At 65.0% G+C, this 46,784-nt stretch carries 33 protein-coding genes and 2 pseudogenes; 19 read left to right on the top strand and 16 right to left on the bottom strand.

The window, feature by feature from the left end; translation table 11 throughout:
* Positions 1-179 precede the first annotated feature (179 nt).
* The 4 genes from E3T55_RS18905 to E3T55_RS18890 all read left to right on the top strand — a co-directional run bounded on the left by E3T55_RS18905 (position 180) and on the right by E3T55_RS18890 (position 3,853).
* Positions 180-1,232, top strand: coding sequence for a sugar ABC transporter substrate-binding protein (locus E3T55_RS18905; protein WP_134521086.1), 1,053 nt, complete (start codon positions 180-182; stop codon positions 1,230-1,232).
* Complete coding sequence (locus E3T55_RS18900; protein ID WP_241993152.1) at positions 1,229-2,341, top strand: ABC transporter permease; 1,113 nt, start codon at positions 1,229-1,231, stop codon at positions 2,339-2,341. The genes E3T55_RS18905 and E3T55_RS18900 overlap by 4 nt, the downstream gene beginning before the upstream one ends.
* Positions 2,338-3,150: an ATP-binding cassette domain-containing protein gene (locus E3T55_RS18895; protein ID WP_134521085.1), complete on the top strand. Its 813-nt coding sequence runs from the start codon at positions 2,338-2,340 to the stop codon at positions 3,148-3,150. The genes E3T55_RS18900 and E3T55_RS18895 overlap by 4 nt, the downstream gene beginning before the upstream one ends.
* A gap of 235 nt (positions 3,151-3,385) precedes the next feature.
* A complete protein-coding gene (locus E3T55_RS18890) occupies positions 3,386-3,853 on the top strand; it encodes an HAD domain-containing protein (protein ID WP_134521084.1) in 468 nt (155 codons plus the stop codon).
* 127 nt (positions 3,854-3,980) lie between these two features.
* Here the strand turns inward: E3T55_RS18890 and E3T55_RS18885 are convergent, their stop codons facing one another.
* Complete coding sequence (locus E3T55_RS18885; RefSeq protein ID WP_134521083.1) at positions 3,981-4,505, bottom strand: hypothetical protein; 525 nt, start codon at positions 4,503-4,505, stop codon at positions 3,981-3,983.
* A gap of 262 nt (positions 4,506-4,767) precedes the next feature.
* On the opposite strand from E3T55_RS18885, the gene E3T55_RS18880 reads away from it, so the two are divergent.
* From E3T55_RS18880 to E3T55_RS18865, 5 genes are all read left to right on the top strand, one after another.
* The gene (locus E3T55_RS18880) at positions 4,768-5,793 is read left to right on the top strand and encodes a sugar phosphate isomerase/epimerase family protein (RefSeq protein ID WP_134521089.1); all 1,026 of its coding nucleotides are present in this window, start codon (positions 4,768-4,770) and stop codon (positions 5,791-5,793) included.
* A gap of 231 nt (positions 5,794-6,024) precedes the next feature.
* The gene (locus tag E3T55_RS20395; protein ID WP_166791842.1) at positions 6,025-6,183 is read left to right on the top strand and encodes a hypothetical protein; all 159 of its coding nucleotides are present in this window, start codon (positions 6,025-6,027) and stop codon (positions 6,181-6,183) included.
* A 314-nt stretch (positions 6,184-6,497) separates the two neighbouring features.
* Positions 6,498-7,208, top strand: coding sequence for an SGNH/GDSL hydrolase family protein (locus E3T55_RS18875; protein WP_134521082.1), 711 nt, complete (start codon positions 6,498-6,500; stop codon positions 7,206-7,208).
* A 223-nt stretch (positions 7,209-7,431) separates the two neighbouring features.
* Entirely contained in the window at positions 7,432-11,895 is a 4,464-nt protein-coding gene (locus tag E3T55_RS18870; protein ID WP_134521081.1) for a phosphodiester glycosidase family protein, read from the top strand.
* Between the two features lie 667 nt (positions 11,896-12,562).
* On the top strand, positions 12,563-14,683 hold the full coding sequence (locus tag E3T55_RS18865; RefSeq protein ID WP_166791841.1) for a PKD domain-containing protein: 2,121 nt from the start codon (positions 12,563-12,565) through the stop codon (positions 14,681-14,683).
* A gap of 345 nt (positions 14,684-15,028) precedes the next feature.
* Here the strand turns inward: E3T55_RS18865 and E3T55_RS18860 are convergent, their stop codons facing one another.
* The 4 genes from E3T55_RS18860 to E3T55_RS18845 form a co-directional block, all read right to left on the bottom strand.
* On the bottom strand, positions 15,029-15,970 hold the full coding sequence (locus tag E3T55_RS18860; protein ID WP_134521079.1) for an ornithine cyclodeaminase family protein: 942 nt from the start codon (positions 15,968-15,970) through the stop codon (positions 15,029-15,031).
* Positions 15,971-16,056: 86 nt separating this feature from the next.
* Positions 16,057-16,254, bottom strand: coding sequence for a hypothetical protein (locus E3T55_RS18855; protein WP_134521078.1), 198 nt, complete (start codon positions 16,252-16,254; stop codon positions 16,057-16,059).
* A gap of 604 nt (positions 16,255-16,858) precedes the next feature.
* Complete coding sequence (locus tag E3T55_RS18850) at positions 16,859-17,215, bottom strand: ribbon-helix-helix domain-containing protein (protein WP_134521077.1); 357 nt, start codon at positions 17,213-17,215, stop codon at positions 16,859-16,861.
* The gene (locus E3T55_RS18845; RefSeq protein WP_134521076.1) at positions 17,208-17,486 is read right to left on the bottom strand and encodes a hypothetical protein; all 279 of its coding nucleotides are present in this window, start codon (positions 17,484-17,486) and stop codon (positions 17,208-17,210) included. Before E3T55_RS18845 ends, E3T55_RS18850 begins: the two co-directional genes overlap by 8 nt.
* A 588-nt stretch (positions 17,487-18,074) precedes the next feature.
* On the opposite strand from E3T55_RS18845, the gene E3T55_RS18840 reads away from it, so the two are divergent.
* The 3 genes from E3T55_RS18840 (at position 18,075) to E3T55_RS18820 (ending at position 24,351) form a co-directional block, all read left to right on the top strand.
* Positions 18,075-20,219, top strand: coding sequence for an acyltransferase family protein (locus tag E3T55_RS18840; protein ID WP_134521075.1), 2,145 nt, complete (start codon positions 18,075-18,077; stop codon positions 20,217-20,219).
* A gap of 860 nt (positions 20,220-21,079) precedes the next feature.
* Positions 21,080-23,428: a type VI secretion system tube protein Hcp gene (locus E3T55_RS21045; RefSeq protein ID WP_198418609.1), complete on the top strand. Its 2,349-nt coding sequence runs from the start codon at positions 21,080-21,082 to the stop codon at positions 23,426-23,428.
* A 593-nt stretch (positions 23,429-24,021) separates the two neighbouring features.
* Positions 24,022-24,351 (top strand): GIY-YIG nuclease family protein, encoded by a 330-nt coding sequence (locus E3T55_RS18820; RefSeq protein WP_134521074.1) that lies wholly within the window; start codon positions 24,022-24,024, stop codon positions 24,349-24,351.
* Between the two features lie 564 nt (positions 24,352-24,915).
* Here the strand turns inward: E3T55_RS18820 and E3T55_RS18815 are convergent.
* From E3T55_RS18815 to E3T55_RS18790, 6 genes and pseudogenes are all read right to left on the bottom strand, one after another.
* Positions 24,916-27,525 (bottom strand): hypothetical protein, encoded by a 2,610-nt coding sequence (locus tag E3T55_RS18815; RefSeq protein WP_134521073.1) that lies wholly within the window; start codon positions 27,523-27,525, stop codon positions 24,916-24,918.
* A 757-nt stretch (positions 27,526-28,282) separates the two neighbouring features.
* Positions 28,283-28,613, bottom strand: a pseudogene (locus E3T55_RS21245) (Rossmann-fold NAD(P)-binding domain-containing protein); the annotation flags it as partial.
* Positions 28,614-28,715: 102 nt separating this feature from the next.
* On the bottom strand, positions 28,716-29,024 hold the full coding sequence (locus tag E3T55_RS18805) for a hypothetical protein (protein WP_134521072.1): 309 nt from the start codon (positions 29,022-29,024) through the stop codon (positions 28,716-28,718).
* Between the two features lie 86 nt (positions 29,025-29,110).
* Entirely contained in the window at positions 29,111-29,467 is a 357-nt protein-coding gene (locus E3T55_RS18800) for a hypothetical protein (protein WP_134521071.1), read from the bottom strand.
* An 888-nt stretch (positions 29,468-30,355) separates the two neighbouring features.
* Positions 30,356-30,553 (bottom strand): annotated as a pseudogene (locus E3T55_RS20980) (GDP-mannose 4,6-dehydratase); the annotation flags it as partial.
* Positions 30,554-30,645: 92 nt separating this feature from the next.
* Positions 30,646-31,329 (bottom strand): hypothetical protein, encoded by a 684-nt coding sequence (locus E3T55_RS18790; protein WP_134521070.1) that lies wholly within the window; start codon positions 31,327-31,329, stop codon positions 30,646-30,648.
* Between the two features lie 354 nt (positions 31,330-31,683).
* On the opposite strand from E3T55_RS18790, the gene E3T55_RS18785 reads away from it, so the two are divergent.
* Together E3T55_RS18785 and E3T55_RS18780 are read left to right on the top strand one after the other, a co-directional pair.
* Positions 31,684-31,890 (top strand): hypothetical protein, encoded by a 207-nt coding sequence (locus tag E3T55_RS18785; protein WP_134521069.1) that lies wholly within the window; start codon positions 31,684-31,686, stop codon positions 31,888-31,890.
* A 58-nt stretch (positions 31,891-31,948) separates the two neighbouring features.
* Complete coding sequence (locus E3T55_RS18780; RefSeq protein ID WP_134521068.1) at positions 31,949-32,506, top strand: hypothetical protein; 558 nt, start codon at positions 31,949-31,951, stop codon at positions 32,504-32,506.
* A 578-nt stretch (positions 32,507-33,084) separates the two neighbouring features.
* Here the strand turns inward: E3T55_RS18780 and E3T55_RS18775 are convergent.
* Both E3T55_RS18775 and E3T55_RS18770 read right to left on the bottom strand, forming a co-directional pair.
* On the bottom strand, positions 33,085-33,999 hold the full coding sequence (locus E3T55_RS18775) for a DNA-processing protein DprA (protein WP_134521067.1): 915 nt from the start codon (positions 33,997-33,999) through the stop codon (positions 33,085-33,087).
* A 453-nt stretch (positions 34,000-34,452) separates the two neighbouring features.
* Positions 34,453-35,754, bottom strand: a complete 1,302-nt coding sequence (locus tag E3T55_RS18770; RefSeq protein ID WP_134521066.1) for a PIN domain-containing protein — start codon at positions 35,752-35,754, stop codon at positions 34,453-34,455.
* A gap of 198 nt (positions 35,755-35,952) precedes the next feature.
* Here E3T55_RS18770 and E3T55_RS20390 point away from each other — a divergent pair, with 198 nt between their 5' ends.
* Positions 35,953-36,339, top strand: coding sequence for a hypothetical protein (locus tag E3T55_RS20390; RefSeq protein ID WP_166791839.1), 387 nt, complete (start codon positions 35,953-35,955; stop codon positions 36,337-36,339).
* Positions 36,340-36,596: 257 nt separating this feature from the next.
* Here E3T55_RS20390 and E3T55_RS18765 read toward each other — a convergent pair whose 3' ends face one another.
* Positions 36,597-37,013: a hypothetical protein gene (locus E3T55_RS18765; RefSeq protein WP_166791840.1), complete on the bottom strand. Its 417-nt coding sequence runs from the start codon at positions 37,011-37,013 to the stop codon at positions 36,597-36,599.
* Between the two features lie 65 nt (positions 37,014-37,078).
* Positions 37,079-39,178 carry an ATP-binding protein gene (locus E3T55_RS18760; protein WP_198418608.1) on the bottom strand — a complete coding sequence of 700 codons (2,100 nt, stop codon included), beginning with the start codon at positions 39,176-39,178 and terminating at the stop codon, positions 37,079-37,081.
* Between the two features lie 1,339 nt (positions 39,179-40,517).
* Between E3T55_RS18760 and E3T55_RS18755 the strand changes: the two genes are divergently transcribed.
* A complete protein-coding gene (locus E3T55_RS18755; RefSeq protein ID WP_134521063.1) occupies positions 40,518-41,192 on the top strand; it encodes a hypothetical protein in 675 nt (224 codons plus the stop codon).
* 69 nt (positions 41,193-41,261) lie between these two features.
* Here the strand turns inward: E3T55_RS18755 and E3T55_RS18750 are convergent, their stop codons facing one another.
* Positions 41,262-42,110, bottom strand: coding sequence for a hypothetical protein (locus E3T55_RS18750; RefSeq protein ID WP_134521062.1), 849 nt, complete (start codon positions 42,108-42,110; stop codon positions 41,262-41,264).
* A gap of 105 nt (positions 42,111-42,215) precedes the next feature.
* Here E3T55_RS18750 and E3T55_RS18745 point away from each other — a divergent pair, with 105 nt between their 5' ends.
* The 3 genes from E3T55_RS18745 to E3T55_RS20895 all read left to right on the top strand — a co-directional run bounded on the left by E3T55_RS18745 (position 42,216) and on the right by E3T55_RS20895 (position 46,580).
* Positions 42,216-42,719, top strand: a complete 504-nt coding sequence (locus tag E3T55_RS18745; RefSeq protein ID WP_134521061.1) for a hypothetical protein — start codon at positions 42,216-42,218, stop codon at positions 42,717-42,719.
* Positions 42,720-43,236: 517 nt separating this feature from the next.
* Positions 43,237-44,844 carry a DUF6119 family protein gene (locus E3T55_RS18740; RefSeq protein WP_134521060.1) on the top strand — a complete coding sequence of 536 codons (1,608 nt, stop codon included), beginning with the start codon at positions 43,237-43,239 and terminating at the stop codon, positions 44,842-44,844.
* Between the two features lie 854 nt (positions 44,845-45,698).
* Positions 45,699-46,580 (top strand): G5 domain-containing protein, encoded by an 882-nt coding sequence (locus tag E3T55_RS20895; protein WP_241993151.1) that lies wholly within the window; start codon positions 45,699-45,701, stop codon positions 46,578-46,580.
* Positions 46,581-46,784 lie beyond the last annotated feature (204 nt).

The following is a 46,784-nucleotide window of genomic DNA, read 5'->3' as shown; positions in this document are numbered from 1 at the left end:
GCGCCGGCGCCGAGTAATCTCGGCCGGGCGCAGGTTCGGTACACGGGCGCAGGTTCGAACCTGCGCCCGCGTGCGCAACCTGCGCCACGAGGCCGACGGATGCCGCGCCCGGCCAGCCGCGCGCCCGCTCCCCTGAAAAACTGGCAAAATCGAGGGCAGATGTCCTGGAGGACCCACCCATGAAGCACGCCAACACCACGCGCCACAGTCGCACGCCCCGCACCGCCGCCCGCACCCGCACCACCGCCCGCACCCGCACCGCCGCCCTCGCCCTCGTCGCCCTGCTGGCGCTCACCGGCTGCTCCGGAACCGGCCAGCCGGACACGAGCGAGAACACCAGCGCCGACACCAACGGCAACACCGACCCCAACGCCGTCACCGGCACTATCGCGGTCGTCACCCACAGCACCCCCGGCGACAACTTCTGGGACGTCGTGAAGAGCGGCGCCGAGCAGGCCGCCGATGACCTCGACATGACCGTGACGTACCAGGGCGACGGCGACCCGGTCAAGCAGAGCCAGCTCATCGACGCCGCCGTCGCGAGCGACCCGGCCGGGCTCATCGTGTCGATGGCCAACCCCGACGGCGTGCGCGCCGCGGTCGAGAGTGCGGTCGCGGCGGGCATCCCGGTCGTCACGATCAATGCCGGTCTCGAGCAGTCCGCCGAGTTCGGCGCCCTCACCCATGTCGGCCAGAGCGAGTTTCTCGCCGGACAGGGCGCGGGCGAGAAACTCGCCGAAGCCGGGGCCAGCAACGTGATCTGCGTGATCCACGAAGCCGGCAACGTGTCCCTCGAACAGCGCTGTGCGGGAGCGGCCGACAAGCTCGGCACCGTCACCAATCTGCAGGTCGACATCGCCAACATCGCCGACGCCAAGAACACGATCAGCAGCAGCCTGCTCGCCGATCCGTCGATCGACGGCGTCCTGAGCCTCAACCCCGGCATCGCCGTGGCCGCCGCACAGGCCAACACCGATGCGGGCGGCACCGCGCAACTGGCGACCTTCGACGTCTCCGCCGACGTCACCGCCCTCATCGAAGACGGCTCGATCCTCTTCGCGCTCGACCAGCAGCCCTACTCGCAGGGCTACCTGCCGGTTGTCTTCCTCACCCTCCGCCTGCGCAACGGCGACAGCGTCGGCGGCGGCCAGCCCGTCTACTCCGGCCCCGGATTCGTCACGAAAGAGAACGCGGGGCAGGTCGCCGAGTTCGCGAGCCGGGGAACCCGGTGACGCGCCCACCGGGCCGCGCCGCGCCGCGAGAGCGGGTGAATCGCCGGTCAGACCCGCTCATACCGACGACTGACCCGCTCTCGCGAGAAGACACCCACCCCGCGGAGGACCGCGCCGGCGCAGTACACCACCTGGTGCGCCGCCCCGAACTCGGCGCCCTCGTGGCCGCGCTCGGCATCTTTCTCTTCTTTTCCCTGACCACGGATGTGTTTCTCTCGCCCGCCGGAGTGTCGACCTGGCTCTACAGCGCGAGCCTGTTCGGCATCATGGCCGTCGCCGTCGCGCTGCTGATGATCGGCGGCGAATTCGACCTGTCCGCGGGCGCGATGACCGGCACGACCGGCCTGCTCGTGGGCATCCTGACCACCCAGTGGGGTCTCAACGTCTGGATCGCAATGCTCGTTGCCCTCGCGGTGGCCCTCGCGATCGGCGCCGCGAACGGTCTCATCGTCATGAAAACCGGCCTGCCGAGCTTCATCGTGACCCTCGCGACGTTCTTCATCTTGCAGGGCGTGAACCTCGCCGTCACCAAGCTCATCACCGGCTCGGTCGTCATTCAGGGCATGGCGCAGGTACCGTTCTTTGACGCGGTTAAACACCTGTTCGGATCGACAATCCCCGTGCTCGGCCTCGACCTCAAGGTCGCCGTACTGTGGTGGTTTGCCGTGATCGCACTCGCGACCTGGGTGCTCATTCGCACCCGCACCGGCAACTGGATCTTCGCCGTCGGCGGCGCCCTGCCGAGCGCCCGCCAGATGGGCGTGCCGGTACTGAAGGTCAAAATCGGCCTCTTCATGACCACCGCCGGCGCCGGCTGGCTGGTCGGCATGCTCATGCTCTTCGACGTCTCCACCGTGCAGGCCACGACCGGCATCGGCCAGGAATTCGTCTACATCATCTGCGCGGTCGTCGGCGGATGCCTGCTGACCGGCGGATACGGATCGGCCGTCGGCGCCGCGCTCGGCGCCCTGATCTACGGCATGACGCTGCAGGGAATCGTGTTCGCGCAGTGGGACAACAACTGGCTCAAGGCCTTTCTCGGCGGCATGCTGCTGCTCGCCGTGCTCGTCAACCTCTCCGTGCGCAAGCGCGTCGGAGCCACAGCATGAGCGCGCTAGCCCCCGCTCCAGCCCCGGCCCCGATCCTCGAGGCACGCAACATCGGCAAATCCTACGGTCCGGTGCGCGCCCTGCACGGCGTGAACGCCACGATCAGCGCCGGCGAGGTGCTCTGCGTGCTCGGCGACAACGGTGCCGGCAAGTCCACGCTCATCAAGATCCTCAGCGGGGTTCACGCACACACCGAGGGCGAACTCCTCGCCCACGGCACCCCTGTCACGTTCGCGAGCCCGCGCGCGGCCCTCTCCCTCGGCATCACGACCGTCTACCAGGACCTCGCCGTCGTGCCCCTGATGCCGGTCTGGCGCAACTTCTTCCTCGGCGCCGAGCTCAGGTCCGGCCCCTTCCGCCAGCTCGATTCCCGACGGATGCGCCACCTCACGCACACAGAATTGGCCAAGATGGGCATCCGCTTACGGGATGTCGACCAGCCCATCGGTACCCTGTCGGGCGGCGAACGACAGTCCGTCGCCATCGCCCGCGCGGTGTACTTCGGGGCGAGTGTCGTGATCCTCGACGAGCCGACCGCGGCCCTCGGGGTCAAGCAGTCCGGAGTCGTGTTGCGCTACATCGCCCAGGCCAGAGACCGCGGCCTCGGCGTGGTCTTCATCACGCACAACCCGCACCACGCTTACCCGGTCGGCGACCGGTTTCTGCTGCTCGAGCACGGCACGAGCCTCGGTCTGTTCCCGAAAAACGAGCTGAGCCTCGCCGAGATGACGGCACTGATGGCCGGCGGCGCCGAACTCGAGGCCCTCGCCCACGAGCTCGAGCGCCCAGCCCCCGGCCCGGAGGCCTGATCCCGTCGCTACCTGTCGATAAGAGTCAGCTGTGAGCGAGCAACCCCGCACCCCCGCACCCCCGCACCCCCGCACCCCCGGGCGCACCTTAGATTCACGGGCGCAGTTTCTATACTGCGCCCGCGAATCGAACCTGCGCCGCGAGACAGACCGGGGCCAAGAGGCGGGGCCGGCCGGCGACATCCGCGTGGGCCAGCGAATGCCGCGCCCCTCGCCCCGGCCGTAGGCTGAACGGATGACTCCTCCCCGTGTGCTGATTCTGCTCGACGTCGACGGGGTGCTGAACCCGGTGGCGCAGCATCCGCGACTCGTGCTCAGCCCCGCCCGCGCGCTGCTCGTGCAGCGGCTCGCCGCGCTCGGCGACATCGTCTGGGCGACGACCTGGTCGCCGACCCACACCTTTCACCTCACCCGGGATCTCGAGCTGCCGAGCGCGACCGAGGGCATCGCCTTTCCGCGCGACCTGCACGTCGATCCGCGGGCGCCGGCCCCGACGCCGAAGCTGCACTGGATCGCGCGCTGGCTGGCCCGGCAAGACGAGCCGCCGACTGCCGTGGTCTGGATCGATGATCTGCTGCGCCCCGACGCCGTCGACTGGGCCGCCGCGCAGCCCTACCCGACACTGCTCGTGCACCCCGAGCCCCGCGTCGGCCTCGCGCCAGAGCACCTCGACGCGGTCACCGCCTTCGTCGCCGCCCTCTGAACCCGGCCCGTACCATTCGACGGAGTTCAGCTCGAAAACGCACGGTTTGGGCCCGGAATCGCGGATTCCGGTGCCACTCTCCGTCGAATGGTACGCGGCTCACGCAGACAGCGGATGCCGCCCTCGGCTACTCCGCGGCGCGCTTGCGACGCAGCATGGTCAGCACCACGACGAGTGCCACGCCCAGAATCAGCGCGCCGGCACCGGCCCAGATCAGCAGCACGGGAGCGTCGTAACCCGTTCCGGCGAGGCCGGAACCGGCATCCGCTGCGGTGACGGTGATCGTGGCCACGCCAACCGAGCCGGAAACCTGACCGGTCGCGGTGGTCGTGTATGAACCGGAGGCATCCGCCGGCAGGGTGACGTCGACGCTCGCGGCGCCGGTCGTCGTCGCGGACTTCACCAAGGTCACGGTCGCGGTGCGTATGGCCGAGAGGGTCACTGCCCCCTCGCCGTCGACGGCGAATGACACCGCTTCCCCGGCGGTGAAGGCGCCCGCGGCGAAGTCGACCGCGACGGTTCCGCCGGCGACGGGATTTCCGGAGACGCTGATGCTGTCGGCGGGCACGTAGCCCGACGCCTGCGCGGCCAGCGGCATCGTGAAGACAGCCAGGACTCCCAGGGCAATCGCTGCGAAAACACGTCGTGCCATGGTGGAGTCCCCTATATATACGTAGTTCAAGCGCAGATCGAGCCATTGTCTGTATTAGGACAGACTGCCCCCAGCTTAACGGGCACTGGCCTCGCCCCGAACCACGCCCCCCATCCGGCCGCCTGAACTATTGACAGGACATACTGTTGACCGTATCTTTTAGGGAGCGCTTCATCCAGGCGCGGCATCCGTCAAGGGAGACACCCGTGTGCGACACCACAGCGGCGGCAGCAACGCAGCCGGCCCCGACAGTCACGGCACCATGAAACTCGGTGTCTACAACGCGATCCTGCACGACCGCTCCCTGCCGGAGGCAATCGGCGTCGTCGCCTCACTCGGCCTCACCGGCCTCGAGATCAACTCGGGCGGATTCCTGCCGCCGGTGCACATCCCAAACCTGGACGAGATCATCGCGAACCCCTCGGCGGCCGCCGACTACCTCGCGATTTTCGAGGGCACCGGCGTCGAAATCGCCGGTCTCAACTGCAACGGAAACCCACTGCACCCGAATCCGGCCATCGGACTGAAGCATGCCCAGGACATCCGTCGTTCGATCAGGGCGGCGTCCGCGCTCGGCCAGACCCGAGTCGTGACGATGTCGGGGCTGCCGGGCGGCGAGCCGGGGGCGACGCGCCCCAACTGGATCGTGAACGCCTGGAACTCCGGCTCGCTCGATCAGCTCGACTACCAGTGGAACGTGGCGGCGAAACTCTGGTCTGAGATTGACCAGCTTGCGCGCGACCACGGCGTGAAGGTCGCCCTCGAACTGCACCCGCAGAACCTCGTGTTCAATCCGGCCGGCATCCGCGAACTCGTGGAGCGCACCGGCGCCACCAATATCGGCGTCGAACTCGACGCAAGCCACCTCTTCTGGCAGCAGATGGACCCGGTCGCCGTCGTGCGCAACCTCGGCCCTCTGGTGTTGCACGCGGCCGCGAAGGATATTCGTATGAACCCCGCCGCGGCCGTCTACGGCGTGCTCGACAACCGGTTCCGCAAGCTGCGCGCCGACGAAGATCGCACCAACCTCGGCGACGACGAATGGGGCAACGAGTGGCCGAAGGAGTCCGCGTGGGACTTCGTGGCGCTCGGCAAGGGCCACGACACCGCGTTCTGGACCGAGTTCCTGCGCGCCCTGCACGAGGTTGACCCCAACATGGCGGTCAACATCGAGCATGAAGACGTCTCCCTCGGCCGCATCGAAGGCCTCGAGATCGCGGCCACTGTGCTCAAAAACGCCGACGCCGTACTCGGCGCGACGCTCGCACCAGTTCCGGCGCATCGATAAGAGTCAGCCGTGAGCGAGGAACCCCTCTTTAGAGCCTCGCTCAGGGCTGACTTTTATCGACAAGCGGATGCCCCGCCTCCACCCTGCGAATGTGCCCCGCCCCCTATGGCGCCGCCTCGTCCATGAGCTAACCTCAACGAATCCACGAGCACCGATTCGTTGGGAGCCAGTCAATGACGCGTCACACAGCCGCGAGCCACGGCAACGGCACGCCCGAGTCCCCGTGCCGGCATGGCTGAGCGCCGCACACTCCGCGCCTGGTTCGCCGCCGAGGTCAGCGGCCCACTCGACGCCATGTACGACCACATCGACGCCACCATCGCCGGCGACCCGCCGGAGCCGGCAGCCCCGCCCCGCAGCACCGACGACCCCACGCGCCCGCCGGGCTAACCCCGCCCTACAGGCTGTCCTGCACCCAGTAGTCTTCACACTCGTCGGAGCACCAGCGCCGCATCCGGCTGTTCTCAAGGCCACGCCCGCACCGCACACAGCGGTTGCGGCGACGACGCCACCAGGCGCGCACCAGCGCGGCAATCTCATGAACCACCCCTTAAGTATGCCCCGCGCGCCGCGCGACCACCCCGCGTCCGGCCGCCGAACGAACTCGCTCCACAACACGCATCTGCGGGCACCCCATCGTCAGGTGCGCAACGTATGCTGTCCGAGTGCGCACACATCACGATCCGAAAACAGGGCGCCAAAGGGTGCTGAAGGCACTCGCCGTGGCGGCCGCACTCGGCGTCGTCACCCTGGCGGTGGTTGTTGTAGCAGCACAGCAGAGCACGTCGCAGGCCGAAACGCAGGAGTTGTCCCCGACGGCAACGCCGACCGCCGCGCCCATCTCCACCCCGGAGCCCACCCCCATCGTCTCCGCACCGGTGCCCGTGTCCGTGCTCGGCGACTCGCATGCCTCCGAGATCCATTCGTGGTGGCGCCTGGCCGTCTGGGACGCAACAACGCCCGGTATCGCGCGGGGCGCCTTCGCATCGCAGCCCGGCGCATCCGCCCTCGCGCTGACGGAGCGCATCGACGAGGCGACGGCACACGGCGGCTTCGTCATCGTTCAGGCCGGCACGAATAATCTGCTGGGCGATCAGGCGCCCTCGGCCACGGTGACCGAGCTCGAAGACCTGTGGGCGGCCATCCGCGCCCGCGGCGCCCAGCCCATAGCAGCGCTCGTTCCGCCGTCGACGCCCCGACCCGAGGCCGTCATCGAGCTCAACGAACTCATCCGGCAGAGCGCCGCGTTCCGCGCGATCCCCGTTCTCGACCTGTATTCCGTGGTCACCGCGGGCGACGGCAGCTGGGCCCCCACTCTCACCGCCGACGGCACCCACGCGAACCAGGCCGGCGCGCTGCTCATGGGCCAGGCCGCGAGCGAGCAGCTGCCCGGTCTGGTCCTGAACCAGGGCTGACCCCGCACTCCATCCACAAACGGATGCCCCACCCGGCCGCCCCCGTACCATTCGACGGCATCCACCCCCCGAAAACGGTCTTTCCCGGCGCAAAACACCCTTTTCGGGCCTGAACTCCGTCGAATGGTACGGCCCGTTCATCGGCCGTCCATGGTCGCGTCATGGACAACCCACAGGATGTCAACGCGTGCTCGCTCGCACGCCGACAATTGGGGGAATTGCCATGTCCGCACGGATCGCTGCGAAGCCGGTCATACCACGACGAACGTGCCTGAGCGCCGTTGCTCTGGTGGCCACCGCCGCCATCGCGCTCGGCACCTTCTGGGCGGTGCCGGCAACTCCCGCACACGCCGCCGCGAACGTGCAGTCCGCAACACCCCTCACCATCGACGGCATGAACCTCGATGCCGGCGGTACCGCGGTGATCAACGAGCTCGAGCGCACACAGGTCGCCCCGGGTTTGGTGCACGTGAAGTACGAGCGCCTCGACTCCAAGGGCTGGCAGCAGGTCAACATTCTCAAGGCCGAGCTCAGCGCCGAGACCGTGCGCGTGGGCTACCTAACCCCGCCGACCGTCGCCGGCGACGGCGCGACGGTCACCGAGATGACCGACGACGTCGGCGCCCTGGCCGGCATCAACCTCGACCGCTTCGACATCAACAACTCCTGGGCCGCGGCCGGCTGGGGTGTGCGCGACGGCGAGATCCTGAAGTCGGGCAACTCCGACGCCGCCCCCTCCATCGTCATCGACGAGAACGGCATGGGCTCCCTCGTCGACCTGCTGTTGCAGGGCACCGCCACGTTCGACGCTCAGTCCCTGCCGATCACGGGCGTCAACGTCTTCTCGATGCCGAGCGATGGCCTCACCCTCTTCAACGCGCAGTGGGGCAGCTTCTCCCGCACCCGGGTGCTCGCCGCCGGTGCCGGCATCGAGGTACAGATCTCGGCCCTCGACGGCTCGGTACTCTCGGTCTCCGACACCGTTGGCGCCGGACAGCTTCCCGACAATGTGATCGCACTCGTCGCCAACGCCGGCACCGCCGCCGCCACCCAGCTGGCCACCCTCGCCGCCGGCGACACCGTTCTCATCGACTACGCGGTCAACGCGGGCGCCCTCGAGGTGCGCGAAGCCGCCGGAGCCTGGCACCGCATCCTCACCGACGGTGTCGTCGAGCAGATCAACAACGCCGAACTGCACCCCCGCACCATGGTCGGTTTCAGTGCCGACGGTGCCACTGCCTACTTCGCCGTGCTCGACGGGCGATCCGCCACCGCACGCGGCATGACCCTCACCGAACAGGGCCAGTTCATGAAGGAGCTCGGCGCCGCCAACGCGACGAACGCCGACGGCGGCGGCTCCAGCCAGATCAACGTGCGCGAGGCCGGTGACGACTTCTCCACCGTTCAGAATTCGCCCTCCGACGGATACCCGCGCCGCGACGGCAATGGTCTCGGCTTCTTTCTCTCCCAGCCGAGTTCCGGCACCCTCACCGGTTTCAACGTCACCGCGCAGACCACCGGCGACCACGCCCTCCGCGTCTTCCCCGGCCTGCACCGCACCCTCACCGCCGACGGCCACGACGAGGCGAACGCGCCGGTCGAGGCCACCGGCACCACTTGGGCGACGGATGCCGCGAACCTCGCGACCGTCTCCGCCGACGGTATCCTCGCCGGAGTCACCCCCGGCCAGACCGCTGTGACGGCGACCAGCGGGGCCGCGACGGGTGAGGCATCCGTCGACGTGCTCGGCTCGTTGTCGCGCATCACGACCGCCACGCAGGTGGTCACCCTCGAGGCCGAGGGTTCCAGCACCGCACTGGACCTGGTCGGCCACGACGAGCAGGGTTTCACCGCCCCGATCGAGGCGGCCGACGTCACCGTCAGCAACTCGAACCCGGCCGCGTTCGCGGTCGAGGCTCAGGCCGATGGCCGTTTTCTGGTGACCGCGACCGCCACCGAGGGCACGGCCACACTCGCCTTCGCCGCCGGCGGTCAGAGCGTCGAGGTGGCCGTGTCCGTGCCGCTCGAGGTGCGCGTCATCGACGACTTCAGCGATATTTCGGGATGGACGACGGCACAGGATCGTGCGGCCGTTGGCTCGATCGAGGCAGGCGAGGGGCACGAGGGCAGCGCCAGCATCCGTCTCAATTACGACTTCACCGATTCGACCGGTACCCGGGGCCGTTACGCTGTGGCGCCCGGCGCGGTCAGCGGCGGCACCGGTGGCATCGACATTCCGGGCCGCCCGCAGAAGCTGTCGGTGTGGATCAAGGGTGACGGAAACGGATCGCTGCTGCGGCTGCAGGTCATGCAGGCCAACGGGGTACGCAACTGGATCGACGGTCCCGACGGGTCCCAGTCGCTGCACGCGACGTGGACCGGCTGGCAGCGGGTCGACTTTCTCGTGCCGGAGACCTTCACCTTTCCGCTGAAGCTCGAGCGCATTCGCGTGTTGGAGACCGTCGCAGCCAAGCAGTACACCGGCTCGCTCGAATTCTCGAAGATCTACGCCTATCTGCCGCCCGACGGCATCGTGGCACCCGACGTGGAGCGCCCGACCGACGCGATCGTGACCGAGACCGGCGGCACCGATGATGAAGAGCTGCGGGTCGCGGTCATGTCCGACGCGCAATTCGTCGCCCGCGACCCCGACAGCTACCAGGTCACCGGCGCCCGCACGGCCCTGCAGGAGATCGTCGCGGAACAGCCCGACGTGCTGCTCATCAACGGCGACCTGGTCGATGAGGGTTCGGCGGCGGACTTCGAGCTCGCCCGCGAGATTCTCGACGAGGAACTCGCCGGGGTCGAGTTTCCCTGGTATTACGTTCCGGGAAACCACGAGATCATGGGTGCCTCGATTGACAACTTTCGGGCCGCCTTCGGCGCCACGAGCAACGTCTTCGACGTCGACGGCACTCGCTTTATCACGACCAGTTCGGCGACGGGCCTGCTGCGCAGCGACTTCGCCCAGGTCAAGCAGACTCGCGAGCAGCTCGACGCGGCCGCCGCGGACCCGAGCGTGACCGGCGTGCTCTTCGTCTCGCACATGCCCACCAACGACCCGCTGCCGAGCAAGAGCAGCCAGCTCTCCGACCGCAACGAGGCCGCCATGGTCGACGACTGGCTGCAGGATTTCCGCGCCGAATCCGGCAAGTCGGCCGCCTATGTCGCCGGCCACGTGGGAGCCTTCCATACCTCCAGCATCGACGGCGTGCCGTATGTGATCAACGGCAACTCGGGTAAGGGCCCGGCGACCTCGCCCGATAACGGCGGCTTCACCGGCTGGACCATGCTCGGCATCGACCCCGCCCAGGGTGAGTGGGCCGACGCCACCGAGCCCTGGCTCGAGGTCGAGACCAAGCCGCGCATCGACGCCGGCACCCTGAGCCTGACCGCTCCCGAGTCGCTGATCGTGGGCGATGCCGGCCCCCTGTCGGCCGAGTTCCGTCAGGACTCCGGCCACGACGAACGCACCGTGCCGGCGGCCTGGCCCGTTTCCACCCAGTGGGCTGGCGCCGGGGTCTTCATCGGTGCGGCGACGGATGCCCCGGCCGGCACCATCATCGCCGCCGATCCCGAGGCGGGCACCGTCACGGCGGTGTCGGGCGGAACCGCCGAGTTGCGGGTGACGGTGCGCGCCGAGACGGTGAGTCAGGCGATCACCGTGTCCCTGCGCGAGTTAGATCTCGGTGATGCTCGGATCGATCTGACGGGTATGCCCAAGGTCGGCTCGCCCCTCACCGCGGTGCAGACCGGCTGGAGCACTCCAGAGGGCGCCGAGCTCGGCATCCAGTGGCTGCGCAACGGTGAGGCGATCACCGGCGCGACCGGCGCCTCCTACCTGCCGACGGCGACGGATGTCGACCAGACCCTGAGCGTGCGGGCGACCGTCACGCAGGCGGGCTACTCCCCCGCGGTGATTGCGGCGAGCGCCATGACCATCGGAACCGGCGACCTCGAGCTGCAGCAGGCTCCGACGCTCAGCGGAGCCGGTGCCCTCGGCGCTGCCCTCACCGTGGCGCCCGGCACGTGGAACACGGCGACCAGCATGACCTATCAGTGGCTGCGTGACGGCGAGGTCATCGCGGGCGCCGAAACGGAAACCTACACCGTGACCGGCGACGACGGCGCGCGTTCGCTGTCGGCCCGCGTAACCGCCTCGGCTGCGGGCTACGGTTCGGCGACGGTCACGACGGCCGCCGTGACCATTGACCGTGAGCCGCTCATCACGCAGCCGCGGTCGCCGCTCACCGACGCCGATCTCGTGGCCGGCAATGCCGGCGGGGTATCCATGAGGGTCGTGGCTGGCGTAGCGACGATCACCGTGCCCGGCAGCGGTGAGGGAGACTGGGTTTCGGTGCAGGGCTTCTCGGTGGCCACCCCGCTCGGCTGGCACCAGATCATCAACGGCGCGATCACGGTGGATGTCTCGGGATTCGCGCCGGGCGCCCACAAGATCGCGATCTTCGACCTGCGCAACGAGCTGGTCGGCTGGGCTCCGTTCGCGGTCGACGTTCCCGGCACACCGGCTCCCGCTGCGGCAGCCGGTTCACGCGCCACCGCGAGCGAGCTGTCGTCAACCGGGTTCGAAGCGGGCGACACCATCACCGCGGTCGTTCTGCTGTTGCTGCTTGGAGGCGGGTTCCTGTTGGTGCAGCGCCGCCGCCGCTCGGCCGCCACCCGGTAGGGCCCGGCGAGCACCTGCCAACCGTGTCGATAAGTGTCAGCTGTGAGCCCGGAACCCCCGTATAGCGGGGTCCCTCCCTCACAGCTGACTCTTATCGACAAGCGGATGCCCCGCCCCGACGCTGCCCGTAATTCGCCCCTCCCCCACCCCCTCGCCGGTTGAGCCGCGAGCTTGCGAGCGGTCGAAACCAAAGCAGGCCAACCCCGAAAGCCAGCCCACCAGGTTTCGACCAGCGCGCTCTGCGCGCAGGCTCAACCAGCGAGACCCCGCCGGTTGAGCCGCGAGCTTGCGAGCGGTCGAAACCCCGCAAGCAAACCCCGAAAGCCAGCCCACCAGGTTTCGACCAGCGCGCTCTGCGCGCAGGCTCAACCAGCGAGACCCCGCAAGCTCGCGGCTCAACCAACGCCGCTGGTTGAGCCGGTGCGCGCAGCGCGCCGGTCGAAACCCGGTGGGCCGGCCCTCAGAGTCGGCCCGCGCGGTTTCGACCGCTCGCAAGCTCGCGCTCAACCAGCGGAACAGTCGGCCCGTGTGGTTTCGACCGCGCGTTTGGGGGTGTTGTTCCGGGGTCCCGGGCACGTTAGGTTGTGAAAATCAGTGTCGATGGGGGCAGCATCGTCGCTCAGAATGCATGACCGTGCACACCAGTGCACACCACAGGGGGAATTTCATGGCCAAGGCCACCATTCGTCGTCTTCTCGGGGGTGTTCTGGCCGGTGCGGTCGTGACCTCCGCCCTCGTCGGGGGCGTGGCTACCGCAGCCGTCGCCGCCGATTCAACCTGCGCGCCCGTCACCGTGCTCGCGTTCCGCGGCAGCGGCGAGACCAACCTGGTTCCCGCTGTGACGACATCCGCTGGCGCCAACTACGCCTACGCCGGCAGCGACCTCATCACCAACGGCTGGGAAGGCCCCACGCTGCAGCGCCTGATCGGGCAATTCGCTCCCGAGGCAGTTGCCGCCGGCATTCCCGTGCTCGGGGTCGGCGCGCCCGATGCGCCGCACCTCCCCGGATACCCGGCCATCGCCGCCGATCCCACCGAAGTCGCGAGCCTGTCGGCCTCGGCCCAGGCCGGCGCCGTCGCCGCCGAACTGATCATCAAGAAGGCCAAGAGCACCGCTGCCGCCAGCAGCTGCGCCTACGCTCCGCGCTTCATCGCCATCGGCTACTCGCAGGGTGCCCTCGCGGCCCGCGTGCTCGCCCAGCTCAACCCGATCGACGTCGTCGGCGTCGTCACGATCGGCGACCCGACCCAGCAGCCGAACGCGGTCGGCAACGTCGGCACCGGTGCCGCCGGAGACGGCCTGCTGCGGTGGCTCTCCCCGCACTTCGGCGACACGTTCGACGGCGTCTACGCGCAGAACACCGCGACCGCAGCCCTCTGCCACGCGGGCGACCCGGTGTGTGACTTCGGCTGGACCAGCATCTGGCGTGTCGCGACGGGCGCGTATGAGAACCATGCCTACTTTGTCTCCGAGGCCGACCGGGCGCCGACCCTGCAGGCCATGGCGTCGTTGGTCAGTGATGCCCGATTGAATCCTGTCGCCGCCGTGTCACCCGCGCTTGCCCCGACCGTGCAGGCCGCGGCATCCGCTTTGGCGATCGAGGGCGCGCCGACGGTGATCTCGGCCGTCGGATCACAGTCGGCCGACCCGCTCGTGACGTACGAGTTCGACTTCGGCGACGACGTGCAGACCAACCAGACCGGTCTGGCCTTCGCGCCGGTCAGGGCGGCCGGCGAGTACCCCGTAGCGGTGACCGTCACCGACTTGATCGGCCGCAGCACCACGATCACACTTCAGTACACGGTCGCGCCGGCCGCTGCCGCCGTGCCGAAGGCTTCGTTCGCGCAGCCGTCCATCCTCGTCGCCGAGCAGGCGCCGGTCGTGGTCGGAACCAGCCTTCCGCTCGTGCTGCAGGGAGCCCCCGCCGACTCGGCGCTCACCGCGATGCTGGTTCCGACCGTGTCCGCATCGCCATGGGACGCCGAACCCGCCTTCGCGACGCAGCTCGCCGACGGCTGGCAGGCCACCGGCATTGCCGTTCCCGCCACTCTCACGCCGGGCCTGTACTATCTGGTCGTCGGAGCCGAAACCGGCGGCTGGGGCACCACGCTCGTCACGGTGATGCCCGCGCCGACCCCCGATCCGAGCCCCGTCACCGAACCGCCCGTGACCACACCGCCCGCGGCCGCTGGCACCCCCGCGCCGGTGACCCCGGTCACCGTTCCCGCTGCCGGCCAGGCCAGCTCGACCCTGAATGGCCAAGCGGATGCCGTCACCGTCTCCCGCAATGCCGCCAACACTCGAGTGACGCTCACCGGCACCGACTTCTCGCTCACCCTCGGGGGGCTCAACAAGGCCGGCGACGCGATCGTGGTCGGCGCGAACACCGTCCTGGTGCTCGAGCACGACGGATCGGTCACCGTCTCCGCAGACGGCTTCGCTCCGAACTCCGAGGTCGGGGTGTACCTGTTCTCGACCGCCACCTCGGTCGGTACCGCCACCACCACGGCGGCCGGCACGTTCAACCGCACCTTCGCCGTGCCGGCGATCCGGTCGGGCCCGCACACCCTGCAGGTCGTCGGCCTCGCCCCGAACGGCTCGGCCCGGGTGCTCAACCTCGGCGTGCGGGTCGAAGACGCGCCGGCATCCGCTTCGGTGGCCGGCATCCCGGCCCTGGCTGTGGGCGGGGTCAACCCCGGGGGCGCGCTGGGCGCCGCCCTGCTGGTGCTGCTTGTCGGCCTGGGGCTGACCGTCGTGCGGTCGCGCCGGGTCAGCGCCACCGCCTGAGCGCAATCGTGTCGATAAGTGTCAGCTGTGAGCCCGGAACCCCCGTATAGCAGGGTTCCTCCCGCACAGCTGACTCTTATCGACAAGCGGATGCCCCGCCTCCCGCACCGGCGCGACACCCGCCGCGTCCCGAACCAGGCGCACCACCGCGTCCGCGCAGCCCCAGCTCATCGTGACCCCCGAACCGTCGTGTCCGTAGCAGCTGACCACCACGCGCCCGTTCAGGCGGGTGCTCTGCAGCCGCACGGCGCTGCGAAACGGACGCAGACCCACCTTCGCGTTGAGCACCTCGGCTGCGTCCAGGGCCGGCCCGGCCGGTCGCGGCACCCTCTGCGCGGTCATGGCCTAGTTGTTGTCACGGTGCGCGTGCAGGGCGCTCGCAATGATCAGGTCCTGCCAGCCCATGCCGACGCTCTTGAACAGCGCGGGGCCGGAGCGCGGGGCGGCGCCGTTCCGGGCGAGGTCGGACAGGGTGACGAGGTCCAGAGGGTCGATGCCGCCATGCTCGATGCCGATCACCACGTCGCCGGCCTCACGCAGGGCCGTATCGACGTCTTCCACGTAGACCCGGCTGCGCGCGGCGAGCACATCGTCGGTCTCGCGGGCGGCCGGATCGTGCGACCCCATCGCCACGACGACGGCATCGTCGCGCACCAGGGCACCGTCGAACAGGGGCTCGCTGGCACTCGTGCAGCAGATCACGATCTGCGCGTCGGCGACATCGACGGCCGATCCGGCGGCGGCCGTGAAGCCTTCAGCCTGCAGCGTCGCGACCAGCTCGGCGGCGCGCTCGGGTGAGCGCCCGACGATCGTGACGCGCGTCAACGGTCGTACGGCGGCGACGGCGCGTACGTGAAAGAGCGCCTGCGGACCGGTGCCGAAAACCAGCAGCGTGGAGGCATCCGCTGCGGCGAGCAGGTCGACGCCGAGCGCCGAGACCGCCGGCGTGCGCAGCAGGGTGAGGGCGATGCCGTCGATCAGCGCGAGGGGGCTGAGCGTGTGCGAGTCAAAAAGCAGGTAGTTGCCCTGAATGCGGGGCAGATTTTGCGCCGGGTTGTCGGGGGCCACGGTGAGGATCTTCACGCCCGCGTAGTCGCCGAATTCGCCCGGCATCAGCAGAAAACTTCCGCGGTTCAGCGGAATGTTGCCGCGGGCCGGCGCTGCGTGCGGGTCAAGACCCGCACGCAGCGCCGTGGCCAGGGCGAGAACGGCTTCGGCCATCGACAGTCCCTCATGCACCTGCTCCGAGGTGATCAGTGCGACCGGGGCGAGGGTTGACGTTGACATTGTGTTCCGTTCTCTGTGATTCGCGGTGCGTGACTTTTCATACTGAAGGGGGCTGACCCCTGCCGCAGCGATGCTGCGATCGGGTGCTACTCGATCAGGCGCGGTTCGCCGACCTCGGCAGCGGATGCCGGCAGGCCGTGGCTTTCGAGAATCTCGACCATGCCGCCCGTGGGCACCTCGATCAGGGCACGCAGCGCGGTCAGGTCATCGTCGCGCAGCTGCACGACGAAGTACCCCTTATTGCGAATCGGTTCGACGAGTCCTTCCCTGGCCAGATCGATCATCGCTTCGCACCGGAGTGGCCGAGACTCCGAGCATCTCCGCCAGGTTCGGAGCGAAATAGATGCGCACCGGCCGCATTTTGCCGGCAACGAGCGACTCCCGCAGGGCATCGGTGACACGAGCGCGCAGGCTCTCGCTGTGGGCCAGCACCGGCAAACCCGGATGGGTGTCGAACGAAAGGTCATGGTCACCATGATGGGCGCTGCGGCCCAGTTAACGAAAGCACGCCCCGCCTCGCGTACCATTCGACGGAGTTCCAGCCCAACAGCAGTCATTCCCGGCCCTGCCCGCGCCTGTCACCGCCAACATCCGTCGAATGGTACGCGGCCGACGACCGATGGCGGCCTGGCCCGATCGTGTCGATAAGTGACAGTCCTGAGCCCGCGACCCCTCTATAGCGGCCTGCCGCGCTCACAGCTGACTCTTATCGACAGGCAAGCGGATGCCCACCCGAACCCCGCACTGCCGACCTGGCTCGCGTCGATCGCAAATGCTGATGAGAGGCCTAACGTGCCCCTGGCGAGCGTCCCGAAGCCGCAATCGGGCATCGACCAGTAACCCGGGGCATCCGCAGCTAACCGTTAGCCGCATCGCCTGCGGCTCGCCCTATCGCGAAGGCAACATGCCTTCGGCGGCCAAAAGCCGGTGCACGGACTCTCGAACCAATTCACTCTGATTCTTGCCCGTACGTTCGCCAAGCTCTTTGAGCGCGGCGAAGTCCGCATCAGAAATGCGCCCGCGAACCGTCGGAGAACTGCCGCGAGCAGCGGCCGACGTTCCGATTCGAGGCCGGCCGGGGCGCAGCGCGTCAGTGAGTGCGTCCTCGCTGCCGTACTCCCCGATCAGGAGTGCACGCCCTGCCGCGGCCGCCGCGGCTCCCGTGCGCACGTTTCGTGGCTCCGGCAAGGCCCCGAGTGGGTCGCCGAGCCGCTGCGCAATGTCGCTGTAGTCCGGGTCAGACATTGGGATTCTCCTCACGGTAACGGCGCAACTTGGGGCCCAGCAGCATCGCGTGAAAAATCACGGACTCCCGCCCGTCAAGAAAGACATTCACGAGAATTTCAACCTCACGATCAGTCTGCTCGTGCTGTGGCCCGATGAATAGAGTCACAATTCCGTCGTCACGTCCTGCGCCCGGCAATTCTGCCGTGTAGTTCGCGTGCAGAATTGCGTAGATCTGATCGACGCGGTCAACGCCATGCTTGTCGCTTGACGATTCCCAACGTGGCGGCATCGCACAATTCTACCCAGCGGGTCGCACATTGTGTAGCGTGAAATTGTGACCGCTTTTTCACACGTGCAGCCCGCCCGCCCGCCGGATCGTGTCGATAAGTGACAGTCCTGAGCCCGCGACCCCTCTATAGCGGCCTGCCGCGCTCACAGCTGACTCTTATCGACAGGCAAGCGGATGCCCACCCGAACCCCGCCCCGGCAGATGTATAGGGATGAGCGCGGGGTCACCAATGCCATACATCCATCTAGCGCTCGGAATCCTGGGCATCGTCACCATGGAGTTGTTTTCGATCGCAGAATTGAGCAGCTCTCGCGCGACGGGGTTGGAGAGCAGCAGCACGCGGGCGTAGTCGCCGCGATTCATAGTCGAAGGTCAAGAACCAGCGAGACCCCGAGCCGCGACGAAGGAGCGGTCGAAACCAAGCGGGCCGACTCCGTCGCTGGTTGAGCCGCGAGCCTGCGAGCGGTCGAAACCAAGCGGGCTGACTCCGAAGGCCAACCGGCGGAACACGAATTTACCCCCCAAACAAGGCACAAATAACTTAGTGTGGGGACTTACCCGTGACACGCACGATGGGAACCCCGCACCATGGCCGCATCCGTCAGACCCCGCTTTCGCCCCGATATTCAGGGGCTGCGCGCCCTCGCCGTGCTCGCCGTCGTGGCCAACCACCTCTTCGCGTGGCCGGCCGGCGGATTCATCGGCGTCGACGTCTTCTTCGTGATCAGCGGTTTTCTGATCACCGGCCAGTTGTACCGGGAGCACCAGAAGACCGGCCGCATCAGCTTTGCGGACTTCTACCGCCGCCGGGTGCGCCGCATCTTCCCCATCTCGACCGTCGTCATCGTCGTGACCGTGGCGGCATCCTTCGTCGTGTTCCTCTCTGCCCGCGCCCAATCGGTGGGCGTCGACGCCGTGTGGGCGCTGTTCTTCGCCGGCAACTGGCAGTCCGCCGTTCAGGGCACGGACTATTGGGCCGCGACCGGCACCATCTCCCCGCTGCAGCACTACTGGTCGCTCGGCGTAGAGGAGCAGTTCTATCTCGTCTGGCCGATCCTGCTGATCGGTCTACTCTGGCTCAAACGCGGCACGACGGGCATCCTCACCGTGATCGTCGCCCTCACCTTCGTCTACGCGATCTGGGAGACCTTCCAGAACCCCACCTTCGCCTACTTCTCCACCTTCGCCCGCGCCTGGGAGCTCGGCGTCGGCGCCCTGCTCGCCGTCGCCGCGAGCACCCTGCACAGAATCCCCCGAGCCTTGCGCCCGGCACTGGGCTGGCTCGGGTTTCTCGGTATCATCGCGAGCCTCGCTCTGGTCGGCGAATCCGCCGGATTCCCCGCCCCCTGGGCCGCCCTTCCCGTGCTCTCGACCGCCCTCGTCATCGCCGCCGGCACCACCAGAAAGCCCACGGCGCAGCGGCACCTGTTCCCCCTGACCAATCCGGTGAGCGGATACATCGGCAACATTTCGTACTCCCTCTATCTGTGGCATTTTCCCGTCATCGTGCTTCTGGCCGGAGTGCTGCCGGCCGCTTCCCCCTCCTACGTCATCATCTGCCTCATAGGCATGTTCGGCCTCTCGGTGCTCTCGTACCACCTTCTCGAAGACCCCATCCGCAAGTCGACCTGGCTGCAACCGGGAGCCGAAGCCGAGGCCCGGCGCCAGCGCATCCGTGACGAGAAGCGGCGCCGCCCACGCGCGGACACCCCGAGCCGCAAGGCCTACGCGGGAGTGGCGCTGATGACCGTCGCCACCATCACGCTCGCGACGATCGCGCTCGCCCGGCCGCAGGTACCGCCAACGCCCGGCGACCTCACCGCCGCTGTTGCCGTCGTCACCGCGCCCACCGCGCCCACCGCTGCCGACGATGCGGCCCCCGCCGACACCCCCGAATCCGAGCGCAGCGCGCAGATTCTTGCCGCCCTCACCGCGACGGAATTCCCCGACCTCAACCCGGCCGTGAACGATCTCGGCATCCAGAGCTGGCTCGATCAGGTCGCCGCAGACGGATGCGCCGACATCAGCCAGTCCAACGCCGAACGATGCGTCACCGGCCCGGCCGATGGCACCCAGGCCGTCGCGGTACTCGGTGACTCGTTCGCGCTTGCCTGGCTGCCCGGCATCCGGGCCGCACTCGAACCGCTCGGCTACCGCGTGCACTCCTTCGCGCGCGGGCAGTGCCCGGCGGCCACGGTCACCGTGAACCGCGACGGCGGCGCGGCCTACCCTGAATGTGCCGAGCACCGCGACTGGGCGATCGGCGCGATCAACGAGTTGAGCCCCGACCTGGTGATTCTGGCCTCCGCTACCGCGACGACGTTCCGCCTCACCAGCGCGGCTACCGGTCAGGCCGCGATCACCGAGATGCGCGACGGAACCGCCACCACGCTGGCCGCCCTCGCGCCGAGCGAAGCCCGCTTGGCGGTGCTCGCTGCTCCGCCGGCCGGCAAGGTGCTGCAGGCCTGCGTGACCAACTTCGCCGCTCCCCGCGACTGCACCGACGACGTAACGCGCGGCTGGAAGGACCTGCGCACCGCCGAGAGCGACGCCGCCACGGCACAGAACGCGGCCTACATCGACACCCTCGACTGGTTCTGCAACGGCGACCGCTGCCCCGGCTTCGTCGGCACCACCCCCGTGCGAGCGGATGGCTTGCACCTCACCGTGCCCTACGCCGAGTCCCTCGCACCCCTGATCTCGAACGCGCTGGCCGCCCCCGTCGATAGGTGACAGTGGCGAGCCCTGCCCCGTCGCCGGTTGAGCCGCGACGAAGGAGCGGTCGACCCCACGCACGCCAACTTTGAAGGTCGACCCACCAGGTTTCGACCAGCGCGCTACGCGCGCAGGCTCAACCAGCGAGACCCCGCTGGTCGAGGAGCCGGCACGCACTTCGCCGGCGTCTCGAGACCACGCACGCCAACCCCGAAAGCCGACCCACCAGGTTTCGACCAGCGCGCTACGCGCGCAGGCTCAACCAGCGAGCGCTGGTCGAGGAGCCGGCACGCACTTCGCCGGCGTCTCGAGACCTGGTGAGCCGACCCCGAAGGCCGACCCACCAGGTTTCGACCAGCGCGCTACGCGCGCAGGCTCAACCAGCGAGACCCCGCTGGTCGAGGAGCCGGCACGCACTTCGCCGGCGTCTCGAGACCTGGTGAGCCGACTCCGAAGGCCGACCCACCAGGTTTCGACCAGCGCGCTACGCGCGCAGGCTCAACCAGCGCGACCCCGCCGGTCGAGGAGCCGGCACGCACTTCGCCGGCGTCTCGAGACCTGGTGAGCCGACCCCGAAGGCCGGCCCACCAGGTTTCGACCAGCGCGCTACGCGCGCAGGCTCAACCAGCGTCGCTGGTTGAGCCGCGACGTGTTTCGACAGGCTCAACAACCGGCGGTCGAAACCAAGCGGGCCAACCTCGAGACTCTAGGCACGGCGCCCGGCACCCCCAAAACAGGACCGCACCCGGTTCTGGCGCCGCCCGGCCAGTAGCCTTCGCATACACCCGTTTGGTTCGGCCCCTCTGGGGAGAAGCTGCTCACCCTCATCGGTCTGTGCCCACAACAGCCCGGAAATCTACGTTCCGAGGAGTAACCCCATGGCCGGTCGCGTCACGACCAAGCGGTTCCTTCTCGTATCCGCTTCGCTGGTCGCCTGCCTGACGATGGCTGGCTGCATCACCCAGACCGAACCGGACAGGTTCAACGCCTGCCTCGACAAGGTCAGCCTGCAGTTCTCCGCGATCTCCATCGGGTCCGGTGCCGCACCGACCTGCGGACCCACCGAAACCGCGGTCTCCTGGCTGGCCGCGGTCTCGGCAGACGCCGAGCAACCCGCCCAGACCGTGCCGACCGACTCAGCACAAACCGTCACCGGCGACACCGGAGCCACGGGTTCCACCGGCACGACCGGCGCCACTGGCACGGATGGCGCCCCCGGCACCACGGGACCGGCCGGCGACTCCGGCGTTGACGGCAACCCCGGCGCAACGGGCGCCAGCGGAGCGACCGGCACGAACGGCACCACGGGCAACACCGGTTCGACCGGTGCGACTGGCGCTGCCGGTCAGAACGGTACGACCGGCGCACCCGGCGCTACGGGGGCAACCGGAATTGCCGGCACGAACGGGTCCGATGGCACAAACGGCACGAACGGCACTACGGGAGCAACGGGAGCCGTTGGCACGAACGGTACGAACGGTACGAACGGTACGAACGGCACTACGGGAGCAACGGGTGCCGCTGGCACGAACGGGTCCGATGGGACAAGCGGCACGGATGGCACGGATGGCACATCCGGCACCACCGGAACACGGGGTGATGCAGGCACGAACGGCACGAACGGCACGAACGGTTCGGATGGCGCAGATGGATCGGATGGCGCGACCGGAACGACGGGTGCCGCGGGCATGAACGGTTCCAACGGTTCGGACGGCATTGCCGGCGCGACGGGTGCCGCCGGAGCCCAAGGCGCAACGGGTGCCACGGGCGACATGGGCACGGCTGGAACCAATGGCACGAACGGCACGAACGGCACCGATGGAGTAGACGGCACCACGGGCGCGACCGGCGCGACAGGCGCGACAGGCGCCACGGGCACCACCGGTTTCGCGGGGCTTCCGGGCAGAGATGGCACCAGCATCCTGAACGGGTCCGGCCGGCCCGGCGCCGCGATGGGCATCAACGGCGACTTCTACCTCAACATCACGGATTTCATTCTCTACGGCCCCAAGGCCGCGGGATCCTGGTCGGCAACCTCGCAACGCCTCATCGGAGCTGAGGGGCCGATCGGACCCATGGGCCCGCAGGGTGCGGCCGGAACGGCCGGTGCCCCCGGCCTCGCCGGCGCGGCGGGGTCCACGGGAGCGCAAGGCACCTCGGGGTCCACGGGAGCGCAAGGCGCCTCGGGGTCTACAGGACAGCCAGGCGCGCAGGGAGCACCGGGGGCCACAGGGCCACAGGGAGAACCAGGGGTCACAGGCGCCCAGGGCCTGACCGGCCTGACCGGCGCGGCGGGGCCCGCGGGGCCCGCCGGTGGGGCATCCGTCGTCGACTCGAACCCGAACGACCTCATCTACCGCATGAAAATCGGCGTGAACCCGGTCGTGCAGGTCGCCGGCTTCACCCAGGAGATCACCCAGCAAGGCAGCCTTCACCAGGGTGGCGGCGCCGGCAAGGCCACCTTCGGCGACATCTCAGTGACCCTGCCGATGAACTCGCAGATCGTCACCCAGATGACCCCTCTCGCTAAGGGCACCCACGTGCCCACGGCATCCGTGGAAATGTGCCGGCCCGGCGAGGTCACCGGCCGCTGCATCCTCGAACTGGCCCTGACCGAGGTGATGGTCGTCGGTATCGACGTGCACCAGGACCCGACGCAGGCCACAGCGACCCTGCGCCTGAACTTCGCCCGCGAGAAGATGTCGATTCTTGCCGGAACGCCGCAGGTCGTCACCTACGACTGGGACATCGTGCAGAATGCGATGGTCGCCACGAGCGGCTCGTCCATAGCCACGGCGACCGGGGGCACCACGTACACGACGACCCTGCCCGGGGGCTCGGTGCTCAGCACCCTCAGCTGGAGCCAGAGCTCCACCCAACTGGGCAACACCCGGTCGGGCGTGGGCGGCGGCGCCGGCAAGGCGGAGTTCGCCGACGTCCTCGCCGACACCCGCACCGGCCCCGCGACCATCGCTCTGCTGCGCGCGGTCGCCAGCGGCGAGGTGCTGCCCACCGTGGAGCTGGCCGGTTGCGAGATCTCCAACTGCGCCACCACCACCCTGCTCAGCAACGCCCAGGTCACCAAACTCGTGCTCGGATCCCCCACCCTCTACGACCAGGTGCAATTCACCTACGGCGCCATCACCTGGAAGCGCAACGACGACGCGCGCATCTTCAGCCAAAACCAGATCTTCTCCTACAACATCGCCCAAAACGTAGCGCAGTAGCTCTCCACCACATCGCTTTCAGAAGCGGATGCGCGGGTCGGCAATCAGGTGCGCTGCGGATGCCCCGGCCCGCGCCGAACTGGGCTCCGCGCCTGATCGGCACCCCGGCCGCCGTGGCCTGTCGATAAAAGACAGCTGTGAGCGCGCAACCCCTCTATAGCGGCCTTCCTCGCTCACAGCTGTCACTTATCGACAAGCGGATGCCCCCGCGCACCCTGCCGAAGCACGCATCCGACGACGGATGCCCCGCCCGGCGAGCCGCACCCGCTCTGCTGGGCACAGAGGCCGGAGCCTCCAGTCAGATGGTCGTGGGTTACCGCCTCGAAAGGCGGCCCATCCACAGCTGAGCGCTCGGAGGCCCCGGCACGGTGATCATACGCCGACCGCTCTCTTCTCGCGCCGTCGCCTGTCGATAAAAGACAGCTGTGAGCGCGCAACACCCGTATAGCGGCCTTCCTCGCTCACAGCTGTCACTTATCGACAAGCGGATGCCCCGGCGCACCTTCGTCACGCGAGCGCAGTTTCCACACTGCGCTCGCGAATTCTGCTGTGCATAACTCTTCTGAAGCAGGCGAGCGTGCCACCATGCCGGCATGCCTTACATGTACATCCTCGAATGCGCCGACGGCTCCTTCTACGTTGGCAGTACCTGGGACATCGACCGTCGCCTCTGGCAACACAATTCGGGCGAGGGCGGCGCCGCGTACACGAAACGCCGACGCCCGGTGAAGCTCGTCTACCTCGAAGAGTGTCCTCGAATAGCGGATGCCTACGCCCGCGAGAAACAAATCCAGGGCTGGAATCGCGCCAAACGCATCGCCCTGATCGAGGGCAGATTCGACGACCTCCCCGCCCTCAGTATCCGCCGCAGCAGAATCCCACCGCCAGCCGACCCGTCCTCCCCCAACCCCCTCGCTGGTTGAGCCGCGACGAAGGAGCGGTCGAAACCTGGTGAGCCGACCCACCAGGTCTCGACCAGCGCGGCCCCGCTGGTCGAGGAGCCGGCACGCACTTCGCCGGCGTCTCGAGACCTGGTGAGCCGACTCCGAAGGCCGGCCCACCAGGTTTCGACCAGCGCGCTTCGCGCGCAGGCTCAACCAGCGACCCCCCATCGCTGGTTGAGCAGCGACGAAGGAGCGGTCGAAACCCCGCAGGCCAAGCCCGAAGGCCGGCCCACCAGGTTTCGACCAGCGCGCTACGCGCGCCGGCTCAACCAGCGAGGCCCCCGCTGGTCGAGGAGCCGGCACGCACTTCGCCGGCGTCTCGAGACCGAGCGAGCGAACTCCGAGGGCCAGCCCACCAGGTTTCGACCAGCGCGCTACGCGCGCCGGCTCAACCAGCGAGGCCCCCGCTGGTCGAGGAGCCGGCACGCACTTCGCCGGCGTCTCGAGACCTGGTGAGCCAACCCCGAAGGCCAGCCCACCAGGTTTCGACCCACGCGCTACGCGCGCCGGCTCAACCGGCGGGAACCCCGCCGGCGCAGCTGTTCAGTCGGCTTCGGGGCGTCGCGCAGCCACGGCCGACCAGGCCCGGGCCGTGTCGGAGGGCGAGTCGTAATCGTCGGCGAGGGCGGCATCCGCTGCGACCCAGGAGTCGTCGACGAAGGCCAGCGTGCGCACGTAGAGGCGCTCATTGACATCATTTGCATACACCGAGGCGAGCCGGGCACGCCAGTTCTGCACGACATCGCTGCTCTGCACAAGGCGCCCCACCACCGCGCCGGCAACGCAGAGCGACGCCACATCGATGGTGGCACCCGACTGTTCGAACGCGAGCAAAGCCGACTCCAGTAGCGACGCGGCCTCCGGGGCGTTTCCGCGCCGGGCAGCGACGATGCCGCGCGCACCCGCGACCTGGGCCAGACCGATCGTGGAGTCGAGGGCGGCGTTGGCCGCCGCCGCTAGGTCGAGGGTGGCGTCGACATCCGCGTGATCGAGGAGCGCTTCTACGCGGGCTCGGTGCCGCAGCGCGCGGGCCAGTTCGAGATCTCGCTCGCCGGAGCGGGCGGCGGCTTCGGCCAGAATGAAGTGCTCGCGGGCCGCCACGAACTGCCCCTGCCAATACGCGATGTGGCCGAGCAGATCATTGCGCTCATCGGTGACCGGCCACGCCGCGGCGAGCTCACGACCGCGCTTGAGCGAGCCCGATCGAGACGCCAGCAAAATCTCCAGCTTGGCCCGGCGACGGATGATCACCGGAGTCGAGTCACGGATGGTCGCCATGATCTCGGCCGAGCGCGAGAGGTCTCCGGCCAGCAAGATGCGGCGGGCATCGGCGACCGCATGGGTGTCCACCAACCAGTCCGGCGCGTTCGGCGGCGGCGGGCCGATCGTGGGAGCTTCGGCGTTCTCCAACGTGACGACCGAGCGCAGAACCTGGCTGAAATAGCGGCTCGCGAGCCCGAGCTCGGCGGCGAAGAGGCGCCCCGCGCACCCGGCCGTGTTCGCCGCGAAGATGAGCTCCGCCGTGCGCGCGGGCAGCACCGCCCCATTCTGCTCGAGCGCAACCACGAACTTGACGCCCTGATCGAGGCGCGCATTGTCGTGCAGGGTGCGCGCGGCCCCCGTGGGCAGGCTGCTCTCGACGATGAGTTCTGCCGCCGTCGCCAGCGCAGCATCGACCTGCGACGGCGACCAGCTCAGCGTCGAGTTGCTGCGTGACGCCCGCACCAGGTCGGTGACCGAGGGCCGCAACCGGTACGGCAGCCAGTCCGATGTGGTCGACTCGACAAAATGCCGGCGCACAAACCGCACAATCTGGCTCGGCCCGGCCTGCGGCACGAGCTCACCGAGCAGGGGTTCCCCGAAGGCCGGCACCAGGGAAGCCGCCACGAGCAGATCCTGCTCGATCGTCGTCAGCCCCCGAAAGACCCGCTGGTAGACCTGGGCGACCCCGCCGCGGGCGCTGTCCGCGGTCAATGGCGCGGCGCCGCTGAGCGCGCTCTGCCAGAGATCGATAATGGCGTCCAGGTAGTCCGGATGCCCGCCACTCTGCTCGATGAGGGCATGCAGCACGGTCGGCTCGATCGGGGCGGCCGCGGTCGCGCCCACGACAAAAGTCCGGCTGTCGTTGTACGACAGCGCGCCCAGCAGGTGCTGGTTGGTCTCACCCGATTCTGAGAGCACCAGGCTGGGCCACTGCAGAGCGCCGGTCCGACTCAGGTAGCGCGCGGAGTCGCCCTCCCCCCACTGCAGCCGGTCACGTCCGGTGACGACAAAGAGCATGTTCGGCATCAGGTAAACCCACTGGCTCAGTACGTCTTCGAGGCACCCGCGCGTCAGGGCGTCGGCCTGCACGTCTTCCCAGGAGTCAAAGAAGACGACGACCGCGGCGCTCTCGACCGGTGCCGCCCGCTGCACCTGATGCAGATCCCAGGCGAGAAAATGCGGCAGGAACAGGCGCAGATCCAGCATGTTCTCTTCGGTCAGGGCCTCCGCCAGATGCGGACAATCCTTCAGCGCGCGGCTACTCGACAGATTCTGAGAGACGGATGCCGCCACCCGTTTGGTCAGCCGAAAGACCGTGCCGACTCCGCCGAAAGTACTCACATCGGCGGCCGTGCTGATGATGTCGGTCGCGGCGTCCTGAATGATCGACCCCAGATCCAGCGACTGCCCCGCGCGATTGGTGAAGGACGAGGGGGCCAGATACGCGGTGAGCGGCTGACCGGGGTGCGTTTCAGACCAGTAGTAGGCGAAGGCCAAGTCGAAGGCGGGGGCCTTGATCCCGGCATGGGCGAGCGTAGCCCGCAACGCCAACAGGATCGATTCGGGGTCCCGAGCGGACGTCGAGGACAGGTCGTACCGCAGGGTGACGGGCACCGCTCCTGTTCGCTCAGGCGCACTGTCCCCACGACGCAGCGCCAAGCTCTCGAGGTGTTTCGAGAGGGCCGATTTGCCGATGCCGCCATGCCCGTAGAAAGAGAGGATGTTTCTTCTCGGACCGGAAAGGTTCGTCACCAGGTCCGGGCGCGACAGCTCGATCTGCACCCGGTGCATCGCGTCGAAGAACGCTTCCGCCTCACTCACCCGGTTCGTGAAGACCCGCTGGGCCTGCACGGGCGATCCTCCCGCATTGAGCAAATCCTTCAGCGCCATGCTTACCCCCAGATTGTGATCATACAGACTCAAGAATGCCCGCTGGCGCCGCCGGTTGAGCCGCGACGTGTTTCGACAGGCTCAACCAGCGAGACACCCTCGCTGGTTGAGCCGCGACGTGTTTCGACAGGCTCAACAACCGGCGGTCGAAACCTGGTGGGCCGAGTCTGAAGGCCGCCCCACCAGGTTTCGACCAGCGCGCTTCGCGCGCAGGCTCAACCAGCGCCCCCCTCGCTGGTCGAGGAGCCGGCACGCACTTCGCCGGCGTCTCGAGACCCGGTGGGCCAACCCCGAGGGCCGACCCACTAGGTTTCGACCAGCGCGCTGCGCGCGCAGGCTCAACCAGCGGCGCCCCGCCCCCGCTGGTCGAGGAGCCGGCACGCACTTCGCCGGCGTCTCGAGACCCGGTGGGCCAACCCCGAGGGCCGACCCACCAGGTTTCGACCAGCGCGCTACGCGCGCAGGCTCAACCAGCGGCGCCCCCTCGCTGGTTGAGCCGCGACGTGTTTCGACAGGCTCAACAACCGGCGGTCGAAACCTGGCGGGCCGAGTCCGAGGGCCGGCCCGCCGGGTTTCGACCAGCGCGCTGCGCGCGCAGGCTCAACCAGCGACACCCCCTCGCTGGTTGAGCCGCGACGAAGGAGCGGTCGAAACCAAGCGGGCCAACCCCGAGGGCCGGCCCACTTGGTTTCGACCAACGAGGTGGTTGCTGCGGGGCTGGACGCTACTCGCGGAGGGCGTTGGCGTCATCGCAGTATCACGCCACCGTCGACGGAGTACTCTCGTCGAGGCCGATGGCTGCAGTCCAGCCGGCCTCGGCCAGCTTTGAGACGTCGAGCACCGGGCTTTGAGGTGCCCCACTCCGTCGTGCCGGTAAACCCGACAACGCGGGCGATCTGACGGATCGTCACGCCGGTGCCGGTGCCCACGTTGACCTGCTCGGGGCCATCATAGTGGTCCGTGAGGTGCACACGGCGGCTATATCGTCAACGTGCACTCGCGACGCGGCGTTCCAGTCCCCCAGTTCGTGGCCGACTCAGCCCCGAGCGCGCCGTTTCGTCAGAGCGACGAATCGGTGACGGCGCCACAATCGCCACTTCGACGACGGATGCCCCACCGACGGCACTTGCGCCCCTGCAACTCCCGAAGTCCCATGTCCACAGAGAGCATCGGCAGCAGCATCCAGGCGGCTAGTGACTCCCAAACGAAATAGTGCGAATCGCCACCACACGGTGCGCATCGCCAGACGGTGAGGTTTTGAACGCTTCGTTGAACTGGTAATCGATGCGGCCCGCGCCGGAAACCTCGTAGTGGTAAGTACGCGACCAGTTCGGGCCCATCGACTTGCCCGCCTTCCCCTTCAGAATGGTGATCTGCGCAATTGGGTCGCGTTGGCCGGGGTTGTGCGAGACATGGTCCCAAAATTGCTGTGCCTGCTGGAGTCCTACCCGTGCGGCCAGTTCTGCCCAATGGTCTCGGAACTGGCGGTGAACGAGCACTCGGAAGCGAGGAGCATCCGTGGGAGAGCCGCCTGGGCGCCGTGCCGCCACGAAAGGTCGATACGCGGCAGGCTCCGGCTCGGAGTTCACTCGGGCGCCTGTGCGTCCTCGAAATCACTCTCACGAAAGTGATCCAGCAGTACAGCCTTTCGCAGAGGATCCTCCAGTTGTCGTGCCGTCATTCTCCAATCGCTCACCAGTTCGACGATCACGTCCGTGTCCTGGTCCGCCAGCCCCGCGATGAGGGCACCATGAAGTTCGTCGGCAAGCGTGTGAAGATCTTCACTGTCGAAAACACGAAGCCAGGCGAGGTCCCCCAATTCAGCAACGGATGCGGGCGCCGCCCGGGTGGCCATCACTGCGATTCGCTGTTGCACCTGGGACCAGTGGGCAAACTGGTCGAGCACGTTGAGATCGCGCTCGGGGAGCATGATGAGGGTCATCCCATCTTTGTCTCGAAGCCGAGCCCGACCAGATCGAGCCGCGTGAATGAATTGGGTACGTTTGGCGCCAGCGAGGTCACTGGACTGAAAAGTCTCGTGTTCCATGCGTCGAACCTAGCAGAATCATAGTTATGATCGTTGTTAACTTTTTGGGCAAGATATTAGCGACAATCCTCCCTCTCCCGCAGAGTCACCGCCCTGCGGCACCAGCAGTGCGTCACCGAACACCGAATCCGACAAGCGGATGCCCCCCTCGCGGGTTGAGCCGCGACGTGTTTCGACAGGCTCAACAACCGACGGTCGAAACCGAGCGGGCCAACTCCGAAGGCCGGCCCACCAGGTTTCGACCGGCGCGCTTTGCGCGCAGGCTCAACCAGCGAGACGCCGCTGGTTGAGCCGCGACGAAGGAGCGGTCGAAACTTGGTGAGCCAACTCCGAAGGCCGGCCCACCAGGTTTCGACCGGCGCGCTATGCGCGCAGGCTCAACCAGCGAGACGCCGCTGGTTGAGCCGCGACGTGTTTCGACAGGCTCAACAACCGACGGTCGAAACCGAGCGGGCCAACTCCGAGAGCCGGCTCACCGGGTTTCGACCGGCGCGCTTTGCGCGCCGGCTCAACCAGCGAAACGCCGCTGGTTGAGCCGCGACGAAGGAGCGGTCGAAACCAAGTGAGCCAACTCCGAAGGCCGGCCCACCGGTCGACCGGCGCGCTACGCGCGCCGGCTCAACCAGCGAGACCCCCCTCGCCGGTTGAGCCGCGACGTGTTTCGACAGGCTCAACAACCGACGGTCGAAACCGAGTGGGCCAACTCCGAAGGCCGGCCCACCAGGTTTCGACCGGCGCGCTTTGCGCGCCGGCTCAACCAGCGGGATGGTGGAGGGGGCTACTGCCGGAGGCCTCGCGGTAGTTCTTGGTGATCCAGTAGCTGTAGGCCTTCGCGGCGCCGTAGGGCGAGCGTGGGTAGAACGGGGTGACCTCGTTCTGCGGCGGCGGAGTCGTGCCGAACATCTCCGACGTCGACGCCTGGTAGAAGCGCGTGGCGCCGGGACTACGCCCGATGCTGCGCGCGGTCCCCGGCGGCGAGGTGCTGCCTGGCTGACTGCGAGACCTCCCCTGCGGATCCACCGTCAGCGGCGACGCGACCCAGTCACTGCTTGTGCGAACGCGACGTTCCCGGCTCAAACCCCACGCTCATAGATGGTCACGACACGATCGGTCAGATTATCTACGTCTTCTGTGGTGATGTTTATTGCCGAGGAACCTCCACGAAGAACTCGAATCAGCTCCTGTTCGGGCCAGAACATAGCCTTGATCGCGGGCAGGTTATGGCCCTGCGCCCGGGTGTACTCACGGGCAGCGGCGGAGAAGTCATGAGCGGGGTGCCGGCGCACATACATCGCTTCAATGTCAACGTCGCCCAGACGCATGACGGTCGGGTCCAGGTAGCTGCCGAATACCCGAAGCCGGTTAACAGTAAAGAGATGTCGCGGCTCGGCGTTGTACTCCCGTGCACGTTCCACAATCTGCACGACGTGGCGTTCGGCCGTCGCGCGAGTGATCGGTTTGCCAAAACTCGCCTGAGCGAGCGCGCTGCCCTGCGTCGTCAGCATCCAGGCCGTGCGCCCCTCACAGACCGCGCCGGAGCTCTGCAAGAACCCTGCATCGGCGAGAGCCTGAAGCACGGTCTCAGCATCCGTCACGCCGTTAGCCGCCAAAATATCATCGCTCGCGGCCGGATCCGCCCACTCAGAGTCAAACCGTCGCAGCACATCGCGTGCGACCGGCGCCGGCAGGCCAACGAACAGATCTGTTTTCTCAACTCGCATAATCAAGCCCCCTCGACACATCAGCACGTTCGCCAATTATGGCAGCGGCTCCTCGCCGAGATTGGCACAACCCAGGCGCGGTGTCCGCCTGGTTGCACCTCGGCGAGATTGAGGCAGCGGATGTTGACACTCCCGCTTTCGACAAGGGCTTGCTGCGAGGTTCCCTGCCGAAGCTTCTCGCGGCTCGAAGCGGAATGCTCCCGGGATCAACCACCGCTGGTTGAGCCAGCGCGCAAAGCGCGCTGGTCGAAACCACGCAAGCCGACCTCGAGACCATAGATCGGCCCACGGCACGCCACGGCTGCAGAACGCAGCCCACGGTGCTTCCAAGCCTTCGTGCCCCCAAATTCAGCTACCACGCGCCATAGCCGCCTGGTACAGAATGATTGCATGACGGGTAAATACAAAGTCCACCTCGAAAGCAGCAGCGGCTTTTACCCGTGCGGTATTTCCAACCCGCACCTGACCTCGGGCGACCCCGATGAGGTGACCTGCCACCTCTGCCATACCCGTGCGGTGTGGAAGGCCGATCCCGAGAACCAACGTCTGCTAGCCGAGGGCAACGCCTTTCTCGAGTGGTACAACACTCCGGACTGACAGCAGCTTTGACTGCGCCCCCTACCCAACGCCACCCCCGCGCCGGTACTCTCACCCCATGCCCCCGCCCGACGACACCGAAGTCGCCGCCTCACACCACCAGGCCGCGCCGCCCACCTGCCCCGAATGCGAACTCCCCCTCGAAGAAGTCACCCACTCCTACACCTGGGAATGGGCCTGCATCAACGACCTCTGCGCCCGCCGCTTCTGCGCCACCTTCGAGGAACTCACCCACCCCGACCTGCTCATCATCCTCGGCCAGCCGGACTGCTACCGCTGCCACCAACGCCGCACCATGACGCAAGTCGGCAACCAGGTGCGCTTCACCTGTCCCAACCCCCGCTGCAACGAACTCGTGCGCCTCATCGGCGCCAAGGCCGCCCAAGCCACCAAAGCCCGCGCCGCCGCCCTCAACAAGCCACCCGACAATTCCACATCCCCGCCACCGACCGAGCCCGCCCTGCCACTCAACGCCCCTCCCCCGCTTTCACTGGTCGAGCCGCGCGATTCGACGACCCCCGTCACCGCAAGCGGTCGAAACCAAACGCCCCACCGCGACGAGCCGCACGCCCGCCCGCGGCACCTGCACGCCGTCCCCCCGCTGCCGACCGTATAATCCGCAACGCAGACGACGGATGCCCCAGCCACCACCAACGACGCCCTCAACCCCCACAGCCCCATCGCCAGCGACAGCGACAGCGACAGCGACAGCGACAGCGACAGCGACAGCACCTTGCACCGAATCGCTCGGCAGCAACCGAGTCTGCCGAGCTGACAATTGCCATCAACGGCCCGACCCAGCACGCTGAAGACAAACGCGGTCCCTAGACGCTTTGTCGACGAGCGGGCGGGCGCAATTCACAATCTGAACCCGCGCAACACGCCTGCGCCGAGACACGCCACGCTATTCCGAGGGCCGGCCAACCCTGAGGGCCGGCCCACCGGGTCGACCGGCGCGCTATGCGCGCAGGCTCAACCAGCGAAGCCGCGCCGGTTGAGCCGCGACGAAGGAGCGGTCGAAACCGAGTACGCCGACCCCCAGGGCCGGCCCACCGGGTCGACCGGCGCGCTTCCCGCGCCGGCTCAACCAGCGAGATCGGCCAGTTTTGAGACGTCGAGCAGCTTCTGCCGAGGCGGGTTTCGGTAGATTGCCCTGAGCGGAGCATCATCGGGATGGTCAGGCACCGGGCAACGCTACTTCACAAGCAAAGTGCCGGGTGCCCAGATGATTCCCTGCCTGCTTTGGCGTTCGTGCACTTCGTGAACCGCCGCTAGAGCTTCGTGGGCGTTGGACACAACGGTCACGTCCAGGCCGCGATCAACCAAATCTTTTCCCCAGGTTTGTTGAAACACAGCCCGACTGATGATCAGGGGGCGACCATGCTTGACCGCAGCCTGCGCTTGAACGCGGGTGCCGGACTTCTCGCCCGCCTCTGCGATAACGGTCATGGAGGAATAGGCGCTCATCACAACATTGCGCATCGGGAACGTCTTGGGCGACGCCGATGCGTCTGGATGGAATTGAGACAGTAACAAATGTCCGTTGGCGATAGCTTCCTGCAGTCCCGCGTTCTCTTTCGGGTACTGGCGATTCAGCCCGGTGCCGATCACGCCGACTGTTCGATTACCAACGTCGAGCGACGCCCGCATCGCGGCGGTGTCAGTGCCACGAGCGAGGCCGGACACCACTGGTATCCCCTGCCGGCCAAGAAGCCCAGCGAACTCAATGACGAACTTCGTGGCGCCTTCGGACGGGGTTCGGGTTCCCACGATGGCGACCGAGCGGGCATCCGCTTCGTCTTGATACCCCCGCCAGTAAACGACCGGTGGAAAATCATAAACGGTGAGCATTTGCACGGGATAGGTGTCACTGAGATACGTGTCAGTGTGAATCCCGGAAGCCGTGAACGCAGCTATCGTCTGGCGAGACTCGGCCAGGGCCGCTATATACTCCTCGTCGATGAGGTAGGCAGCGAGATGCTCTTTTAGCGCCGCGTCAGCGCTGCCAGCACGTTCGAGTAGATCGCGAATCTGCGGCCACTTCAGCCGATCATCGCGAAGCAGGGCATACAGCGCCACATCCTCGAGATTCTTCTTGATATCGGTCACCTTGGCAGGCTACCGCCAACGTCCGACAGCGAGTGATGAAACCGCGCCGCGCACCCCCGGGAGTAGGTTCGATTTCCAGTTCAGTGTCCGCGGGTACCAGGTCGATTCGTCAAACGGGCTTCTTGAGGTCACACGTGGTGCACTGCAGCCAGTTGGTGCTGATCCGCTGAAGCGTGTATGTGCCGCAATCCGGGCACATGAATCCCTTGGCCACGGGGTTTCCTTTCGTGGGGTGCGCCGCCTCGGAATGAGTGGCCGACACCTCATAGTAGGCCCACGACAATCATGGCCTCGTCACGCTGATTCTGACCCCTAGTTCTAGGAGTCATAGTCGACGACGTCATGCTTGAAATTGCCGTGCAACGCCCGGAGCAGCCGGCCTCATGTGGCGGACACTCGTACCCACCGTCACCAGTTCACCCGAGGAAGGTCCACTGATCTTTAGTCAGCTGGCTAGTCGTGCTGGTCCCGCGTCAGTTCGCTCGGGTCTCCCGGATCGCCCGGAGCCAGGTCGAGTTGAGGGTCCAACTCGACCTCGAGATTGAAGTCAAGCTCGACGCTGGACGGCTCCCCCGAGAGCGACGGGTTCGGGTTGTCCTCGAGCACGATGTCCGTACTCTGGAATCGACCTGAGCCGCCTTCGATTTCGATCTCGATCACGGAGCGCGCGCGGATCGACGTTGAGGTCTCAAAATAGTGGTCATTGAGTTCACCGACGAGTTCGACATCGTCGTCTCCGTTCATGAAATAGTCGGCCTTGTAGGTGTTGCCCTCAATGGACAGGATCACGTCGGCCCGGGCGGTCACAATGTCGCCGTTCGGTGGGTCGAAGATGAAGTTCGATTCGAGGTCGATCGCGACGATCATCGCGCTCTCCATCGCCGACGGGTAGTCAAAGTGCACGAAGTCCGGGGGCCGATAGTCGCCGCCGTATCCGAGCTCGTCGTTAATTTCCTTCCCGACGAGCGCCTCGAGCGCCCCGGTGGCCACCCGCACTAACTCGGCGCGATGAGCAGCAGCGACCGCGTCCACGCGCAGCAACGACGCGAGGTGGCTTTCTGCCTCGTCCAGCGGGTTCGCTGCTGCCTTCGCCTCGGCTGCCTCAGCTTCGGCTGCGGCAACGGCTGCGTTGACGGCTTCGACAACGTTCGCGAGGGTGTCGATCACGACCACACGATCCCGGCCCATGCCGCGATCGTCGAGATCTCGGAGCAGATCGGCGTGAAGTTTCTGCTCGCTCACGTTCTTCGTGAGGAACCCCACGTCTCTCGTCACGAAGAAGTTCGTGTCCTCGGATTCGTCCAAAGCGACTGTCTCGAGCAGCGTCTCCCAGATGACGGCGTCGCGAAAGCCCAATGACTTCTTCTTCCCAGTTTCGATGAAAGGTCGCCGTCTCTGGAGGTCCCGGTCAACTAGGTCGCGGGTGATGTTCGCGGGAACGGGCGCAGCGCGGATACCGGTTCGCGCGAGCAACGCGTCACGCTCGACGCTGACCTCGTCGAGGAGCTGATCGAACTTCGCCCTAATGTCGTCGATGTTCACGAGCGACTCGACCTCACTCAGAGCAGCTTTTGCCTCGTCCCGCTGCTTCCCTAGGGCCTCGCGGTGTTGCCGCTCAAGCTCGTCGACGACGACCCGTGGAAGCGCCACCTGACACGAGCCGGCAGCTGCGAGCCCAATTAAGTTCTGCCCAGCGATGGAGGTCAACCATCGCGCCCCGTAGAACGCATTCGAGTCCAGGATGACGGTGATCATGGCTCCATCATGGCCGACCCTCGCCCTTCGGGAGAACGAACGCGCGTTCGGTCACTTCGAACCCATTCCCGAGCGGGTCGCCAAAAGACGATCACGGTAGGGATCGTCGTTTGTTGCTCCAATATCGCGCGGCCCCACCGCGGTCTGCATCGAACGGCATCCGAGAAGGGCGCCAGGAGTGTCTCCTGCGCTTAAAGGATGACCGAGTCCGATCTCGGTCGCCGGGCCTTCGCCGGGCCTTCACCGGCCTGGATGTGCCCACGGTCGCCAGTCGCCAACGGCAACGGCAACGGCAACGGCAACGGCAACGGCAACGGCAACGGCAACGGCAACGGCAACGGCAACGGCAACGGCAACGGCAACGGCAACGGCAACGATGTCATGCTTGAGCACTCACCGACGGACGGCCACACATTCGACACGGACGCCATGATCGACCGGAGCCTCCGCAAGATAATGTGTTTCCGAGCCAGCGCCGCGAGGCAAGATGCAAACAGCCTCAACTGCGCGCAGGTACAGGCTCGATGGGCCAATAGTGCTGAACCGGGCAACTCTGGTGCTTTCTCGAACGATCGATGGTGCTGAATCACACGATTGGGTGGGGCTCAGAGGTTCGAATACTCAGTCGGCGAAGAGCAGTAACGGTCCCTCCTCCGGAGAGAATTCGGCTGGCGGGCTCTATGCTCATGGTGAGATTGAGGAGAATGACCAATGACCAATGACCAATGACGGATGACCAATGACCAATGACCAATGACGGAATCCCAGCAGTCCGATCGGTGCTCGTTGACATTGATGTCTTCGACACCAACGGAGACATTATCTCCGACGACTCGTTGAGTTCAGGCGGTGCGCGTCGAGCCAACGGTTCCTTCACTACCCATTACAGGAACCCAAGGATTCCGGAACCGGCCGCGGCGGGGATGGCGGCTCTCCACAATTCCGACGAAGCTTTGCAAGGCGAGACCCAGATGCGGCGCTGGAGCGAAGCACAGGCAGCCGAAGCGTTGCGTGATCGCCGGCAGAAGGCGGTTCAGGCTGGTGGGGCGACGTTCCTCGAACAGATGGTCTATCCCCGAGTCGAACGGTGGTGGCAGACTCGAGGTCCAGACGACGTCAAGCGCGCCGGCCACTGGCTCGGTGCCCCATTTCACCTCGGCAGCGCCGTGGCGGCTCGAGTACCAGGCGATGCCCACGCCATGGAAGTCCCGCAGCCAAGGGACGAACATGTCCCGCGTAGCGAAACTGCCCACCGTCACGGTCGCCGATATCGTCCGGATCGATGAATACCGAAACCGGCGGTCCGCCTAGACATTTGTCGTCATCAGCCCTGGACGACTTCGTGCCAATGCTGGCTCGGTTCTTCCCCGAGGGCCAGCCCTTCAACGTCGAGATATAACCTGCGTAGGTGCTCATCCGACATGTCAAGAATCGGTTCGTACATGAAGGAATTGACGTGAATGTTCTCCGGTGTCATGAGCATGACGCCTTCAAGGGTCCTGATCGTCAGGACATTCGCCGGATTGGACTGTCGATATCGCTTAAGCAGAGCAGCAGTTTGATTTACCGCAATGTGATCCGTGAATGAAGGGTCGGCAATTTGCTCAACCATATATCGCTCAGCGGTAAGCCTTATCGCTATCGACATTACGATTTTATTCTCAAAGTTCACGCCGGTTTCGGCGACAAGGCAAATTGTCGCCTGCCGGAAGATCTCGTCAACGACAAATTCATCGGGGTCTTTCCAAATGCCGGTCACACCGAAAGTGGAAGCGAATAAATCATCCAAAGATTCTTGTGCAATCGCTGACGTGCCGACCTTCCAATGAAGCAGAGAGGTGAGTAGTTGGTAGCCAGGGTCTTCCTCTCCTTTCGTGTATTCAAGAATATTTCGGAGAAACGGAATCGACGCAATACGTTTCATCGGCGATTCAAAAAAATTTCCCTTCCAGTCCGTGATAAATGGATTCTTGATTCCTGCTGCCTGAACAAGGCGGACAGCTGCCTCACTCTTTTGAGCCATTAGGCAGTTGCCGTACCCGACAAAACGACTTTCGATAGTGCGAAAGAAATCGAAGTTGTGGGTCAGGATAATCTGTCGAAATTTGGGTTCTGATGAAATCTCCTTCAGATACTGAATGATCGCGTATTTGTTCTTGTAATCGAACGAATCGGCCAAGTCGTCAATCACGAACAGAGTGTGATTCTCTGAGCCTTTACGAGTCTCGATTTCGAAGAGAACGTTGAGGATATACAGGGCCTTCTTTTCTCCAGTGCTCAATACCTCCAGGAGAGCGCCCTTGTCGACGTCGGCAATTTCACCACGGTCTTCGAAATCAAAGCCGAGACGCAGAAGCGGCTCGCGCCCTAGCACCACCTCTTCACGGTTCTCGGCCTTTAATCGAAAAGGCACGAAGAATCGGTCATTGAAGATACTAATCACTTTCTCCCACTGGGTTTGCTGGCCACGGGCTGCACCCTCGATCTGCCTCTTTCTTTCCTCGGCCTTTTCATATTCTGCAAGCGCGACTTCCAGGAGTTCTGAGTGCTTCTTGATATAGGACTTCCACACTGTCTGGCGAAAGCTACCTACATTCTCGAGTAGAGGCAAGATATCTTCATGGTTTGACAGGTACGCATGAAAGTCACGAAAGGTCACGTTCTTATTTATTTGTTTCTCAACGTCCGCCAACTTTTTTCTGAGCTTGTCATCGCCCGAAATTTTCGCCTTTTCTGTGTCGATTAGTTTTTGAAGTTCCGCTTGGCTCACAACTTCCATTGGCGTCTCGGAATTCAGTAGCACTGAGTGATGTGCGCGAAAGAACCCATTGTCAGCGAGATTCTTGGTGACGTTCGCGGCGTTGTAGTAGTTGAAGGTTTGACGGCTGAAGTACGTGGAGGAATCCAGCAGTTCGTTGTAACGAGAAATGTATTCCCCGAGAGCACTTCGGAAGCCCGCCGTCTCGAGCAAAGCGACAACCTTGTCATCAAATATTCGATCGTATGGCAAGTCCGCGAACGGTAAATCTTCTTGTAAGCGCAGGTCATTTCGGATATGGGAAAGTGCCAGAAAAAAGCTGGCCTCATCATCGGTGAAGGTCCTTGAGATTTCCTTAGCAACGTCCTTGCGTGAACCTGATTGTTTGCCGAGCGCTGCGACGAGATTGGCTTTGGCGACCTCAATCACAGATTGGATCTGTTCGTACTCGTCACGCAAGTCCTTATTCACGAGAAGAGTCGAAGTAGTTTCTGTTGGACCGACCTGCTCGTCATATGACTGGATGACAACGACGTTCCCGGACGGGATTTCTGCGCCCGATTGGTCTCTAATCTCGCGCGTGGTGGCGCGCAGCGGAAATATTCGATCATGCGATTCCTGGCCGGCAGAGTGATCCGCGAATGTCCTAGCGAGAGATGACTTCATAACACCATTAGGGGCATAGATCGCGATGGCCCGCTTCCGCGAAAAGTCGAGTTCAGCGTTCAACCGACGAATGCCATAACAGTTCTCTAACTTTATTCGTAACTTTTTCACTAGTGCCACCCGACCATGCCCGCGGTCACGGGATTTCGAAGGATGTTGTGCCTCGGCCGAGCCCGCCGCGATCCCTGAACTGTGGTTCTTGAGTAGTGAATCATTCTTGGCATCTTCTCCCCCACGCCGAAGCGCGTTAACCCGTAATCTCTGCAGATTGCTGCTGGTTCCACCCGACCTACAACGCGCGACTCAACTGTCGCATCCTCTTATTCCCGAGAGCTAAACACGTTGGCCCACTACATATGACACATTAGACCTCATCTCCTAATCAGCCGAAGTTTTGGATGAAGAGCCTGTCGCAGGTGCCTGCAGCTGTGGATTTCCGTTCAGCCCGCACGCAGAAACTCCAAAGCCGTGCAAACCCAATCCACATGATGGGACAGCGTCCGCCAAAAGGGCCATCCTGACACTTAGTGGACATGGGGTAAGTGGCGACTTGAACTACCGCAGTCTTTAGCGAGTGGTGCATTTCATGGCTGACGGGGCTGACATCTCCGATCGAGGAGTACCAGCGCCGACGGCTGTCTCGGTCCTCGATCCAGGCGCCAACTTCCCGGGGACGCGGTCGAGAGTGGGCCACACGCGGTGGTAGTAGAACTCGGTCTTCAGAGTGTGTGTTGTGGTCAACTCTATGAATTCCGTTTCGGCACCGAAACACGGCCAAGTTGACGGCTGGTTTCCTACCAAAAGCCGTTCAGCGGCTTTCGCCGCGCCGCGCCTGTCGAAACTATCGCGCCCGTCACCTTGGTGCCATGGCCGGTTCAGCGACCCGGGTCGATGATGGAGACGTCTGTCAGGGCGAACGCCGATTGTGCACTGGTGCTGAAAGCCCGACCAAAAGCTTGGTGAGAAGGACCCCACGGGAACCGTGGATTGTTGCCTTCAGCACGAGTAATAGATTTCTGATTTATCTTTGTCCTCCCCTTGGCCGCCTTTCAAATCGAGCTGATAGGAGGCTGCAACGCGGCCTGAACCAGGACCTGCTGACTTAACTCGACACCGCTCGTTCGCAGCCCGGCAACTGAACGTTGCTCACCACAATTCACCGGGTCGGGAACTCGTATCTGGAATGCGCGATCGCTAAACGCTCCTGCCGACGCCGAATCCGGCGTACTCGTTCAACGTCACGGTGACGTCGTGGACGACTTCCCACTCATCCGTCCCACCAACGAGTGAGCCGTTGCCCACAGGATGGCTGCGCACTTGAACGCCCTACGCTTTCATCATGGGAATGAATGCTTTTGCAACTGGTACGAACTGGGATACGTTCTACCCCGACCTGATCGTCGGTGCCGTTACCGGTGTTGCTGTTGGATTTGTCTTGCTGGCCGCGCAGGCCATTTCACTGCGACGCAGGGGCCGTGCCGACTCGACTTTCGCATGGGAATCTCTTAAGCCGGCCGTATCCGGAGCCGCCCACCGTTCGTGGCTCAAGGACTTCGACAGTCTCCTCCCCATTCCGCTCCCCCTCCTCGCGCTCGATGACATCGCATCGCGTTGGCCGCTCGCCCTCTGGCAGAGTCACCTCAAGAAGTCCGACCCGGTGCTCGACTCCCTGCTTGTCATCACGAGGTTGCGCCCTCATTTCGAATCCTGTGCGGTCGAGCTTGAGTCAGCACTCGTAATGGACAGCATCCAATTCCTGGAACAGACATGGATGGCGGACCAAAACATCTGGCGCATCATCCGCGCTCGTGCCTACGGCGAGCAGGACAGCGCCGCCCACGAAACGTTCATCGGCGTGCAGAACGTCGAACTAATCGCCTACACCCGCGGCGTTGATCATCTACTCACCCTGCCGCGCCTCAAAGTAGCCATGGCCAGATACCAAGACGCGGCCGACTCGTACCTAATCTCCCTGACTAGATTGAGGCAATTGCTAACGGACGACGAAGTCTGAGTCCGCCAGCAAACATCTTGGCCCATGTCGGCCGTTGAGCGGCCCGCCAACCTTGAAATCATCTCGGGGCTAGTGCTGCGACCGACCGCGAATGTCGTGAAGTTCGGGCCACAGCTCAACGACGTGCGGGGGGATTGGATCGTACGACGCGATCAGGCTTGCTGCCAACAGCCCTTTGAGCGTCAGGACAAGAGCGGCGTCCTCCTGCTTGGCGAATCCCCGACTTTGAAGCGCAATCGATGCCTCCCGATACATGGGCATGTCCATCACGCGCCCCTCGGGTAGCCCCCTGTCGTAGGAAGCGATCAAATCCATTGCCAAAATATCGAACAGCGGAAAGCACTCTGCCGGCAGCCCCTGGACTCCATCAGCGATGAGTTGCCGGAGGACGGCTTCACTCGGCCAGGTTCGAATCAGAGTGGCCCGTGCTGCTCCCTGTTGCCTCAGCCCTGCAAATTGGGTAGCTGCCTCGTTCCGTGCAGCGATCAAGGCTCCTTGGAGTTGCTCAAAGCGTCCGTCGTCGCCAGTCGGTTCCCCTCGGTAGTTCACTGGAGGCTTCGTGCCGATCAGGAGCCCATCAATTAACTTGCCGAGCTGTACGCTGACCATGTCGCTAGTCCCAGCCGTGACCGTCTCAATCCTGGTGAGAAGTGACTTCGTGTCGCTATACAGCGATTGGGCTTCCGCATCCCGTCGATTGCTTATGTAGAGGTCGGCTATGAACACAACGATCTGGACCACGAATGCGAGTATCGCTAACACGAGCGCAACGGCGGCAAGTGTGTCACTACCGGAGAGCGCAACGACAGTTACCAAGGTTGTAAGGGCGGCGATTGCGACCAACGAAGCAGCCACAGCAATCGGTCGTAGGCCCAGCTTGAGGAACGGGTCCGCCTGAGTGATCGCTGGGAGTGGCATGATCGAAACTCTACTGGTTCCTTCCACTCATCCGTCTCCGCTACTAGCCGAGGTCAGCGATCACGGCGACGGCCTACCGAGGACCATCGGGGCTAGAGTCGCCGTGTGGAAACCGATCCTTTCGCCCTCCCAGCATTCGTCCTCGCGATCATCAGCCTGGCCGTAGCGACGATCGGTGCCCTAACAGGCGTCGCCGCTCTCGCATGGCAAATCGTCACACGGACTCGTGGTGCCCACCGGGTCTCGGTCAACGTCGCCAACTCGATGGTCCTCGACGAACATGCGCCGACCGTTGTATTGATCGGCGTGGAAGCCATCAACAGCGGGGTCTCTGCAGTACGCATCACGACGTGGGGAATGGAACTGCCCAATAAGAGCGGCGGCTTCGTTGTGGCGAACCCTCTTCACTACTCAACGCCACTGCCTCACCTTCTCGAACCTGGAACCAATGCCCACTTCTTTCTTGCTGCGGAGACCCTAGGAGCCAATATCCGTCACAACGCCGAACTCTCACCGAATCAACTGCGGGTCTTCGTCAAACTCGCGACTGGCCAGACTATCTATGCCAAGAAGACCGGCGTACCGCTCGCCGATGAGTTCTGGCGCTAGGCCCGCGACAGCACCCCTGGATCGCTAAGACTGGGGGCGCTGCGGCGCAGGGCCATCGGCGCTGCACTTCTACCAAGTTAGCGGCTGGTTCCTTCGGTATGGGGTTAGTGGCATCGCCGAGATCCACGGCCACCCGCGCTGGCGGCGCACCGCCTGAATGTGTAATATCCCTTCGATCTTCGAAGTCACGTAGGGATCGTTGGCGGAGGCACGATGGACGAAGAACCGGCAGCGGTTGTACGCCAAGCTGCCAGGCGACGTCGAGCGAGCTGACAACATCGAGATCCGACGCCGTTCAGGCCCCCAAAAATTACGAGCGACTGGCGACAATAACTAGATCGTCACCCACCGAGACGCCCAACCCCAGCCTTATCGTCGTCCGCGGAGACGCACAGCCAAAGAAGGGACCGACGTTGCGCGGGGATGGACCAATTCGGGATTTTGACTTTGCCTTACCTCCGCGTCCGCGCCTTTCACAAGACGCCGCATCCTGGCGGGCGCGATACGCTTCATAAAAGTGGCGGGGGCCAATCAAGTGAAACTCAATATATTCCGCATACCCGAGGACGAAGTCAACCTGCTGGAGGCTAAGCTTCTAAGCGTCGGAATGGCAATTCTCGGTGAGATTGACCAGGGTAAGTGGACAGGCAAACTGTTCTACGCCGAGGGCATTCCTGGTACGCCGGTTGCATGGGCGAAATACTTCCTGCCGTACTTTGAAGAAGGCACTGACCCGAAGAATACAAATCATTTTGCAGCCCTCATTTTCACATGTGAGACCGGCTCCTATGCTCTGAGTTTCGGAAAATCACACTTCTACTTTCGGCCATTCTGTGACCACGACTTCGGGATTGAACTGGCGAAGAGAATAGCCGACGAAGACGACGCCCGCGAGACCTCATCAAAGCGTTTCACCGGGCGGCAGAGAAAAGCTATAAAGAGCTTTTCAAGTGGAACTCACCTGAATTTTGAGAGCGGTGAATCTGTCGATTATATTTCCGCAGCAGTTCTCCCGGAGAAAACGAATGTTTTCGGCCGTACTGCGAAATTCGGTGCCTCCGTTATGTTGATTCCAGATATTAAATTTCATGAAATTGGCGCCCTCCTCTCGGAGATAGACGCGCAACGCGGGTTGGAGCCAAACTTTGCCCTGCCGCGCACGGTACTTCTTTCCGACCCAGCTGAGGTCGAGAAGTACGACGCACTCCTTCTCGACGAGCTGATGTCCTCAGCGGGTACCACAGAGTTCACCCAGAATTCCTACGACCTCTACGGCGTCGATTTTGTCTTCGGCAGCGTGGGGCACTATGTGCTCAAAATCGGCCGCCAGTCTAAGGACCTGACTCAGCTCACGATGCTTGAGTTGAAGGACTTCATTCGAGTCAATTCGATCCCGCGCGCGAGCATCCTAAGCATCAAGGTCGTCCATCACCAAGAAGATGGGCCCACGTATCAGAACGACTTGAAACAAGACCTAGACTTCATTCTCGATGATGATCGGGTGATACTTTCCGCCGGCCGATGGATGCGATTCAATCAGGACTATCTCGACTTCTTGGATGACTACGTCCGGTCGATAGAGGTCGAGGTGACCGAGTCTCAGTTCACCACGACATATTTGACTGAGCCAAATTTTAATAAGTCGGAGGAATTGGCTGAAGCTGGCTACGAGCTGGCAGACAAAGACTTTTCAATCTTCAAAACGAAGTCCGCGACCGCAATCGAAGCATGGGATCTCAAGCGCGGTGGCACTGTTTATGCCGTGAAGTTTGGCACATCTCAGAAACTGGGTTACGTCTGCGACCAGGCAATGGGTGTCCTAGAGCTGCTTCGCAACCGTGCCGCAATCAAAGAAGTTCCGGGTTTTGAGAAGTATTGTCTCTGGTTGGGCTACCGGGGAAAGTTGCTACCAGGGAACATCGCCGATACCGGATCCATCATCCTGAAACAGAAGATCGAGGGTTGGGCCCGGCAGGCTGAGAGCCTCGGAATAACTCCGGTCATCAAACTCAGTCACCGCCTGAGAGCAGGGATTGACGACGTCGAAGACGCGCCGGCAGGTATCCCATTGGCTACCGCGCGAGCGGACAACACCAGCAAGGTGCGCTTCCGGCCAACGTCATGACTTATGCCCTGCCCTCGTCGCCTCATTCGACGAGCCGACCCCGTGACGTCAAGGAGCCCCGTCACCCGGCAGCCCCAACCCACGTCAGGCCACGCCCAGTCCCGACGTTCAGCTGGAGATTGGCGCCACCACTCCTCTTACATACAGTCCTCCACCCAATACTTGCGTTTCGTCCGTTGGGAACCGGCCAATAGAGCGATAACTTTCCTGCCATCTGAGCGACCGGGAGTCTGCTGAGGTGAACGTCGGTAAGGAGATCTATCGGCGTCTCCTTGGTCGCCCCAAGCGTGGCCGCAGCTCCGTCCAGCCCTGCTCTCGCGCTGAATCAGCTGCTACGGCAGGTGCACTCGGCCATCGCTGTTTCGAGTCGCTCGGACTGCCACGGGCCGGTGCCGAAATGGCCGGATGGAGGTGATGAAATGGCCGGAATGACGTGCTGAAACGGCAGGTTCCTAAGAACTAACACACCAATACTCCTCGCACTCATCCGAGCACCACCGCCGCACCCACCAATCCGCCACCGCCGCTCCACACCGATTCCGGCGGCCAACCACCACATACCCACTGACGTCATCGTCGCCAACTTGTGCATCGCGTTTTTCGGGAACACGGTGACGCCAACCTAGACCTCACCCGTCCCAGCGAAACGGATGCGCCCAAGCCCGACACGGGGGTCACGCGCGTGCGCTCCTACACAGCCGCCTACACACGCATGCGCCCCCAACTGGGGAGATCCGCCGCAACCCACGTGCTGAGAAAATAGTGGGCGTATTCACCGTGCCTGGAGGCAACATGCAAAGCCACATCCTGTTCTCGACGACGTCATCTCGATTCACAGTATCTGAGGCACGCAAGTGAAGGCGCTCACGATCTACTTCCAGAAATTCCTCAGCCGTCTCAGAAACCCAGACGGACGCATCGCCCGCCGTTGGTACTGGATCGGCGGCGCGATCCTGATCGTTTCCCTCCTCACGATCCTCGCCGGAACCTTCTGGAGTCTCATCACGCTCATCGGCTTGGGCGCCCTCGTCGTCGGAATCGTCGCCGCCGTACGCGGCAGCGCGAGCTTCTTCCGCGTGCGCACTCGGTCAGCGGGCCGCGCCCTGCTCGTTGTCGGGGCAGTCGTGTTATTGGTGGGCTCCGCGGCCAATGCGGCGACCAGTCCTCAGCCCTCGCTTACCGATGCCTCCGACACGAAATCGGCCATGGCGACCAGCGAACCCAGCCAGGCACCCACGCCAACATCCGCTCGTGCTCCGAGACGCACGTCCACGCCCACGCCCACACCCGTGCAAACCGAATCCGAAGTACAGGAGTCCGCACCGATCCCCTTTGAGACGGCAACGGTCAACGACGGTGCAATCGATGTCGGTACAAGCGCCGTCACCTCAGCGGGCCAGGCAGGCACCCTGACCACCACATACCTCGTGAAATACGTCGACGGTGTCGAGGTCTCCCGATCGCTCTCAAGCGAAGAAGTAACCCTGGCCCCGGTCGCAGAAATCACAGCGATAGGCACCCGCCAGCCGGCCCCGGCGCCAGCACCCGTGCAAGCCGCCCCGGTAGGCAATTGCGACTCGAATTACGCCGACGTCTGCGTTCCCATCGCCTCCGACGTCGACTGCGCCGGCGGCAGTGGCAACGGGCCGGCCTACATCGACGGTCCTCTGCGAATCGTGGGTACCGACATTTACGACCTGGACCGCGACGGAGACGGAATCGCCTGCGACTCCTGACGTCACGGTGCCTCTAGGCACCGTGCGGCAAGACGGTGACGCCTCCCGAGCCTCCGCCTGCCACGGCAAAGAAGGATGCCCACAAGCCCGCCCCAGAACTGGGGTCCTACCCGCCCCACAACAAGCCACCGCCCACGCGATCCGCCTCCACGCCTCCGCTACAGTCCTCCCATGCACACCTGCAAGCTCTGCGATTACCCGACA

Source organism: Cryobacterium frigoriphilum (genome assembly GCF_004403305.1).
GTDB classification, from domain to species: Bacteria; Actinomycetota; Actinomycetes; order Actinomycetales; family Microbacteriaceae; genus Cryobacterium; species Cryobacterium frigoriphilum.
Note: the sequence above shows the minus strand (reverse complement) of the source record. Positions and strands in the feature narration are given on the sequence as shown.

Excerpts from the sequence above, each read along its gene's own strand:
- E3T55_RS18905 (WP_134521086.1), top strand. The coding sequence starts at position 180 with ATGAAGCACGCCAACACCACGCGCCACAGTCGCACGCCCCGCACCGCC.
- E3T55_RS18895 (WP_134521085.1), top strand. The coding sequence starts at position 2,338 with ATGAGCGCGCTAGCCCCCGCTCCAGCCCCGGCCCCGATCCTCGAGGCA.
- E3T55_RS18890 (WP_134521084.1), top strand. The coding sequence starts at position 3,386 with ATGACTCCTCCCCGTGTGCTGATTCTGCTCGACGTCGACGGGGTGCTG.
- E3T55_RS18885 (WP_134521083.1), bottom strand. The coding sequence starts at position 4,505 with ATGGCACGACGTGTTTTCGCAGCGATTGCCCTGGGAGTCCTGGCTGTC.
- E3T55_RS18880 (WP_134521089.1), top strand. The coding sequence starts at position 4,768 with ATGAAACTCGGTGTCTACAACGCGATCCTGCACGACCGCTCCCTGCCG.
- E3T55_RS20395 (WP_166791842.1), top strand. The coding sequence starts at position 6,025 with ATGGCTGAGCGCCGCACACTCCGCGCCTGGTTCGCCGCCGAGGTCAGC.
- E3T55_RS18870 (WP_134521081.1), top strand. The coding sequence starts at position 7,432 with ATGTCCGCACGGATCGCTGCGAAGCCGGTCATACCACGACGAACGTGC.
- E3T55_RS18865 (WP_166791841.1), top strand. The coding sequence starts at position 12,563 with ATGGCCAAGGCCACCATTCGTCGTCTTCTCGGGGGTGTTCTGGCCGGT.
- E3T55_RS18860 (WP_134521079.1), bottom strand. The coding sequence starts at position 15,970 with ATGTCAACGTCAACCCTCGCCCCGGTCGCACTGATCACCTCGGAGCAG.
- E3T55_RS18855 (WP_134521078.1), bottom strand. The coding sequence starts at position 16,254 with ATGATCGATCTGGCCAGGGAAGGACTCGTCGAACCGATTCGCAATAAG.
- E3T55_RS18850 (WP_134521077.1), bottom strand. The coding sequence starts at position 17,215 with ATGTCTGACCCGGACTACAGCGACATTGCGCAGCGGCTCGGCGACCCA.
- E3T55_RS18845 (WP_134521076.1), bottom strand. The coding sequence starts at position 17,486 with ATGCCGCCACGTTGGGAATCGTCAAGCGACAAGCATGGCGTTGACCGC.
- E3T55_RS18840 (WP_134521075.1), top strand. The coding sequence starts at position 18,075 with ATGGCCGCATCCGTCAGACCCCGCTTTCGCCCCGATATTCAGGGGCTG.
- E3T55_RS21045 (WP_198418609.1), top strand. The coding sequence starts at position 21,080 with ATGGCCGGTCGCGTCACGACCAAGCGGTTCCTTCTCGTATCCGCTTCG.
- E3T55_RS18820 (WP_134521074.1), top strand. The coding sequence starts at position 24,022 with ATGCCTTACATGTACATCCTCGAATGCGCCGACGGCTCCTTCTACGTT.
- E3T55_RS18815 (WP_134521073.1), bottom strand. The coding sequence starts at position 27,525 with ATGGCGCTGAAGGATTTGCTCAATGCGGGAGGATCGCCCGTGCAGGCC.
- E3T55_RS18800 (WP_134521071.1), bottom strand. The coding sequence starts at position 29,467 with ATGACCCTCATCATGCTCCCCGAGCGCGATCTCAACGTGCTCGACCAG.
- E3T55_RS18785 (WP_134521069.1), top strand. The coding sequence starts at position 31,684 with ATGACGGGTAAATACAAAGTCCACCTCGAAAGCAGCAGCGGCTTTTAC.
- E3T55_RS18780 (WP_134521068.1), top strand. The coding sequence starts at position 31,949 with ATGCCCCCGCCCGACGACACCGAAGTCGCCGCCTCACACCACCAGGCC.
- E3T55_RS18770 (WP_134521066.1), bottom strand. The coding sequence starts at position 35,754 with ATGATCACCGTCATCCTGGACTCGAATGCGTTCTACGGGGCGCGATGG.
- E3T55_RS20390 (WP_166791839.1), top strand. The coding sequence starts at position 35,953 with ATGACCGAGTCCGATCTCGGTCGCCGGGCCTTCGCCGGGCCTTCACCG.
- E3T55_RS18760 (WP_198418608.1), bottom strand. The coding sequence starts at position 39,178 with ATGAAGTCATCTCTCGCTAGGACATTCGCGGATCACTCTGCCGGCCAG.
- E3T55_RS18755 (WP_134521063.1), top strand. The coding sequence starts at position 40,518 with ATGGGAATGAATGCTTTTGCAACTGGTACGAACTGGGATACGTTCTAC.
- E3T55_RS18750 (WP_134521062.1), bottom strand. The coding sequence starts at position 42,110 with ATGCCACTCCCAGCGATCACTCAGGCGGACCCGTTCCTCAAGCTGGGC.